Origin of the sequence: Streptomyces bungoensis, from assembly GCF_001514215.1 — a bacterium.
Classification (GTDB): Bacteria; Actinomycetota; Actinomycetes; order Streptomycetales; family Streptomycetaceae; genus Streptomyces; species Streptomyces bungoensis.
Genome location: NZ_KQ948858.1, coordinates 217,310 through 273,194 on the forward strand (window position 1 = coordinate 217,310; position 55,885 = coordinate 273,194).

Genomic DNA, 55,885 nt, shown 5'->3' on the forward strand with positions numbered 1-55,885 from the left:
GGGGCCCCTGCGCGCCGTCGCCCGGTGCGGGTGCGCCGGGGGCGCTCGCGCCCGACCGGGGAGGTGCGGTGCTGTCGGACATCGGGGTCGGCTCGGCCGCTTCCCCCTCCCCCGGGTGCGTGAAGGCCCCCCGAGCCTTTCGGTTCGGGGGGCCTTCGGTGAGCTGCGGCCGCTTACGCCTGCGGGAGCCTGTCCAGCTGGGCGGTGATGCGGGCGATGTCCTCCTCCGCCTTGGCCAGGCGGGTGCGGATCTTGTCGACCACGTTCTCCGGGGCCTTCGCCAGGAAGGCCTCGTTGCCGAGCTTGCCGGTGGCCTGGGCCTTCTCCTTCTCGGCGGCGGCCAGGTCCTTCGCCAGCCGCTTGCGCTCGGCGGCCACGTCGATCGTGCCGGAGAGGTCGAGGGCGACCTCGGCACCGGCGACCGGCAGGGTGGCCGTCGCCGTGAAGGCGTCGCCCTCGGGCTGCAGGCGCAGCAGCTGGCGGATGGCGGCCTCGTGCGGGGCGAGCGCCGTGCCGTCGAGCGTCAGCCGGGCCGGCACCCGCTGGCCGGGCTGCAGGCCCTGGTCGGCGCGGAAGCGGCGGACCTCGGTGATGACGGACTGAAGGGTCCCGATCTCCTGCTCCGCCGCCGCGTCCCGGAAGCCGCTGTCGGACGGCCACTCGGCGATGACGACGGACTCGCCACCCGTGAGGGTGGTCCACAGGGTCTCCGTGACGAACGGGACGACCGGGTGCAGCAGCCGGAGCGTGACGTCGAGGACCTCGCCCAGGACGCGCTTGGAGACCTCGGCCGGCTCGCCGCCCGCCTGGAACGTCGTCTTGGACAGCTCGACGTACCAGTCGAAGACCTCGTCCCACGCGAAGTGGAAGAGGGCGTCCGACAGCTTGGCGAACTGGTAGTCGTCGTAGTAGGCGTCGACTTCGGCGACGACCGAGTTCAGGCGGGAGAGGATCCAGCGGTCCGTCGCCGACATCGTTGACGGCTCCGGCAGCGGGCCCTCCACCGTCGCGCCGTTCATCAGCGCGAAGCGCGTGGCGTTCCAGATCTTGTTGGCGAAGTTGCGGGAGCCCTGGACCCAGTCCTCGCCGATCGGCACGTCGACGCCCGGGTTGGCGCCGCGGGCCAGGGTGAAGCGCAGGGCGTCGGAGCCGTACTTGTCCATCCAGTCCAGCGGGTTGACCGCGTTGCCGAAGGACTTCGACATCTTCTTGCCGAACTGGTCGCGGACCATGCCGTGCAGGGCGATGGTGTGGAACGGCGGGGTGCCGTCCATCGCGTACAGGCCGAACATCATCATCCGGGCGACCCAGAAGAAGAGGATGTCGTAGCCGGTGACCAGGACGGAGTTCGGGTAGAACTTCGCGAGCGACTCGGTCCGCTCGGGCCAGCCCAGGGTGGAGAAGGGCCACAGGCCGGAGGAGAACCAGGTGTCGAGGACGTCGGTGTCCTGACGCCAGCCCTCGCCGGTGGGCGGCTGCTCGTCCGGGCCGACGCAGACGACCTCGCCGTTGGGGCCGTACCAGACGGGGATGCGGTGGCCCCACCACAGCTGGCGCGAGATGCACCAGTCGTGGAGGTTGTCGACCCAGTCGAAGTACCGCTTCTCCATCTCCTGCGGGTGGATCTTGACGCGGCCGTCCCGGACGGCGTCACCGGCCGCCTTCGCCAGCGGGCCGACCTTGACCCACCACTGCATGGACAGCCGCGGCTCGATGGTGGTCTTGCAGCGCGAGCAGTGGCCGACGGAGTGGACGTACGGCCGCTTCTCGGCGACGATCCGGCCCTCGGCGCGCAGCGCGGCGACGATGGCGGAGCGGGCCTCGAGCCGGTCCAGGCCCTGGAAGGGACCGTGGGCGGTGATGACCGCGTGCTCGTCCATGACGGTGAGGGACGGCAGGTCGTGGCGCTGGCCGATCTCGAAGTCGTTCGGGTCGTGGGCCGGGGTGACCTTGACCGCGCCGGTGCCGAACTCGGGGTCGACGTGGGTGTCGGCGACGACCGGGATGGAGCGCTCGGTGAGCGGCAGCTTGATGAGCTTGCCGACGAGGTGCTTGTACCGCTCGTCGTCGGGGTGAACGGCGACGGCCGTGTCGCCGAGCATGGTCTCGGCGCGGGTGGTGGCGACGACGATGGAGTCCTCCCCGTCGCCGTAGCGCATGGAGACCAGCTCGCCGTCGTCGTCCTGGTACTCGACCTCGATGTCCGAGATCGCGGTCAGGCAGCGCGGGCACCAGTTGATGATGCGCTCGGCCCGGTAGATCAGCTCGTCGTCGTAGAGGCGCTTGAAGATGGTCTGGACGGCCTGGGAGAGCCCCTCGTCCATGGTGAAGCGCTCGCGGGACCAGGCGACGCCGTCGCCGAGGCGGCGCATCTGGCCGCTGATCTGGCCGCCGGACTCGGCCTTCCACTGCCAGACGCGCTCGACGAAGGCCTCGCGGCCGAGGTCGTGGCGGGACTTGCCCTCCTTGCCGAGCTCGCGCTCGACGACGTTCTGCGTGGCGATGCCGGCGTGGTCCATGCCGGGCTGCCACAGCGTCTCGAAGCCCTGCATGCGCTTGCGGCGGGTCAGGGCGTCGATGAGCGTGTGCTCGAAGGCGTGGCCCAGGTGCAGGCTGCCGGTGACGTTCGGCGGCGGGATGACGATCGTGTACGGCGGCTTGTCGCTCTTCTCGTCCGCCTCGAAGTAACCCCGCTCTACCCAGCGCTCGTACAGCGGCCCCTCTACATCGGCCGGCGCGTACTGGGTCGGCAGTTCGGAGTCGGGCGCTGGTGGCTGCTGCTGAGCGTTCTCGGTCACGGGGGTCAGTTTAGAGGTGTCACGGGGTGGTCCCGAAACGCCTTTGTTCTGTAACGGTGCGGCCCCCGGTGCGGTGCGGTTCGCGGGGCTGGGTCAGGATGTCAGGAACACATAAGGCATCTGGAGGGGAACCCAGAGATGAGCAACAACCAGCCGGGCCCGTACGGCCAGCCGCCCCAGCAGCCGGGACCGTACGGCCAGCCGGGGCAGCCCGCCCCGTACGGCCAGCCGGGTCCCTACGGCCAGCAGCCGCAGGCCCCGCAGCCCGGCTACGGGTACCCCCAGCAGGCCCCTCCGGCCCCGCCGCAGCCCGGGTACGGCTACCCGCAGCAGGGCGTGCCGCAGCAGCCGAACCCGTACGGCCAGCAGACCCCCTACGGCCAGCAGCCGCCCTACGGCATGCCTCCGCAGGCGCCGGCCCCGGGCGGGGGCGGCGGCAAGAAGACGGGCCTGATCATCGGGGCGGTGGCCGTGGTGGCGGCGATCGCGGTGGGTGCGTACTTCGTGCTCGGCGGGAGCGGTGGCAGCACCAGCGTCGCGGACGACGGTCCGCACAAGCTCACGACGCCGGGGACCGTGCTCGACGGCACGTACAAGAAGGCGGGCAACGGCTCCGACGACTCGATGAGCGACGGTGACCTGGCCGACTTCAAGAAGTGGGGGGTCAAGAACCCCGCGCACGCCGGTGCCTCGTACCAGAACGGGGAGGGCCTGACGGCCAAGACCCTCTCCTTCAGTGGTGTCTACGGCACCATCGACGACCCCGAGGCCGTGGTGGACGCCGCCTTCGCGAAGGTCAAGGCGGAGTCGGAGAAGGACCAGAGCAACGACAAGACCAAGGGCAAGCTGCTGGGCAGCCCGCAGACGGTTCATCCGTCGGGCTTCAACGGGGTCATGAAGTGCCAGGTGGTGCAGATCGACAACTCCGACGCGTCGACGTCGTCCGCGGGTGCGGCGAAGTCCTTCAAGATGCCGTTCTGCATCTGGGGCGACCACAGCACCGTCGCCGACGTCACGGCCTTCAGCTTCGCCGCCATCGCCTCGGGTGACGGTGGCTCGATCGACACCACGGCCGACCTCGCCGCCAAGCTGCGCAACGACGTCCGCGTCAAGGCCTGACGGGGTCACCCCGACGGCGAAGGGCCCCGGTCTGCCGACCGGGGCCCTTCGTGTGCCTGCCGTGGGCGGCTACGCCGTCTTCTGCTCCCCCGCTCCCCGCCCCCGCGCGTCGCGGGGGATCAGGGTCGGGTTGACGTTGGAGTGGACCACGTCGGCCGTGATGACGACGCGGGCCACGTCCTTGCGGGACGGGACCTCGTACATCACCGACATCAGGACCTCCTCCATGATGGCGCGCAGGCCGCGGGCGCCGGTCTGGCGGAGGATGGCCTGGTCGGCGATCGCCTCGAGGGCCTCGCGCTCGAAGTCGAGCTCCACGCCGTCGAGTTCGAAGAGGCGCTGGTACTGCTTGACCAGGGCGTTGCGGGGCTCGACCAGGATCTGGAGGAGGGCCTCGCGGTCCAGGTTGTGGACCGAGGTGATCACCGGGAGACGGCCGATGAACTCGGGGATCATGCCGAACTTGACCAGGTCCTCCGGCATGACGTCCTCGAAGACGTCCTTGGACTCCAGCTCCCGCTTGGAGCGGATGGTGGCGCCGAAGCCGATGCCCTTGGCGCCGGCGCGGGCCTCGATGATCTTCTCCAGGCCCGAGAAGGCGCCGCCCACGATGAACAGGACGTTCGTCGTGTCGATCTGGATGAACTCCTGGTGCGGGTGCTTGCGGCCGCCCTGCGGCGGGACGGAGGCCGTGGTCCCCTCGAGGATCTTCAGCAGGGCCTGCTGGACGCCCTCGCCGGAGACGTCGCGGGTGATCGACGGGTTCTCGCTCTTGCGGGCCACCTTGTCGATCTCGTCGATGTAGATGATCCCGGTCTCGGCCTTCTTGACGTCGTAGTCGGCCGCCTGGATGAGCTTGAGGAGGATGTTCTCCACGTCCTCGCCCACGTAGCCCGCCTCCGTCAGCGCCGTCGCGTCGGCGATCGCGAAGGGGACGTTCAGCATCCGGGCCAGGGTCTGGGCGAGGAGGGTCTTGCCGGAGCCCGTGGGGCCGAGGAGCAGGATGTTGGACTTCGCCAGCTCGATGGCGTCGTCACGGCCCTGCGCGCCGCCGTTCTCGCCGGCCTGCACCCGCTTGTAGTGGTTGTACACCGCGACGGAGAGCGCCTTCTTGGCGGCCTCCTGGCCGACCACGTAGCCCTCGAGGAACTCGTAGATCTCCCGCGGCTTGGGCAGTTCCTCCCAGCGCACCTCGCTGGTCTCCGCGAGCTCCTCCTCGATGATCTCGTTGCAGAGATCGATGCACTCGTCGCAGATGTACACACCGGGCCCTGCGATGAGCTTCTTGACCTGCTTCTGGCTCTTGCCACAGAACGAGCACTTGAGCAGATCGCCGCCGTCACCGATGCGTGCCACGGTGTGCTTCCCCTTCGCCTGGGAGACGCCCGGACGCTTTCGCGTCCAGCGGCTCCTGGTGCTGCCTTATGTCGACGGTACCTTGCCGAACCCGGTGTTCGGGTCCCCCTTGGCAGGGTTCACTTTCCGCTGCTCCCTGCCAAGGGGGCCCGTGAGTCGCCGTTCCGGGTCAGCGGACCGCGTCGTTGTTCATCTTCCGGGTGGAGATGATCTGGTCGACGATGCCGTACTCCAGCGCCTCCTCGGCCGTGAGGATCTTGTCGCGCTCGATGTCCTCGCGGACCTGCTCGATCGGCCGGTTGGAGTGCTTGGCCAGCATGTTCTCCAGCTGCTCACGCATCCGGGTGAACTCGTTGGCGATGATCTCCAGGTCGGACAGCTGGCCGCGGCCGGTGGAGCCGGCCGGCTGGTGGATCAGCACCCGGGAGTTCGGCAGCGCCATGCGCTTGCCCGGGGTGCCGGCGGCGAGCAGGATGGCCGCGGCGGAGGCCGCCTGGCCCATGCACACCGTCTGGATGTCGGGCTTGACGAACTGCATGGTGTCGTAGATGGCCGTGAGGGCCGTCATGTCGCCGCCGGGGCTGTTGATGTAGATCGAGATGTCCCGGTCGGGGTCCATCGACTCCAGGCACAGCAGCTGCGCCATGACGTCGTTGGCGGAGGCGTCGTCGATCTGGACGCCGAGGAAGATCACGCGCTCCTCGAAGAGCTTCGCGTACGGGTCGTACTCGCGGATGCCCTGGGAGGTGCGCTCGACGAAGCGCGGAATGACGTAGCGGCTGTCGGGCCGGGGCCCTTCGTACAGGCCGCTGGCGGCGCCGGGGAAGTTGCTCATGGGGTGTTCACCGTCCTGGTGGCGTTCTGGGGGCTTCGGTCTCGGCGTGGCGTGGCGTGGCCGTGCCGGTCAGGCACCGGTGCCGCCGCCTCCCGGAATACCCGAGGCGTGCGTGATGATCTCGTCGATGAGACCGTAGTCCTTGGCCTCTTGGGGGGTGAACCAGCGGTCGCGGTCGGCGTCACGGAGGATGGTCTCGACCGACTGGCCGGAGTGCAGCGCGGTCAGCTCGGTCATGGTCTTCTTGGTGCGCAGCAGGTACTGGGCCTGGATCTTGATGTCCGAGACCGTACCGCCCAGGCCCGCGGAGCCCTGGTGCATCATGATGTCGGTGTGCGGCAGGGCGAAGCGCTTGCCGGCCGTGCCACCGGTGAGCAGGAACTGGCCCATCGAGGCCGCCATGCCCATGCCGATCGTGACCACGTCGTTCGGGATGTACTGCATGGTGTCGTAGATCGCCATGCCGGCCGTCACCGAGCCGCCCGGGCTGTTGATGTAGAGGTAGATGTCCTTGTTCGGGTCCGCGGCGAGGAGCAGCATCTGCGCGGTGATCTTGTTGGCGATGTCGTCGTCAACCTGCTGACCGAGGAAGATGATCCGCTCGCCGAGCAGCCGGTTGTAGACCTGGTCGCCGAGGCCACCACCGATGGAAGGCTCGCCGGCGGCGGAGGGCATCAGATTCGTCACGTATCCACCTGCTCGTCTTGCGACGGCGCCGGGCCGTCTGCACGTTTCCCTGCCGGGGGCTGGGCCTGTTTCGGGAACTCCCCTGCCCTCGTATTCATGGACCCTAACGCGCTGGTCCCTTCGGGGAATCCCGGAGAAGGGAGTGTTCGCCGGGGGCGTAGCGCCGTGGGGGCGCGCTTGCGATCTTCCGGGCGGCATGCGTCCCCGTGTACGCCACAGGCCCCCGGGAGATCCCCAGGGGCCTGCGTGGGTGCGTCAGAGGCGCCGCGGGGCCGCTCAGCCCTCGGTCTTCTCCTCGGCGGCCTCGGCCTCGGCGGGCTCGGTGGCCTCGGCCTCGGCGGCCTCGGTCTCCTCCTCGTCGTCGAGGTCGACGACCTCGCCGTTGGTGTCCTTCACGGTGGCGGCGTCGACCACGACGGCCAGCGCCTTGCCGCGGGCGACCTCGCCGACCAGCAGCGGCACCTGGCCGCCCTCGACGACGGCCTGGGCGAACTGGTCGGGGGACATGCCGGAGGAGGCCGCACGCCGCATGAGGTGCTCGGTGAGCTCCTCCTGGTTGACGTTGAGGTTCTCCTTCTTGACCAGCTCGTCGAGGACGAACTGGGTCTTGATGCCCTTGACCGCGGCCTCGCGGGTCTCGGTCTCGAACTCCTCGGCGGTCTTGCCCTGGATCTCCAGGTACTTGTCGAGGGTGAGGCCCATCTGGCCGAGCTGGTGGTGCTCCAGGTTGTGCTTGCGGGTGTTGATCTCGTCCTCGAGCAGCTTCTCGGGGACCGGGACCTCGACCAGCTCGAGGAGCTTCTCCAGGACGCGCTCCTGCGCCTGGGTGGCCTGGTCGTACTGCTTCATGTCGGCCAGGCGCTTGCGGCTGTCGGCCTTCAGCTCGTCCAGGGTGTCGAACTCGGAGGCGAGCTGCGCGAACTCGTCGTCCAGCTCGGGCAGTTCACGCTTGGCGACCTGGGTGACCTTGACGGTGACCTCGGCCTCCTTGCCCGCGGCGGAGCCGCCCTTCAGCTCGGAGGTGAAGGTGGCCTCCTCGCCGGCGGACAGGCCCTTGACGGCGTCGTCGATGCCGTCGAGCAGCTCGCCGGAGCCGATGGTGTAGGAGACGCCGCTCGCGACGCCGTCCTCGAGGACCTCGCCGTCGACCTTGGCCTCGAGGTCCACGGTGACGACGTCGCCGTCCTCGGCGGCGCGCTCGACCGGGGTGGTGGAGGCGAAGCGCTCGCGGAGCTGCTCGACCGACTTCTCGATGTCCTCGTCGGTGACCTCGACGGCGTCGACCTCGACCTCGATGCCGGAGTAGTCCGGGATCTCCAGGGCCGGACGGACGTCGACCTCGGCGGTGAAGTTCAGCGTCTCGCCGTCCTTCAGCTCGGTGATGTCGACGTCGGGCTGGCCCAGCGGGCTGAGCTCGGCCTCGTTGACCGCGTCGGTGTAGAACTTCGGCAGCGCGTCGTTGACGGCCTCCTCCAGGACCGCGCCGCGGCCGAACCGCTGGTCGATGACGCGGGCCGGGATCTTGCCCTTGCGGAAGCCCTTCACCGTGACCTGCTGGTTGATCTTCTTGTACGCCGCGTCGAGGCTGTCCTTGAGCTCCTCGAAGGGCACCTCGACAGTGAGCCGAACCCGGGTCGGGTTCAGGGTCTCCACGGCGCTCTTCACGGTTCGGTCTCCTTGTGGCTGACTTCTTGGGTTCTGCCGGAGCCAGACAGGTCCGGCGGATTCGCCGCCCGGAGGAGTACGTAGGCCATGGGGGCCGGGGCACACGGGCGCGCAGCTTGCATAGTAACCGGAGCCGGTCAACGCCCCAAAAGGCGATCACCGAGGGGTGCCTCGGCCGATGGTCGGGGTGGCGGGATTTGAACCCACGGCCTTCCGCTCCCAAAGCGGACGCGCTACCAAGCTGCGCCACACCCCGTTCGGTGCGACACGTAGGGTACATGCCCCGGCCGGATCCGGCGGCTGGTTTGCCGGCGGCCACGCGGACGGCGTCCGCGCCGTCCGGCACGTTGGCCTCCGCGGCGGGCGACCCGCTACGATGCAGTGCAGTGCCGCGGTCACCGACCTGCGGCGCAGTGGTGCGGGCGTAGCTCAATGGTAGAGCCCTAGTCTTCCAAACTAGCTACGCGGGTTCGATTCCCGTCGCCCGCTCTGGACGCCGAAGGCCCAGGTGAGGGGTTCCTCTCCCTGGGCCTTCCGCCGTTCCCGGGGTCCCTCGCGCGCCTCAGCCCAGCAGCAGGCGCTTCTGCCGTTCGAACTCCTCGTCCGTCAGGACACCCTGTGCCTTCAGGTCGCCCAGCTGCTTGAGCTGCTCGATCTTCCGGGTCATGTCGTCGGGGGCGGCGGCCGGCGGTGGTGCGGCGGGAGAGGGTGGTGCCGCCGGCTGCTGTGCGTACTGCTGCTGCTGTTCGTAGTCCTGCTGCGCCCACCGGCCGGCCTGCCGTCGTGAGACGCGGTTGGACACGGCGGTGGCGGTTCCGGCGACGGCGGCCGTGCGGGCCACGCCGCGTAGCAGTCCGGGCATGTTCGGTCATCTCCTGGGGTGGGTGTGCGTACCGGGTCAGGCGGCCGCGGAGCCTCCACCGGGCGGCACCGTCTCCTCCGTGGCGTCCAGCGCCGCCAGCAGGGCCTGGACGGGGATGCGGCCGCCGGCGACGAGCTGGGCCCCGCCGCGCCGGAGCGCCCGGGCCAAGGGTGCGGCCCACAGGTTCTCGTACACGAGTACGGCGGCCGCGTTGCCGGGATCGAGGGCGTGGGCCGCCTCGTCGAGGTCGCCCTGGTCCAGGACGCCGGACGAGGCTCCCTCGAAGACGGACAGATCGATCTCGCCGCCCAGGTCCCGCGCCTCCAGGCCGACGACCGAGCCGTCGGTCTCCTTGCGGACGAAGGCGAGGTCGATGATCCGGATGATGCCGCGGTCGGAGAGATCGACCAGCAGCGGGAACGCCTCTCCCGTCATGCGGTTGCCAGGGAACTCGATGACCACGTAGTCGACGGGCCCCATGTCCTCGACGGTCTCCATGACCTCTCCTCATCAGACGGATGGGAGTCGGGACCGCTCGCCCGCCCGGCGGCCGCCGAGGCGGCCCCCAGCGGCACGACCGCATGACCGGCCGACGGCACCCGTTGCCCTTCCAGTCCAGCACGCGGGGAAGGGGCGCGCACGTTCGCGGGCCGCGTGGAGCTCGCCCCGCCGCACGCCGGCCGGGAACTGCCGTCCGGTCCGTGACGGGGCCGCTGCCCGGTGGGCGGCAGCCGCTTCGGGGGGGCAAGGGTGCCGCGGAGGTCCGCCGCGCCGCGCCGGGGGAGGCGAGGGTGCCGCCCGAGTGCCGGGCCGAGTGCGGCAGCCGTTGCGGGGTCGGTGGAAGGAAGCCGGGTGGGCGAGGCGGGCCATGCCCTGGCGCCGGTGCCGCGGCGAGGAGGGCCGGGCGCACGGCGACGGCTCCCGGGTCCGCGCGGGTCGGGGGTGTCGCGGGGCGCGCTCCTGCGGGTGCCGGCCGGCAGCGGACCGCCCCGCCCCGCTCCTCAGAAGCTGATCGAGTTGATCGTGTCCGCTATCGAGTTCAGGAAGCGGTTGATGGACGGGGCCATGCCCGTCGAGGCGAGGAAGAAACCGAAGAGGACGGCGACGATGGCCGGGCCCGCCTTGATGTTCCCCCCTCGGATCAGCACCACCAGGATGATCGCCAACAGCAGCACCACAGACAGTGAAATGGCCACAACTGATCACACCCTCGGTCGGTCCGCTCTCCCGGCCGCGGGGCACGACCCCGCGCACCCCTGCCAGAACCATCGTGCCACCAACAAGGCCATGTCATGCGACCCGTGACACAACGTCGGGTCACGAGTCGGCACGGCCGGGGCGCCGGAAGGGATTTCAGCGGGCCGCCCTCGTGGACTCCGAAGGAAATTGCGCAGGTTCGTTTCCATGCCCACACATCCCGTGCGCAGATATTTCGATTGAGCCGCACAGCGGCGACGTATGCCCCAATTGGTGCGGATGAATAGGGACATCGGGGGTGAACGGACGGCTCCATGTGCGCACCATCACGTCGACAGAGGTGGCAAGTTGTGAAAATCAGGGGGTACCCGAACGGGATAACCAGGAATGACCACGGGTGTTTTACGGATTCGCACAGTCGACGCTAGGGTGCCTGAGATGTTTGACGCCGCCTCGTCCCCCGGCCAGAACCGCAGGCCGCTCCCCCCGGCACAGCCGCCGGCCGACGGAGTGCCCGGACCGCGTACCCCGATGAGTGCGCAGGAACCCCGGCCGAAGGCGGACAGACCCGGCGGACAACCTCAAAGCGGGCAGCGGGACGCGTTCTTCGACAACGCCAAGTACCTGGCGATCGTGCTCGTCGCGATGGGTCACTCATGGGAGCCGCTGAAGGGCGACAGCCAGATCCTGAAGGCCTTCTACGACGTGGTGTACGCCTTCCACATGCCGGCGTTCATCATCATCTCCGGCTTCTTCTCCCGCAGTTTCGACATGCGCCCGAGCCGGGTGAAGCGCCTGATCACCGGTGTCGTCGTGCCGTACCTCGTCTTCGAGACCGCGTACCCGCTCTTCAAGAACGCGGTCGTCGGGTCCCACGAGGAGATCAGCCTCCTCGACCCGTGGTACCTCACCTGGTTCCTGGTCGCCCTGTTCGTCTGGCGGATCACCACGCCGGTGTGGAAAGTGGTGCGCTGGCCGCTGCCGCTGGCCATCGCCATCGCCATGCTCGCGAGCGTCAGCCCGAGCATCGGCAACGACCTCGACCTGCAGCGCGTCCTGCAGTTCCTGCCCTACTTCGTGCTCGGCCTGACCCTGAGGCCCGAGCACTTCCGGCTGGTGCGCCGCCGCTGGGTGCGCGTCGCCTCGGTGCCGGTGTTCGCGGCCGCGCTCGTGGTCGGCTGGTGGGCGGCGCCGCGGATGAACACCTCGTGGTTCTACCACCGTGACGCCGCGCAGGAACTGGGCGCTCCGTGGTGGTGCGGGCCGGTGATGGTGCTGGCGCTGCTGGGCTGCTCGCTGGTGCTGACGGCGTGCTTCTTCGCCTGGGTGCCGGGCCAGCGGATGTGGTTCACGACGCTCGGCGCGGGCACCCTGTACGGCTACCTGCTGCACGGCTTCCTGACGAAGTTCGCCGATTTCCAGGGCTGGTACGACCATCCCTGGCTGCACCACCCGCTCGGCGAGATCATGGTCACCGCTCTCGCGGCCACCGCCGTCACGCTGCTGTGCACCCGGCCCGTGCGGCGCGTGTTCCGGTTCGCGATGGAGCCGAGGATGGAGTGGGCGTTCCGGCAGGACGCGGCCGAACTGGCCCGCGGGCGCCAGATGAAGGAGCCCGAGCGCGAGCGCGAGCGCGAGAAGGTCAGCGCCTGACGCGGAGCCGTCCCGTGGGTCACAGACCGAGGAGCGCGCGCATCCGTGCGTACTTCTCGGTCAGTCGTCTCCGGGTCTCCTCGGGCAGGACCGCCAGCCGCCCGGGATCGGCGTTGTGCGCCAGGTCGGCCTGCTTGACCAGCAGGGCGCCCGGGGTGGCGAGGATGCGGCGCGCGTAGTCCTGCGGTCCTTCACCGGGCCGCTTGGTGAGGGCGTCGACGATGGCCCTGGTGCGCGGGGTGAGGGCGGCCCGCGCCAGCCATTCCCGGGTGAGCGCGTCGTCCTCGATCGCGTCGTGCAGCCAGGCTGCGGTGATCTGGTCGGCGTCCCCGCCGCGGGCGCGCACCCCCTCGGCGACGGCCGCCAGGTGCTCGGCGTACGGCCGTCCCGCCTTGTCGGTCTGGCCCGCGTGCGCGTTCCGCGCGATCGCCTCGGCCTCGGCCGGGGTGAGGAGCGCGCTCGCCCCCGTGTCTGCTGTTGTCATGGCTCCGGTGTCCCCCGGGTCAGCGGGCGCCCGCGGAGGTGTCGCGGCAGATCAGCAGCAGGGCGCGGTCGTCGTTGACGTCCTTGGCGACCGCTTCGATGAGGTGCCAGGCGGCGCCGTGGAAGCCGCCGGCGACATAGCGGTCGGCCTCGCCGGTGAGGCGGTCGATGCCCTCGACGATGTCGCGGTCGGAGGTCTCCACCAGTCCGTCCGTGAACAGCATCAGCACGTCGCCGGGGCGCAGGGAGCCCTTCACCGAGTCGAACTGGGCGCCGTCGTACACACCGAGCAGTGGGCCGTCTGCGGCCTTCTCCTCCCAGCGCCCCGTGCCCGCGCTGAGCTGGAGACCGGGCGGATGCCCGGCGGAGTACAGCTCGTAGTCCCCCGAGTCCAGGTCCAGCACCAGGTGGATGGAGGTGGCGAAGCCCTCGTCCCAGTCCTGGCGCAGCAGGTAGCCGTTCGCCGCGGGGAGGAAGGCGTGCGGGGGCAGGGAGCCGAGCAGGCCGCCGAAGGCGCCGGACAGCAGCAGGGCGCGCGAGCCCGCGTCCATGCCCTTGCCGGACACGTCCGTGAGCACGACCTCCAGGGTGCGGCCGCCGTTCGTCCGGGCGGCGACGACGAAGTCGCCCGAGAAGGACTGGCCGCCCGCCGGCCTGAGCGCCATCTCGTGGTGCCAGCCCTGCGGCAGCTTCGGCAGCTTGCTCTGCACCCGGATCCGCTCGCGCAGGTCGAACAGCATGGTGCCGCCGCGCCGCCAGGGCACGCCGACGCGGCTGCGGAACTGCGCGGTCAGCAGCCCGAAGGAGCCGCACGCGGCGACCACCAGGACCACGCCCGGGGTGACCCGCGAGGGCCCCTCGGTGTAGGGGCCGAGCCGCACCGACTCCACGATGAGCGCGGTGGCCGCCGTTGCGTACAGGCCGAGCAGGCTCGCCGGACGCAGCAGCAGACCGCCCGCGACGATCGGCAGCACCAGCATGGCCGGGGAGCACCACACCGAGTCGGCGAGGGTCATGAGGGCGAGCAGGGGGATGGTGAGCAGCAGGCCGGCCAGCGCGATCCAGTCGGAGCCGTCACCGCGGAAGTAGTCCACGGCGCTTCTGCGCAGCCCGACGCGGACCCGGTGCCACTGCATCCTGCACCGGGCCGTGAACGTCTCGGCCTTCGCGCGCCGCTCTCGTCCTGCTGCCATCAGTTCGGGACCCTATCCATCGGACCGGGCGCTCGGCACGGGAGGTCCCACTTGTCCCCCGTGCGAGGCTCGACTTCGCGGTTCGACTTCACAGTGAACGGCACGGAGGGCCGTCGCGCCGCCACCCGGGAGAAATTCGCTGGATCGCCCCGCAACGCCCTGGTAGGCATGGCCCATGGTGACTGACCCCGCGATCGAACTGAAGGTGCTGCGCCCCGAGGAGTGGGACGGATGGTGGGAGCACCTGCTCCGTGCCTTCGGTGGTGTCGCGGCGCCCGAGGAGCGCGAACTCGACCGGTCGGTCACCGAGTTCCAGCGGTCCATGGCCGCCTGGGACGGGGACACCCTGGTGGGTACGGCGGGTGCGTTCAGCTTCCGGATGACCGTGCCGGGCGGCGCCTCGGTGCCCACGGCCGGCGTCACCATGGTCAGCGTGGCCGCCACGCACCGCCGGCGCGGGGTGCTGACCTCCATGATGCGGCGGCAGCTGGACGACGTCCGCGCGCTCGGTGAGCCGCTCGCGGCGCTCACCGCCTCGGAGCCGGCGATCTACGGCCGGTTCGGGTACGGCGCCGCGACCTTCCAGCTCCAGGCCGACATCGACACGAGCCGGGTCACGCTCGCGCTCCCGGCCGGCACCGAGGACGTACGCCTGCGCTACGCGGACCCGGCCGAGGTGCTCGCCGAGTGCGAGGCGGTGTACGCGGCGCTGGTGCCGCGCCGGCCCGGGATGCTGGCCCGGCAGCCGGGCTGGGAGCGGACGGTGGTGTTCGACCCGGAGAGCCGCCGCAGCGGCGCGTCGGCGCTGCAGTGCGTGGTCGCCGAGCGGGACGGGGAGGTCACCGGGTACGCCCGGTTCCGCACCAAGCTCGGCTGGGGACCGGGCGGGCACGACGGCACGGTGACGCTGGAGGCCCTCGCCGCGCTGGACCCCGCGACCGAGGCGGCGCTGTGGCGCTTCCTGTGCGGCATCGACCTGATGACGACCCTGACCGTGCAGAAGCGGCCGGTGGACGACGCCTGGCAGTATCTGGTCTCCGACATCAGGCGCGGCCGGCCCGCTCTCGGGGACTCCTGCTACCTGCGCCTCGTCGACGTCGGTGCGGCGCTCTCGGCGCGGACCTACCAGGCACCGGTGGACGTCGTGTTCGAGGTGGAGGACGCCTTCTGCCCCTGGAACGCGGGCCGCTGGCGGCTGACCGGCGATCTCAAGGGCGCCTCGTGCGAGCGTACGTCCGACGCCGCCGACCTGTCCCTGTCCGTACGGGAGTTGGGGGCGTCCTACCTGGGCGGCGTGTCCCTGCTGTCCCTGGCGGCGGCCGGACGCGTACGGGAGCTGCGGCCCGGCGCGCTGGCGGAGGCGTCGGTGGCGTTCGGCTCGCCGGTGGCGCCCTGGCTGCCGCACGGCTTCTAGCCGGCGCGGCCCGCGGTCAGCGGTTCTGGCAGGCCGGGCACCAGAAGAGGTTGCGCGCCGCCAGGCCGGCCGTGCGGATCTCGGTGGCGCAGACGTGGCAGGGCAGGGTGGCCCGGCGGTAGACGTAGACCTCGCCGCCGTGGTCGTCGACGCGGGGCGGGCGGCCCATCGCCTCCGGGGTGTGCTCGGGGCGGACGGTGTCGATGCGGTTGTGCCGGACGCCCTCGCGCATGAGCGTGACGAGGTCGGCCCAGATCGCGTCCCACTCGGCCGGGGTGATGTCCCGGCCCGCGCGGTAGGGGTCGATGCCGTGCCGGAAGAGGACCTCGGCGCGGTAGACGTTGCCGACGCCGGCGATGACCTTCTGGTCCATCAGCAGCGCGGCGATGCTCGTCCGGCTGCGGGCGATCCTGCGGTACGCCGCGCCCGGGTCGGCGTCCTCGCGCAGCGGGTCGGGCCCGAGGCGGTCGTGCACCGCCCGCTTCTCCGCGTCCGTGATCAGCGCGCAGGTGGTGGGGCCGCGCAGATCGACGTACGAGGTGCCGTTCGCCAGCCGTAGGCGGACGGTGTCGGTGGGCGGGGGCGCGGGGGCGGGGCCGAAGGTCACCTTGCCGAAGAGGCCGAGGTGGATGTGGACCCAGTCGGTGTCGCGGAACCGCAGGAAGAGGTGCTTGCCGTGGGCCTCGGTGCCGGTGAGCTCGGCGCCGTCCAGCAGGTCCGCGGCATCGGAGAACTTGCCCTGGGGGCTGCCGACCCTCAGGGCCGTGCCGGAGAAGCGGGCGGCGTAGTCGTGCGCCAGCCGGTGGATCGTGTGCCCCTCTGGCACGGCTGCTGTTCCTTCCGGTTCCTCTCGGCCCCTCGAGGGCCTCAGTCCTGCTGCGGGTGGTGGGCCGGGATCGCCGGGAGGTCGCCCGTCGTCTCGTAGTCCGACAGCATGTCGATGCGGCGGATGTGGCGCTCGTCACCGGAGAACGGCGTGCCGAGGAAGACCTCGACGAACTTGGTGGCCTCCTCGGTGCTGTGCATCCGCGCACCGACGGCCACGACGTTGGCGTTGTTGTGCTGCCGGCCGAGCGCGGCCGTCTCCTCGCTCCAGGCGAGCGCCGCCCGTACGCCCTTGACCTTGTTCGCGGCGATCTGCTCGCCGTTGCCGGAACCGCCGATGACGATGCCGAGGGCCTCGGGGTCCGCCGCCGTGCGCTCCGCGGCGCGCAGGCAGAAGGGCGGGTAGTCGTCCTGGGCGTCGTAGAGGTGCGGCCCGCAGTCGACGGGCTCGTGCCCCGCCGCCTTCAGCCACTCGACGAGGTGGTTCTTGAGTTCGTAGCCCGCATGGTCGGAGCCGAGATACACGCGCATGGGACGAGTGTGACACGGCCGATTCCGGGCAGCAGCTTCGGGTGCCGGGACGGAAAAACGTGACCTGAGCCATAGAAGCTCAAGGAAACCTCAAGTAACAATACGGATTCGGAGGTTCCCGAATCCATTCACCTCCGATTCACTGGACCACCTCGTACACCGCTCCTGCGAGGCCCCGTACCCACGCCCCACAACGGCATCCCCCTCGTACGGGAACCGCTCCACCGGCGCAAAGGAATTCCGTCCCATGACCCCTGGTTCCGGACTCCAAGCAGGTCTCAAGAACCGCCATCTGTCGATGATCGCCATCGGCGGTGTGATCGGTGCCGGACTGTTCGTCGGCTCCAGCACCGGCATCGCCACGACGGGCCCCGGCATCCTTTTGTCCTACGCCCTCGTCGGCACCCTCGTCGTCCTCGTGATGCGGATGCTCGGCGAGATGTCCGCCGCGAACCCGACCTCGGGCTCCTTCTCCGCGCACGCCGACCGCGCGCTCGGCCGCTGGGCCGGCTTCTCCATCGGCTGGCTCTACTGGTTCTTCTGGGTCGTCGTGCTCGCCGTCGAGGCGACCGCGGGCGCGAAGATCCTGGAGGGCTGGATCCCGGCCGTCCCGCAGTGGGGCTGGGCCCTCATCGTGATGACCGTCCTGACGGCCACCAACCTCGTCTCCGTCGGCTCCTACGGCGAGTTCGAGTTCTGGTTCGCCGGGATCAAGGTCGTGGCGATCGGCGCGTTCATCGTCGTCGGCCTGCTGGCCGTGTTCGGCGTGCTGCCGGGCGTGCACAGCGACAAGGCGGGCTTCTCCAACCTCACCGCACACGGCGGATTCCTGCCGCACGGGCCCGGCGCGATCCTCACCGGCGTGCTGCTGGTCGTCTTCTCCTTCATGGGCAGCGAGATCGCGACCCTGGCGGCCGGCGAGTCCGAGGACCCGCAGCGGGCGGTGACCAAGTCGACCAACAGCATCATCTGGCGCATCGGCGTCTTCTACCTGGGCTCGATCCTCGTCGTCATCGCCCTGCTCCCGTGGAACGACCCGTCGATCAAGGAAAAGGGCTCCTACGTGGCCGCCCTGGACTCGCTCGGCATCGCGCACGCCGGCCAGATCATGAACTTCATCGTGCTGACGTCGGTGCTGTCCTGCCTGAACTCCGGCCTCTACACGGCCTCCCGGATGGCGTTCTCGCTGGGCCAGCGCGGTGACGCGCCCAAGGCGTTCGCCCGGACGACCTCGCGTGGCGTGCCGAGGGCCGCGATCCTCGTGTCCGTCCTCTTCGGCTTCCTCGCCGTGTTCTTCAACTACAAGTTCCCGGACTCGGTCTTCCTCTTCCTGGTGAACTCCAGCGGTGCGGTCGCCCTGTTCGTGTGGCTGGTCATCTGCTTCTCGCAGCTGCGGATGCGGCGGATCATCCAGCGCGAGGCGCCGGAGAAGCTGGTCGTGAAGATGTGGCTGTACCCGTACCTGACCTGGGCGACGGCCGCGCTGATCGTGTTCGTCCTCGGCTACATGCTGACCGACACCGAGCACGACGGCCGCGAGACGGTCCTGCTGTCCCTCATGGTCGCGGCGATCGTGCTGGTGATCGCCGTGGTGAAGGAGAAGGTCCTGGGCGGGCGCACCGCCGAGGGCGTGGAGGCGGCGCCGGCGGACAAGGTGTCCGTGGGCTGACCGGATCGCCGTCGCCACGCACGAAGGCGGCACACGGAAGGGGGAGGGGTCCTCGGGTTTCCCGAGGACCCCTCCCCTTGTTCATGCGTCCGTCAGCGCTTGCCGGCCAGCTTCCAGGCGGTGGGCAGCGCGCCCATCGCCAGGGCCGCCTTCAGGGCGTCGCCGATCAGGAACGGGGTGAGGCCGGCGGCGACGGCCTGGGAGGCGGACAGGTGGGCCGCCAGGGCCAGGTACGGCACGCCCACGGCGTAGATGACCGCCTCGCCGAGGATCATCGTGCCCGCCGTGCGCAGCGGGGAGCGGTCGGCGCCGCGGCGGGCCAGGGCGCCGACGAGGGCGGAGGCGAGCAGCATGCCGAGGACGTAGCCGAAGGAGACCGCGCCCGCGCCGGAGGTGCCGCCCGCGAACCAGGGCAGGCCGGCCACGCCCGCGAGGGCGTACAGGGCGAGGGAGAGGAAGCCGCGGCGGGCGCCGAGCGCGGTGCCGACGAGGAGCGCGGCGAAGGTCTGGCCGGTCACCGGGACCGGGGAGCCGGGCACCGGCACCGACAGCTGGGCCGCGAGGCCGGTGAGCACGGCGCCGCCGGCGACGAGGGCCACGTCGCGGACCCGGGACGCGGGCAGGAGGTCGGCGAGGACTTCACCGGGTCGGGCGGTGGCGGTGGCGGTGCTCATGGGGACTCCGCGTGGGGTGAGGGCAGATGGGAACACCGTGACGCTATCCCGGCGGCCTCGGGGTGATCACCGTCGGCGCTCGACAAAGGCGACGAGCAGCGCTTGGTGGGCTCCCGACAAACGGTGGTGGCTACACCCGGTACGACGTGACAACGATCACTGAGGCGGGGATGCGCGGCTCACTCCGCGGGCCCTCGGCGGGACTGTGGGATCCCGCCAATGAATCCTAGTGGTCTGGTGGGATTCACCTTTCCTGCCCTACGCTTCCGGACATGGCCGCCCAGTCCCGGAACCTCACGTCGCGTCGCTATGTCGACCTGCGACGCCAGGGCACGGCCACCTGTCGCCGCCTCCGGTAGGGGCGGGCCGCGGCACGCCTCGCCTTTCCGAGACGCGTCGGCCCCGTTCCCGAGGACGGTTCTCCATGCCCCGTACCGCGGCATCCCCACTCCCTCTTGTCTCCCCCCTCCCCCGGGCCGCCGGCGGTGACCGGCGGCGCGCCACCGCCGGTGCCGTGCTGCGCTCCGTGCTGGCGCACGGGCCGGTGGCGCGCAGCACCGTCGCCCGGCTGACCGGGCTGTCACCGGCGTCCGTGACCGAGCACTGCGCCCGGCTGGGCGCGCTCGGGCTGATCCGTGAGGAGGCGGCGCCGCGCCGTTCGAACGGGGTGGGCCGGCCGCACCTGCCGATCGATCTCGACACCGGGCGGTTCGTGGTCGGCGCGGTGCACGTGGCCGTGCCGTACACCACGGTGGCGCTGCTGGACCTGCGCGGCCGGGTGCTGGTCCGGCGGGAGCTCGGACACGGGGACACCGACCCTGTGCGGGTGGCGGCCCGGGCCGCCGAGGCGCTCGCGGCGCTGCTCGGGCGGTTCCCGGAGCGCCGGCCCCTCGGGGTCGGGTGCGCGGTCGGCGGCTGGGTGGACCGGGAGGCGGGCACCGTCGTCGAGCACGAACCGCTGGGCTGGCGCGAGGTGCCGGTGCGCGCGCTGCTCGAGGACCGCACCGGGCTGCCGGTCCACGTGGACGGGCACGCACGGGCTCTGCTCCACGCCGAGCGGCTGTTCGGGCGGGCCCGGGAGAGCGGCAGCGTGCTGCACCTGTTCGTCGGCAACGTGGTCGACGCGGCCTTCGCCACCGGCGACGAGGTGCACCACGGCCCCCGGTCGCAGGCCGGCGCCATCGGCCACCTGCCGGTGCCGGGCGGCACCGAGCCCTGCCCGTGCGGCCGTACCGGCTGCCTCCAGGCCGAGTTGAGCGAGCGGACGCTGTGCCGGCGGGCCCGGGCGGCCGGCGTGGCCGACGGCACGAACCCGATGCACGTGGTGCACGCGGCGGCGGCCGGTGACGCGCTGGCCCGCCGGCTGCTGGTGGAGCGGGCCCGGACGACCGGGCGCGCGGCCGGGCTGCTGCTGGACGTGCTGAACCCGGAGTCGCTGGTGGTGACCGAGGTGGGCGTCCTGCACTTCGAGGACTGCCTGCGCGCGCTGAGGGAATCGGCCGGAATCCACCGTACGGCGACCGTCGCGCCGACGAGTTTCCGTGATTCCGTGCTGGCGGTGGCGGGTGGATCGGTGATTCTCGACGTGCTGTTCCGCGACCCGCTGGCCGTTTCACCTGAGGCTATTTAATTCAGAAACTCGGAATGTTGACAGGGAGTGCGCGTGGCCGGGAACATGCTGGTCATGAACCCGCTCACGAGCTGTCGCACCCTCTGTTGCTGACTTGTTGCCGCGCATGAAGCGCGTGTTTCCGTCTGCGTGAGTTCACTTTTCCCGGCGCCTTTCCCGCCCGCCATTCCCCCACTTCCGGTGTGCGGTCCCGCCCGGAATGCCGTCTGCCTTTCCGCTCCGTCCGTCCAGGAGTCCTGCCATGCCTGCTCCATCCGTATCCGGTCTCGACCGCCGCCTGTTCCTCACCTCGCTGCTGGGTGCGTCGGCCGCCGCCCTCGGGGTCGGCGGCTGCGCGAAGGGCGACGCGGCCGCCGACACCCGGGCCGCCGCCGTGAAGCCGCTCGCCGGCAAGGTCCCGGCCGGCACCAGCCTGAAGATCGCCTCCTACCAGAACACCCAGCAGCTGCAGTTCAAGCTGGCGAAACTGCCGAGGCTGCCGTTCACGGTGTCCGACTGGGTGAACATCGGGGCCGGCCCGGACGTCATCAACGCCTTCCGCGCGGGGTCGCTGGATCTCGCCAACAACGCGGGGATCCCGCCGATCCAGGCCCACTACCAGGGTTTCGCTGCGAAGATCGTGGCGATCGACGTCACCCGCAAACCCAACTACCTGTTCGCCACCAAGCCGGGCAGCGACATCCACACCGTGCGCGACTTCAAGGGCCGCAGGCTGGCCTTCTCGCAGGGGCAGGCGCAGGGTGTCGTGCTGCTGCGGGCGCTGAAGAAGGCGGGTCTGGCCTACGGCGAGGTGACGCTGGTCCCGCTGACCAGCAACCAGTTCCTCACCGCGCTGCAGTCCGGCCAGGTGGACGTCGCCCCGCTCGCCAACAGCCAGGCGCCCGCCTACCTCAAGCAGTACGGCGCCAAGGGCGCCCACACGATCGCCACCGACGTGGTCGACCTGCTCAACCTGCTGTGGGCGCCGCAGAGCGTGCTGAACGACCCCGCCAAGGCCGCCGCGATCGCCGCGTACATCCCCCGGTGGGCCCAGGGCCAGGTGTGGACGTACGAGCACCCGGGCGTCTGGAACGAGGAGTTCTACGTCGGGACGCAGAACCTGACCTTGCAGCAGGCGAAGTCCATCACCGCCCTCGCCAACAAGCCGCTGTTCCCGCCGAGCTGGGACGAGGCGATCGCCTGGGAGCAGGAGACCGCGGACCTGCTCGCCGAGGGGGGCTTCGTCAAGAAGTTCGACGTCTCCTCCCTCTTCGACCACCGCTTCGAGTCCATCGCCGCCCGGGCCGTGCCGGCGGAGTACCGGAAGTGAGCGCCGTGACCACGACGACGACAGCCGTGGCGGCCCCGGCCGCCGCGGAACTCCCCCAGGTCCGCCGGCGCCGCCGGCTCTCCCCCGGGCGCCGGCTGCCCGCCGCCCGGCTCGCCGGACCGCTGCTGGTCCTCGCTCTGTGGGCCGCCGCGTCGGCCGCCGGAGCGCTCGATCCGGGCGCGGTCCCGGCGCCCTGGACGGTGCTGCGGACGGCCGGCCGGCTGTGGACGGACGGCACGCTGCCCACCGACGTGCTGACCTCGCTGCGGCGGGCCGCCTACGGCTTCACGATCGGCCTGACCGCGGGCGTGCTGCTCGCGCTCGCCTCCGGGCTGAGCCGGGCCGGGGAGGCGCTGATCGACGGGACCGTGCAGCTCAACCGGGCGGTCCCGACGCTCGGCCTGATCCCGCTGTTCATCCTCTGGCTGGGCATCGGCGAGACGTTCAAGATCGCCATCATCGCGATCGTCGTCTACGTCCCCGTCTACCTCAACGCGCACGCCGCGCTGTCCGGCATCGACACCCGGTACGTCGAACTCGCCGAGGTGCAGGGCCTCTCAAGGCTCGCCTTCGTCCGGCAGGTGGTGATCCCCGGCGCCCTGCCCGGATTCTTCGTGGGACTCCGGCTGGCCGTCACCGGCTCCTGGCTGGGCCTGGTGGTCCTGGAGCAGATCAACGCCACCAGCGGCCTCGGCTACCTGATGTTCCAGGCGCAGAACTACGGCCAGACCGACGTGATCCTCGTCGGCCTGCTGATCTACGGCGTCTTCGGCCTGGCCTCCGACAGCGTGGTCCGTCTTCTCGAACGGAGGGTGCTGTCATGGCGCCGCACACTGAGCAGCTGACCCGGCCGGCGGTGCGCCTGCGCGGCCTGACCCGGTCCTTCGAGGGCCGCACCGTCCTCGACGGGATCGACCTGGACCTGCCCGCCGGGCAGTTCACCGCGCTGCTCGGGCACAGCGGCTCGGGCAAGTCGACCCTGCTGCGGGCGGTCGCCGGGCTCGACCACGGGGTCGCCGGCAGCGGGCGGCTCGTCGCCCCCGAGCGGGTGTCGGTCGTCTTCCAGGACTCCCGGCTGCTGCCCTGGCGCCGGGTGCTGGACAACGTGCTGCTCGGCGCTGCCGGCAGGGACGCGGAGGAGCGCGGCCGGGCGGCCCTCGCGGAGGTCGGGCTGAAGGGCCGCGAGCGGGCCTGGCCGGGCGAGCTGTCCGGCGGCGAGGCACAGCGCGCCGCGCTCGCCCGCTCCCTGGTCCGCGAGCCCGAACTCCTCCTCGCGGACGAGCCGTTCGGCGCGCTGGACGCGCTCACCCGGATCCGGATGCACCACCTGCTGCGCGACCTGTGGCAGCGCCACCGGCCGTCCGTGCTGCTCGTCACCCACGACGTGGACGAGGCGATCGTGCTCGCCGACCGGGTCCTCGTCCTCGACCGCGGCCGCATCGGCCTCGACCTGACCATCGACCACCCCCACCCGCGTTCCTACCGGGAACCGGTGCTGGGCGCCTACCGCGAGCGGCTGCTGGCCGCCCTCGGCGTCACGGAGGACCACGCATGACCCGCACGCTCCACCTGAACGCGTTCCTGATGAACACCGGCCACCACGAGGCGTCGTGGCGGCTGCCGGAGAGCGACCCGCACGCGCACGTCGACCTCGCGCACTACGTCCGGCTGGCCCGGATCGCCGAGCGCGGCACCTTCGACTCGCTCTTCCTCGCCGACGGCCCCCAGCTGTGGTCCAACCTGGCGCAGCGCCCGGCCGGCGCGCTGGAACCGCTCACCCTGCTGACCGCGCTGGCGACGGCCACCGAGCACATCGGCCTGATCGCCACCGCGTCCACCTCCTACAACTCGCCCTACAACCTGGCCCGCCGGTTCGCCTCGCTGGACATCGTCAGCGGCGGCCGGGCCGGCTGGAACATCGTCACCACCGCGGGCGCCGAGGCCGCCCGCAACTTCGGTCTGGAGGCCGAGCCCGCGCACGCCGAACGGTACGCCCGGGCGGCCGAGTTCCTGGAGGTGGCCCTGAAGCTGTGGGACAGCTGGGAGGACGACGCGGTCGTCGCCGACAAGGCGGCCGGCGTCTGGGGCGACGACAGCAAGATCCACCCGCCCCGGCACCGGGGGACGTACTTCAGCGTCGCCGGCGCCCTGAACGTGCCGCGCATCCCGCAGGGCTACCCGCTGCTGGTGCAGGCGGGCTCCTCCGACGACGGCAGGGCCTTCGCCGCCCGGTACGCGGAGGCCGTGTTCACCGCCCAGCAGACCCTCGCCGACGCGCAGGCGTTCTACCGCGACCTGAAGGCCCGCACGCTGCGGGCGGGCCGGGACCCCGAGCACGTCAAGGTGCTGCCCGGCATCGTGCCGGTGCTCGGCTCCACGGAGGCCGAGGCGCGGGCCGCCGAGCGGCTGCTGGAGGACCACATCGTGTACGACCACGGCGTGGCCCGGCTGGAGAGCCTGCTGCAGTTGCCCGCCGGGACCCTGGAGCTGGACGGCCCGCTGCCCGCGGACCTGCCGCCGGAGTCCGCCGTCGAGGGCGCCAAGAGCCGCTACACGCTGGTGGTGGAGCTGGCCCGGCGCGAGCGGCTGACCGTACGGCAGCTGATCGGGCGGCTCGGCGGCGGCCGCGGCCACCTCACGTTCGCCGGGACGCCCGAGCAGGTGGCCGGCCAGATCGGGACGTGGTTCACCGAGGGGGCCGCCGACGGCTTCAACATCATGCCCGCCGTGCTGCCCTCCGGCCTGGAGGCGTTCGTCGAGCACGTCGTACCGATCCTGCGCCGCCGCGGCCTGTTCCGCACGGAGTACGGCGCCCGCCGGACCCTGCGGGAGCGCTACGGCCTGCCCCGCCCCGCCAACCAGTACCTGACGCCCGCGTCCGTCCGATCCGCCTGATCCATCCGATCCGTTCGAAAGGAACCCGCATGTCCCTCGAGATCACCAAGCTGACCGCACGCATCGGCGCCCGGGTCTCCGGCGTCGACGTCACCCGGCCGCTCGCCCCGGAGGAGGCCGCCGGGATCCGGGAGGCGCTGAACGTCCACAAGGCGCTCGTCCTCGACGCCCGCGGTCTCGACGACGCGGGCCAGCAGGCCTTCGCCCGCCACTTCGGCGACCTGACCACCGCCCACCCGACCGTGGGCGCCGTCGACGGCGCCCCGAACGTGCTGCCCGTGGACAGCGAGCGCGGGCGGGCCAACCACTGGCACACCGACGTCACCTTCGTCGTGACCCCGCCGCAGGCCACCAGCCTGCGCTCGCTCACGGTCCCGGCGTACGGCGGCGAGACGCTGATCGCCAACGCGGGGGCCGCCTACCGCGACCTGCCGGAGCCGCTGCGGCGCCTGGCCGACACCCTGTGGGCGGAGCACACCAACGACTACGACTACGCGGTACCGGAGGAGGACGTCGACGAGGAGAGGGCCGCCCAGCGCGCCCGGTTCACCTCGATCAAGTACCGCACCGCCCACCCGGTGGTCCGCGTCCATCCGCTGACCGGGGAGCGCGGGCTGTTCATCGGCGGTTTCGCGCAGCGCGTCGTCGGCCTCTCGGCCGGCGAGTCCCGCAAGATCCTGGACCTGCTGCAGTCCTACGTCACCCGTCCGGAGAACGTGCTGCGCCACCGCTGGTCGGAGAACGAACTGGTCCTCTTCGACAACCGCATCACCCAGCACTACGCCGTCGACAACTACGACGGCCTGCCGCGCCGGCTGCACCGGGTGACCGTCGCCGGTGACGTGCCGGTCGGCCTGGAGGGCAAGGAGAGCTACGCGATCGAGGGCGACGCCTCGCACTACACGCCCGTGGCGGCGTAACCGCCGGCCGGCGAAGGCCCCCGCGTGCGGCACGCGGGGGCCTTCGCGACGGCGCGGGGCGGCTTACAGGTTGCTGAAGTCGGGGCCCTTGGTGCGGGTGCGCTTGAGCTCGTAGAAGCCCGGGACGGAGGCCACGGCGAGGGTGCCGTCCCACAGGCGGGCCGCCTCCTCGCCCTTCGGGGCGGGGGTGACGACCGGGCCGAAGAAGGCGATCTGCTCGCCGTCGGGACCCGGGACCGCGATGACCGGGGTGCCGACGTCCTGGCCGACCTTCTCGATGCCCTCCTTGTGGGAGGCGCGCAGCTCGGCGTCGAACTCGAAGTCCTCCTGCTCGGCGTACTCGATCAGCTCGGCGGGCAGGCCGACGTCCGCGAGCGCGCCGGCGACGGCCTCCAGGGTCGGGCCCTCCTCGTTGTTGTGGATGCGGGTGCCGAGCGCGGTGTAGAGGGGGCCGAGGACGTCCGCGCCGTGCTTCTGCCAGGCCGCGGTGACCACGCGCACCGGCTGCCAGGCCTTGGTGGCGAGCATCTCGCGGTAGGACTCGGGCAGCTCGTCCAGCTTGTCCTCGTTGAGGACCGCCAGGCTCATCACGTGCCAGCGCACCTCGATGTCCCGGACCTTCTCCACCTCCAGCACCCAGCGGGAGGTCATCCAGGCCCAGGGGCACAGCGGGTCGAACCAGAAGTCCACGGGGGTCCGGCCGGGCGTGGTCGTGGTGTCGGACATGCTTCTCCTCAGCGAAACGGACGTCTCGCGGGTCAACGTTCCCGCGTGCGCGCGCATTCCCCCGCTGTGCCCTGTCAGGTGCGCGTGGCAGGATCGGTCCTGTTCATGAGGTGTCCGCGCGATCACAAGGGAGTGCCGCCTGTGCCCGGTGAGAATCTGACCCGCGACGAGGCCCGGGAGCGGGCCGCGCTGCTGTCCGTCGACGGGTACGACGTGGAGCTGGACCTGCGCTCCGCCGTCGCCGACGGGGACGGCGAACCGCGCACCTTCCGCTCGGTGACCACGATCCGGTTCCGCTGCAGCGAGCCGGGCGCGTCGACCTTCGCCGACCTGGTCGCGCCGGGCGTGACGGCCGTGACGCTCAACGGCAAGGACCTGGACCCCGGGGAGGTCTTCGACGGCTCCCGGATCGTCCTGGAGGACCTGGCCGCCGAGAACGAGCTGACGGTCGACGCCCGGTGCGCCTACTCCCGCACCGGTGAGGGCCTGCACCGCTTCGTGGACCCCGAGGACGGCGAGGTCTACCTCTACACGCAGTACGAGCCGGCCGACGCCCGCCGCGTCTTCGCGAACTTCGAGCAGCCGGACCTGAAGGCGCCCTACCGCTTCGAGGTGCGGGCGCCCGAGGGCTGGACGGTGTGGAGCAACGGCGCCGGCGAACTCACCGAAGGAGGGCGCGAAGCGCTTCCGCAGAAGGGTGGTGGTGGGCGACGGGCGGGCGTGTGGCGGTTCGCGGAGACGAAGCCGATCTCGACGTACATCACCTGCGTGGTGGCGGGCCCCTACCACTACGTGACGGACCGCTACGAGCGCGTCCTCGCGGACGGCACCAAGCTGGAGATCCCGCTCGGCGCGATGTGCCGCAAGGGCCTGGCGCCGCACTTCGACGCCGACGACGTCTTCCTGGTCACCAAGCAGGGCCTGGACTTCTTCCACGACCACTTCGACTACCCGTACCCGTTCGGGAAGTACGACCAGGCGTTCGTGCCGGAGTACAACCTGGGGGCGATGGAGAACCCGGGTCTGGTGACCTTCCGGGAGGAGTACATCTTCCGCGGGAAGGTGACCCGGGCGTCCTACGAGGCGCGCGCCAACGTGATCCTGCACGAGATGGCGCACATGTGGTTCGGCGACCTGGTCACCATGGAGTGGTGGGACGACCTGTGGCTGAAGGAGTCCTTCGCGGACTTCATGGGCACGTTCGCAGGCGTCGGCGCGACCCGCTTCAAGGACGCCTGGATCACCTTCGCCAACCGCCGCAAGGCCTGGGCGTACCGCGCGGACCAGCTGCCCTCCACGCACCCGATCACGGCGGACATCCGCGACCTGCAGGACGCCAAGCTCAACTTCGACGGCATCACCTACGCCAAGGGCGCCTCGGTGCTCAAGCAGCTGGTGGCGTACGTCGGCCAGGACGCCTTCCTGGAGGGCGCCCGCCGCTACTTCAAGCGCCACGCGTACGGCAACACGCGCCTGGGCGACCTGCTGTCGGTGCTGGCGGAGACCAGCGGCCGGGACATGACCGTGTGGGCCCGCTCGTGGCTGCAGACGGCCGGGGTGAACTCGCTGACCCCGCAGGTGCTGCTGGACGCCGAGGGCCGGGTGTCCGAGCTGGCGGTGGTGCAGGAGGCGCCGGAGTCGCACCCCGAGGAGCGCCCGCACCGGATCGCGGTGGGCCTGTACCGCCTCACGCCCGGCGGCGCGCTGGAGCGGTACGCGCGCGTGGAGACGGACGTGCACGAGCCGCGCACGGTCGTCGCGGACCTGGCGGGCGCCGAGGCCCCGGACCTGGTCCTGGTCAACGACGACGACCTCACGTACTGCAAGACCCGCTTCGACGACACCTCGCTGGCGACGCTCCGGGAGCACCTGGGCGCGCTGACCGACCCGCTGGCGCGGGCGCTGTGCTGGTCGGCGCTGTGGAACCTCACCCGGGACGCGCTGCTGCCGGCCCGGGACTTCGTGGACCTGGTGCTGCGGTTCGCGGGCCGGGAGTCGGACATCGGCGTGCTGCAGATGCTGCACGCCTGGGCGGACTCGGCGCTGGTGCACTACGCGGCGCCCGGGTGGCGGGAGACCGGCGCGGAGCTGCTGGCCCAGGGCGCGCTGCGCGAGCTGGAGGCGGCCGAGCCGGGCAGCGAGCACCAGCTGGCCTGGGCGCGCTTCTTCGCGACCGTGGCGTCCGGGGAGACGGACCTCGCCCTGCTGCAGCGCCTGCTGGACGGCACGGAGAGCGTCGACGGCCTGGAGGTGGACCAGGAGCTGCGCTGGGCGTTCCTGCAGCCGCTCGCGGCGCACGGTGTGGCCGGCGAGCGGGAGCTGGCCGCCGAGCTGGCCCGGGACGACACGGCGTCCGGCAAGCGGCACCAGGTCCGCTGCCTGGCGGCGCGTCCGTCGGCCGCGGTCAAGGCGCAGGCGTGGGCGCAGGTCGTGGAGTCCGACGCGTTGTCGAACGCGCTGGTGGAGGCGACGATCGCGGGCTTCGCGCAGCCCTCGCAGCGGGAGCTGACGGCGCCGTACGCCGAGCTGTACTTCGCGGCGATCGAGCGGGTGTGGCGGGAGCGGTCCATCCAGATCGGCATGGACGTCGTGCGGGGGCTGTTCCCGTCGCTGCAGGACTCGCCGGGGACGCTGCGGTCCGCGGACGCGTGGCTGGCGGCGCACGAGGGGGCCGCTCCGGCCCTGCGCCGGCTGGTGCTGGAGGCGCGGGACGACCTGGCGCGGGCGCTGCGCGCACAGGCGTGCGACGCGGAGGCCGACGGCCGCTGAGCTTTGGCCTGAGGTCGCCGTCCCGGTGACCGTTACGGAATTCATTCAATAGCGCCCGTAACCCCTGGTCCGCACCCGATCGGACCAGGGGGTTCCGGGCGCGACTCGGCATCCGAACAGGCGTCCTTTAGTGCCGTGTTGTCCGTATTCATCGACGGCCGTGTAACAGCGGTTAAGGGTGGGGCGAGGCACGGGAATCTCGACGCCATGACGCACAACACCCCCCTCTCCCCCCGCCCCCTGGCCCACCTCTCCGACGCCCACCGGCGGGTCCTGACGACGGCTCAGCTCCGCGCCCACGGGGTGAGCACGGCCGACATGAACGAGCAGTGCCGCCCCGGCGGCGCCTGGCAGCTGCTGCTGCCGAACGTGGTCCTGCTCCACCCCGGCCCGCCGACCAGCGACGAGCGGCTGCACGGCGCCCTGCTGTACGCGGCGCGCGAGTCGGCCCCGGGCGTCCCGGCCCAGCCGGGCGCGGACGAGCCGCACCGCACGCCGTACCCGGAGGCGATGATCACCGGTCTGGCGGCCCTCACCCTGTACGGCTTCGCCGCCGCCCCGCCGCTGCCCTCCCTGGACCGCGTCGACGTCCTGGTCCCCCGCCTGCGCCGGTTGCGCACCACCGGCTACGTCCGCGTCCTGCGCACCCCGGACCTCCCCGCGCCCCGCACGGTGACGGGCCTGCCGGTGGCCCCGGTGCCGCGCGCCCTGGCGGACGCGGTGGCGGAGCTGACGGACGCGCGGGCGGTGCGGCGGCTGCTGACGGAGGCGGTGCGCGGCGGGCACTGCGAACCGGTGGCGGTGGTGCGCGAGCTGACCGACGCGAAGCTGCTGAACCGGCCGCACGTGGTGGACGCGGTGGACTCGCTCGTCGCCGAGGGCCGGGCGCTCGCGGAGAACCGGCTGTACCGCATGGTCCGCGAGCACGGCCTGCCCGACCCGGTCTGGAACGTGGACCTGCGGCTGGCGGGCGGCCCCCACCTCGGCGGGGTGGACGCCTACTGGCCGGACCACGCGGTGGCGGTGGAGCTCGACACGCGGGCGCCGCGCCAGGACGAGGACGCCCTGTGGTCCGAGTACGCGCGCAAGCGGGAGCACCTGGAACGGCTGGGGATCACGGTCGTGCACCTCACCCCCCGCTCGCTCCGGGAGTCCATGGACCAGCAGGCGACGGTGGTCCGCACGGCGCTGATGGCGTCCGCCGACCGCGACCCGGCGGCCCATGTCGTGGTGCTGCCCCGGTAGGGAGGGCGGGGGTGCCGCCAGGGGGGAGAGGAGGGGCCACCGGAGGCGCACCCGGTGGCCCCTCCTCGTGCCCGCGGACCCCGCTACAGCTCGTCGGTCGCGGCGACCGGGCGGCCGCCGGCGCGGGAGGCGTGGACGCGGTCGAGCAGGGCGGCGTACGCGGCGATCATGCGGGTGCGGCTGAAGCGCTCGCGGCTGCGGGCCAGGGCCGGCGCGAGCCCGGCGCGGCCGGCCGCGGCCGCCGTCCAGGCCAGCGCGACGGCCCCCGGGTCGGGCGGGGTGACGAAGCCGTGGCCGGCGGCGATCGCCGCGCTGTCGCCGACGTCGGTCGTCACCGGGACCGCGCCGCACATCATGCCCTCGATCAGGCACAGCGGCGCCGCCTCCCCGGAGACCGAGGTGAGGGCGACGACGTCGGCGCCGGCGTAGACGGCCTCCATGTCGTGCCGCACGCCGAGCAGGTGGACGCGGTCCGCGAGCCGCGGGTCCCCGGCGAGGGCGAGCTCCAGGTCGGCCGCCAGGGCCGGGTTGGCCGGCGTCATGCCCGCGCCGCACATCACCACGTGCCCGCCGGTCTCCCGGGCCAGCCAGGCCCGGGCCGCGCGCAGGAAGAGCGGGACGTTCTTCATCGGCGCGTACCGGGCCGCGAAGACCACCACCGGGGCCGTGGGCGGGATCCCGAGGGAGGCGCGGAAGGCGAGCCGGGCCGCCGCGTCCGGGCGGAAGCGCAGCAGGTCGACGCCGTTGGGTATGACGTGCAGCAGCTCGGCCGGGACCCCCGCCGCCTCGTACGCCGCCCGGGTGGACTCGGCGCAGCACACGCAGGCCGCCACGGTGCCGTCGGCGATCGCCGTCCGCAGCTCGTCCAGGGCCGGCCCCTGCCCCTGCGGGTCGGAGCGGTGCAGGCAGACCACGACCGGGCGGCGGGGCAGGCCCGCCTGGTTCAGCAGGGCGAGCGGCTGCTCCTTCAGGGAGAGGACCACGTCGGCCGCCGCCATCGCCCGCGCGGTCCCGGCCAGCTCGGGGCCGCTGAAGACCGACGCCGCGACCGAGCCGTCGACCAGGCCGGCGGTGCGGCCCAGCGAGGTGACACCGACCCCGCCCGCGGTGAGCGAGCGGTAGCAGGCGTCGTCCTCCATGCGCTGCCGGGTGGCCTCGCGGTGGACCTCCCCGTGGATGCTGAGCACCCGGTGGGACTGGCCGCCCTCGGCCAGCCCCCGTACGACGTCGCTGTGGACGATCCTGGCTCCTCCCGAGAAGAAGCCCTCGTAGACCGACAGCACACGCAGTCCGCGCCTCGCGCGCATACGACCACCCGCCTTGCACCAGATCGAGCCATACCCGTGAAAAGCGGGTCAGCCGATATGAGGCGGTACGGACGTTGCGTCCGGGTTAACACGCAATGACGCGTATGAAACGTCGGCTAACAGAATTCCTTTTCGATCACAGCGGCCTTGTCACCCGACCAGTCCCCGTTGAAATCGAGCGCGAGGGAATGCCGGCCGTCCGCCGTGGTCACCGCCGCCGACGACGATCCGTGGATGCCGCCCTCATGGCCCCAGACCTGAACACCGCAGCTCAGGGTGGAGTCCATGAGGCCGAGGCCGTAGCGCGTGTTGGGCATGCCGTCGGCGGGCACCGTGGTCTTCATTTCCTTCAGCTGCGCCACCGGGAGCAGCTTCCCTCGGAGCAGCGCGCTGTAGAAGCGGTCGAGATCCGCGGAATCCGAGATCATCTCGCCGGCCGCGGAGGCGATGGACGGATTGAGGGTGGTGACGTCGTACGTCGGGCCCGTCCCCGTCAGCGCCAGCTTGGAGTAGGCGCGGCTGCCGGGCTGCGGCACGGTGACCCGGGTGCCGGGCAGGGAGGTGGCCCGCAGGTGCAGTGGCCCGATGATGCGGTGGGTGATCTCGGTGGCGTACGAATGGCCCGTCACGCTGCCGATCACCATGCCGGCGAGGACGTAGTTGGTGTTGGAGTAGTTCCAGGACGTGCCCGGCGCGAAGTCGGGCCGGTGGCGCATGGCGATCGCCACCAGGTCGCGCGGGGTGAGCGTGTCGTAGCGGTGGCGGAGGAAGCCGTCCGCGGTGAAGTAGTCGCGGTCGAAGCCGGCGTCGGACGTGTAGCTGAAGATCCCGCTGGTGTGGTTGAGGAGCCGGCGGACGGTGATGCGGCGGCCGTCGTGGCCGTGGCCGCTGACCACGCCCGGCAGCCACTTCTCCACCGTGTCGTCCAGGGAGAGCCGGCCCTCCGCCTCCAGCTGCAGCAGGACGGTGGCGACGAAGGTCTTGGTGATGCTGCCGACGCGGTAGCGGTCGGCGGCCGAGCGCGGCCTGCCGGTGCGCAGGTCGCCCACCCCGGCGGTGGCGGACCAGGTGCCGCGGGCGTCCTTCACGGCGGCCGTCGCCCCGGGCACCCCGGCCGCCACGGCCGCCTCGATCGCCTGCCGGGTGGCCGCGTGGCCGCCGGCGGAGCGGGCGGGGCCGGCCGCGACGGCCGGGCCCGCCAGGACCACCGAGAGGAGCAGGGCGGCGGCGCCCGCCGGAGTCGTACGTACGCGCATGTGTTCCCCAACTGTTCCATGAGTCCTGCGTGCGGATCGGTCGGGGGGAGGGACCGGTGCGGATGCGCGAAGGTTGCACCTGTGTAGGCCGGTTGAGTGACTTCTGGCCCTTCTTCGGGCTTCTAGCCCTTCTTCAGGACCAGTTCGGTGTTGCGGTCGCCGGCGTCGCCCGCCAGCGTCCGGTGCGCGCCGGGCGCGTTGTAGGCGAGTTCGCGGTAGAGGGCGGCGAGTCCGGTCTGGGACAGGTCGGCGTAGTCGGTGCGGTGCGGTGCGGCGGACTCGATCAGGGTGGTGAAGACCGAGATCGTGCCGTCCTTGTTGTCGACCAGCTCGACGATCCGGGCGAGCTGGGGGTGGTCGATGTGGGAGGCGGTGGAGATCTCCCAGAAGGAGCGGCCGCCGGAGGCCTGGTGGGGGGTGATGACGTTCTTGTGGACGTGGCCGTTGACCCAGGCCAGCACGTTCGGGTGGGCGGCGAGGGCGGACACCACCTCCGCGCCGGTGTGCCGGCGCTCGCCCGGGTGGGCCGGGTCGGGGCGGGTGTTGGTCATCGTCCGGCTGGTGTGGTGGCTGAAGACGACGACGTAGGAGTCCTGGTTGTCCTTCAGCGTCTTCTGCAGCCACTTCAGCTGGGCGGTGCCGACGGAGCCCTCGTAGTGGCCGCCGGGGTCGGTGGTGTCGAGGCTGATGCCGACGACGTCCTCGGAGACGCGGAAGGCGTAGTACTGGGTGCCGGCGTCGAGGTTCGCCGAGGAGTAGCCGTGGCCGGCCGGGCCGAGGCCCTGGTAGGCGGGGTCGAGGTGGGCCTTGAGGTAGTCGGCCTGGGTGTACGGGGCCCGCTTCTCGTCCGGGGTGACGGAGCGCATCGAGCGGGCGTGGGCCTTGAGGAAGTCGCGGTAGCCGGTACCCCTGGGGTCGGTGGCCTGCTTGACGGCGTCCTGGAGCTTCTTGGCCTCGGCGGCGGTGACGCTCATCAGCTTCCTGCCGCCGATGGCCGCCTCGGCGAGGTAGGGGTCGCCGTGGGAGCCGTGGCAGCCGAGCGGGAGGGCGTCGTGGTTGCCGACGGTGGAGTACCAGGGCAGGTTGAGGCCCGGGCTGCGCACCTCGCGGATCGCGGCGGCCAGGAAGCCCGCCAGGTGCGGGAAGCCGACCGCCTTGTCGCCGTCGCGGACGGTGGAGCCGGGCTGCCAGTACAGCTTCAGTCCGCTGTTCTGCACGCCCTCGTAGTGGCGGGGGTCCCCGGAGTCGGGAGTGATGCGGCCGCCGCTCATCACCTTCATGAACCACTCCAGTTCGGAGTGGGCGTTGTTGTCGGTGTTGTCGCCGGTGGTCATGACGAAGTGGAGCGGGGCGCCGGTGACGGGGGCGCCGCGCAGCGCGTTGACCCGCTCCACGAGCGAGACGGCGCCGGGCACGGTCAGCGCCTCCTGCGGGCGCCAGGCGTGCGGGTCGTGGGCGCGCAGGTACTCCAGGCGCAGCGGGTGCTGCACGTCCGTCAGGTGCAGGTCGGTGAACTGCACGAACGCCGCCAGGGCGGTACGGCGGTCGGCGCGGCCGGACTTGGGGGCGGCCAGTTCGGAGCGCACCACGCGCTTCCAGCCGGGGCCGTCGCCCAGGCGCCGGTAGCCGGAGCTGCCCAGGGGCGCGGCGACGGAGGCGAGCGTGGTGCCCTTGGTGTAGGGGGCGAGCGGGGCCGCCGGGGTGACCTTCCGGGAGGCGGCGACCGGTGCCTCCGTACCGGTGGCGGCGTGGCTGTCGGTGGGGCGGAGGGCGTAGCCGAGGCCCGCGGAGAGCGAGACCGCTCCGGCGGCGGCGAGGACGGTACGGCGGTGGACCCCCTGGGCGGAGGCGGCGACAGAGCGTGTGCGCGACATGGCGCGATCTCCCCGGGTGCGAACGCGTCGGCTGTGGTCGCGGGCCGTCGCGAACACCAACGCCCCGCTCACAGGCGATGGTTGGCACCGGGGATGACCTGTGCGTGAACGCGGTGGCAACGCGCGGCGCCGATCACCGTACGTGGATCACGGGGCGGGGAGGGCGGTGGAGTGCGGTCATGGAGTGGAACGCGGCCGGCCGGGAGGCCGTCACTCCGCGTTCATGTCCTCGGGTAGGGGACGGCCTCCGGGGCCGGGGTGCGCGGGGTCCGGGTGCGCGGGGTCCAGGTGCCCGGCCGCCGGGCGTTCCCGCCACAGCCGCAGGGCGATGTCGACGAGCGGCACCCGGTTCAGGCGGGGCACGGCGTCCAGGTCCTGCCAGGCGGCGAGGTCGGTGGAGCCGCCGGCCTCGGGGCGCAGTTCGCCGCCGGTCACCTCGCCCTCGTACACGATCCGCACGCCCTGGTGGTCGGTGCGCCGGCCCGCCCGCGGGTCGCCGACCAGGCGGAAGGAGTGCACGCCGAGCAGGCCGGTCACCCGGATGCGGTAACCGGTCTCCTCCATCAGCTCGCGGTGGACGGTGTCGTACGGGTCCTCGCCGTGCTCCATGCCGCCGCCCGGCAGCACCCACTCGGGCACGCCGTCGGGGCCCGGCGAGCGGGCCAGCAGGATCTGTCCGTCGCGGACGCACACGGCGTAGGCCGCCACCCTCAAGTTCCGTCGCATGCGGGGACGTTAACGCGCCGGTCACGGGTTGGCCGGGGAATATTCCGGGGCGGACCAGCGCAGGGGCAGGGCCGCCGGGGTGTGCACGGCCTCGGTGACGGTGAAGCGGACGGTGCGCTCGTCGCCGGTGAACTCGGTGTGCGCCTCGCCGGTGAGCTGGAGCGTGGCGCCGGACGCCCAGTCCAGGAAGAGCAGGCCGGCGCGCGGGTCGGCGCGCAGGTTGCCGAGGGTCAGGAACATGGCGTTGCCCGGGTAGTCCGGCCAGGCCAGTTCGCGCGGGGAGAGGACCCGGACGAAGCCCGGGTTGCCGCCGCGGTGGCTGACGTCGGCGCCGCCGGCGTGGACGGTGGCCAGGAAGAAGGTGTCGGCCGCGGCGACGAACCCGGCCTGTGCGTCGTCGAGTTCGCCGGCCGTGCGCGGTGTGCCCGGCTCGCGGTCCGGCACCCACGCGCAGGACTCCCGGCGCTGGATGTACTTCGGGCAGTTGGAGAACACCTGGTCGGCGTCGACGGCGAAGCCCCGGGGCGTGGGGCGGAGCCGGCCGTTGAGGCGCATGCGGCGGCGGGTGCGGGGGTCGAGCGCGATGCTGCCGGCGCGGACGCCCGGTGTGGCCAGGGCGGTCGCGAGCGGGTCGGCCGGGGGCGGCCCTCCCGCGACCGACATCCGCCGGGGGCCGGTGGCGCGGACGAAGCCCGGCCTCCCGGTGACCGGTGAGGCCCACACCCGGCCCGTGCCGGGGTCCGCCGCACCCACGACGATCAGGGGCTGGAGCTCCAGGAAGGCCGCCGCGACCGGCTTGATGTCCTGGCCGAGGGAGCGGCCGACGTGGTCGGCGCGGTCACGGACGCCGAGCAGGTCCTGCACGGCGCGCGAACCCGCGTGATAGGCGCCCACGACTAGAAGAAACCGCAGGTCGGAGCGGAGGCGTGCGGGGCGGGGGCACCCTCGGCGCCGTGGGCGACGGAGATCTCCAGCCGGGTGCCGTCCGGGTCGTGGAAGAAGATCCCGCCCGAGGCCGAGCCCTCCCGGTGGGCCACCAGGCCCTCGTGCGCGAACTCGGCTCCGGCGGCCCTGAGCGCCGCCTCGTACTGGCGCACCCGCTCCGCCGAGTCCGCAGTGAAGGCGAGGTGGTGCAGCCCCGCCCGGCCGCCGTCGTAGGCACCCCGGGCCTGCTGCCAGAGGGTGAGGACGGGGTCCGCGCCGCCGTCCCCCAGGAACGCGTACCTGCGGTCGTCCTCCTTGCCCTCGGCGAGCAGGACGAAGCCCAGCACGTCCCGGTAGAAGGCGAGCGAGCGGTCGAGGTCGGTGACGTTCAGGCCGGTGTGGCCGGTGCGCAGGGTCATGGCTCTCCCTCTCGGACTGTCTAACCGTTGTCATGACAGTAAACGGTTAGGCGCAAGCACGTCAACCGTTCACGTAGTCTTGAGTGGTTAGCCGAGGAGGAGTGCCCGATGTCCGCCACCCGCGATCCCCGTCCGCTCACCGGCGAGCCCCTCGCGCTCGACCTGCTCAACACGCGGTGGAACGAGGAGGGCGTCACCCGCGACCTGCTCGCCGGCACCGACGGGCTCGCGCTGTGGCTCGCGGGCAACGGGCTCGGCGGCACCCACGCGGCCGACGAGCAGGCGCTGCTCCACCTGCGGCAGGCGCGGGAGGCGCTGCGGACGGCCGTGGAGGGGTCACTGGAGGAAGGGGCGCCGCTCGTGGACGCCGTCCTCGCGCACGGGCGCGTCCGGGTGCGGCTGACGGCACAAGGGGCGGCCGAGGAACCCGAGTTCACCGATCCCTCCTGGGGTCCGGCCTGGCTGGCCGCCCGCAACTACCTAAACCTGCTCGCCCGTGCCCCCGAGCGGATCCGCGCCTGCGCCGGCCCCGCCTGCGTCCTGCACTTCTTCGACACCTCGCGGAACGGCACCCGCCGCTGGTGCTCGATGGCGGCGTGCGGCAACCGGGCCAAGGCGTCCCGGCATTACGCCCGCTCGAAGGAGAGCTGAGCCGAATCCGGGACCATCCGGGTCCCATGGGGTCGAATCCCATCGCGGGTTTTCCCCATACATCGATTTCGTTTCGGTCAACGGTCCCCAAAGTCACTTGCGTTGGGTAAAGCTGTGCGCTCGTCCGGCACTGGTTTCCTCATCTGCAAGGGATGCCGATGACCCACACCCCCGAGCGCGACCCCATATCCGGCCCGAGACGCCTGGCCCGCATAGCGATGGCCGTGGGCGTGGTGGCCGCCCTCTCCGCGACCGGGCCGGTCCCCCTGGCCCTCGCCGCGGACGCGCCGTCCGCCACGGCCGACCCCGCCGTCAAGTCCGCCCACGACAAGCTTGGTTCGGACGACGCCGACCGGCTCGCCGAGGCCAAGGCGGACGGCGAGAAGAACGTCACGATGATGATCGCCACGGCGCCCGGGCAGACCGAGCAGGTCGCCTCGGAGCTGGACGCGGTCAAGGGCGGCTCGGTGGGCCGCACCTACGACAAGCTCGGCTACGTCCGCGCAACCGTCCCGACGGCGAAGGCGGACTCGGCGATCGCGGCCGCCGCGAAGCTGTCGTCGGTGCAGGCGATCGACCTGCGCCAGGAGATCCGGCTGGACGACCCGACGCCCAGCGCCGACACCGCGCAGGGAGCCAAGGGCACCGGCTCGTCGGCCACTTGGACCGGTCCGGGCCGCGACACCCCGGCGAGGAACCCGTACAACCCGTCCTTCGAGACGGGTGCCGTCGACTTCGTGAAGGACCACCCGAAGGCGGACGGCCGGGGCGTCACCATCGGCATCCTCGACTCCGGCGTCGACCTCGGCCACCCGGCGCTGCAGAAGACCACCACGGGCGAGCGGAAGATCACCGACTGGGTGACCGCCACCGACCCGATCATCGACGGCGACGGGACCTGGCGCCGGATGACCAACCCGGTCAGCGGCCCGTCGTTCGGCTACAACGGCGCGACCTGGAAGGCGCCCGAGGGCAGCTACCAGGTCAACCTGTTCCGCGAGTCCGCGACGGCCGGCGGCGACGCCAAGGGCGACGCGAACCGGGACGGCGACACCACCGACGCCTGGGGCGTGCTCTACGACCCGGCCGCCGGCACCGTCCGCGTCGACCTGGACAACGACTTCGACTTCACCGACGACACCCCGATGAAGCCGTACAAGGACGGCCACCAGATCGGGTACTTCGGCACCGACGACCCGAAGACCGACGTGGTCGAGCGGCAGCCGTTCGTCGTCCAGATCCGCAAGGACGTGCCCACCGACCCCTACGGCGGCGACTGGGTCGGCAAGAAGGCCGACTTCGTCAACATCGGCGTCATCGAGTCCGAGCACGGCACCCACGTGGCCGGCATCACCTCCGCCAACGGCCTGTTCGGCGGGCGGATGAACGGCGCGGCCCCGGGCGCGAAGATCGTCTCCTCCCGGGCCTGCACCTGGACCGGCGGCTGCACCAACGTCGCGCTCACCGAGGGCATGATCGACCTGGTGGCGAACCGCGGCGTCGACATCGTCAACATGTCGATCGGCGGCCTGCCGGCGCTGAACGACGGCAACAACGCGCGCGCCGAGCTGTACACGCGGCTCATCGACACCTACGGCGTCCAGCTGGTGATCTCCGCGGGCAACTCCGGTCCCGGCGCCAACACCATCGGCGACCCCGGCCTCGCGGACAAGGTGATCTCCGTCGGCGCGACCATCTCCAAGGAGACCTGGGCCGCCAACTACGGCTCGGCCGTGGAGAAGCGCTACGCGATGATGCCCTTCTCCTCGCGCGGACCGCGTGAGGACGGCGGCTTCACCCCGACCCTGAGCGCGCCCGGCGCCGCGATCAACACCACCCAGACCTGGCTGCCGGGCTCCCCGGTCGCCGAGGCGGGCTACTCGCTGCCGGCCGGCTACTCGATGCTCCAGGGCACCTCGATGGCCTCCCCGCAGGCCGCGGGCGCCTCGGCGCTGCTGCTGAGCGCCGCCGAGCAGAAGGGCATCGACCTGACGCCCGCGAAGCTGCGCACGGCCCTGACCTCGACCGCCGACCACATCAGCGGTGTGCAGGCCTACGAGGAGGGCGCCGGTCTCATCGACGTCGTGGACGCCTGGGACGCCGTCCGCGACGGCGCCGACGCCCACGACTACACCGTGAAGGCCCCGGTCGACACCGCGATCGACTACGCGCTCAAGACCCCGGGCTTCGGCACCGGCCTGTACGACCGCGAGGGCGGGCTGAAGGCCGGCCAGCGCAAGACGTACGACGTCACGATCACCCGGACCTCCGGCCCGGACCGTGCCCTGCGGCACGAACTGCGCTTCGAGAACAACGCAGGCCGGACCTTCCGGATCGCCGGTGACGACGAGGTGCGGCTGCCGCTGAACCAGCCGGTGACGGTCGAGGTCCAGGCGGCTCCGGGCTCCGCGGGTCTGAAGAGCGCGATCCTGGACGTCGACGACCCGCGTACGGAGGGCGTCGACAAGCAGATCCTCACCACCGTCGTGGTCGCCTCCCCCGTCGCCCACACCTACACGGCGTCCGGTTCGGTGCAGCGCAACAGCACCCGGTCGTACTTCCTGACCGTGCCCGAGGGCGCCAGGTCGCTGGAGGTCGCGATCGGCGGGCTGAAGGACAAGAGCCAGACCCGGTTCATCGCGATCCACCCGTACGGCACTCCGGTCGACAACACCAGCACGCCGTACTGCTACAACAACTACCTCGACGGCAACGGCTGCAAGCCGGACGTCCGCTCCTACGCCGACCCGCAGGCCGGCGTCTGGGAGGTCGAGGTCGAGGCCCGGCGCACGTCCCCCCTGCTGGACAACCCGTACACGCTGGACGCCACCGTGCTCGGCGCGGACTTCGACCCGCGGACCGTGACCGTGCCCGAGGTGAAGGCCGGCACCCCGGCCGACGTCTCCTGGAAGGTGACCAACAGGTACGCGGCGCTGGACGGCAAGCTGGCCGGCGGCCCGCTCGGCTCCGCCAAGGCGGCCCGCCCGGCGATCAAGCAGGGCGAGACGCAGACCACCACGGTGGAGGTCCCGGCCGGTGCCGAGTCCCTGGACGTGGCGATCGGCGGCGTCTCCGACGCGGCCGCCGACCTGGACCTGACCGTGTACGACGCGGCCGGCAAGCAGGTCGCGCAGTCCGCGGACGGCGACTCCGAGGAGGCGGTCTCCATCCCGTCGCCGGCCGCCGGCACGTACACCGTCAAGGTGGTCGGCTACTCGGTCCCGGCCGGCTCGACCGACTACGACTACCGGGACGTGTTCTTCTCCTCCACGCTCGGCACCGTCACGGTCGACGGCTCGACCCCGGTCAAGCTGGGCACGGGCGACTCCGCCACGGTGACCGCCCAGGTCACCGCCGCCGCCGAGGCCCCGGCCGGCCGCGAGTTCTTCGGCCGGGTCCAGCTGGTCAACGCGCGCGGCACGGCCGCGGGCAGCGGCAGCGTGCGGATCGAGAAGGTCACGCCGTGACGAGGTGATCCCCACGGGGGCGGGTGTCCGGGACGACCGGGCGCCCGCCCCCTCATCGTGGGCACGTGGCGTGCCGGGACCCGGGCAGGGCCTCGGTGATCCAGGCGCGCTGTTCGGCCACGCGGGCGTCGCCGACGGCCCACAGCCCGGCGTCCTGCCGGCCCCGTCCCACCCCGGCGAGCACGTGCTGTCCCCGCAGCGGCGCCGGCTCCGCGTCCCCGGCGAGCAGGAAGGAGACCTGCCCCGGGCCGTGCGCGGGCTTGTAGGAACGGGCGACGGTCACCACGACCCGGATCCAGGGGCGCTGACTGTGCCGGTCCACGGCGGCCACCGTGCCCTCGGCGACCAGCCGGTAGCAGGCGAGCGCCGCCACCGGGTCGGCGGGCCGCCCCGCGCCGGGCGCCGGCGCGTCCGCCCGGCTCTTCGCGTCCGCGCTCCCGCCCCCGCCCATCGAGGCGCCACCGCCCGGCTGCGCCCCCAGCCAGAACAGCCCGACGACCATACCGAGGGCCGCCACCCCGCCGACCGAACCGACCACGAACCGCAGCCCCCGCCGCCGCCCCACCGGCCGACCCGCCCGCGGGGCCCCGGCCGGACGCGCCCCACCGGCCGGACGCCCGGCGCCCCGAGGGCGGTGCTCCTTACGGGGAGTGCTCCCGGCGAGCTCCGCGGGCTCGGCAGACCCGGTGGACGATGCGGAGCCCCCGGGCCCGGCCCCCTCGAGTCCGGCCTCCTCGCCGTCCGGTGCCCGCGCGGTCCCCTCCGCCCCGGATTCCCCGGCCCGCGGCTGGCCGGTCAGTGCCTCCGCGAGCCAGTTCAGCTGTTCCCGCAGTACCGCCACGTCGGCCTCGGCCGCGTGGTGTTCGGCGAGGAAGGCGGGGTCCCGGCGGGCGTCCTGCGGGAGCGGTTCGCCCGTGATCGCGGCCATCAGGGCGTCCATGCCGCCGTGCTGCCCGCTGTCCTCGTGTTCGGCGGCCACGTCACACCACCTCGTCCTCGTGCAGCCGGTCGCGCAGGGCGCGGACCGCCGTGTGCAGCCTGCTCTTGACCGTGCCCTCGGGAATTCCCAGCTCCTCGGCGATCCCGCGCACCGGCAGGTCGGCGAAGAAGCGCAGGACGACCACCTGGCGCTGCGGGCCGGGCAGTTCGTCCAGGCCCCGGGCGACGGCGAGGGACAGCAGGCTGGTCTCCTCCCCGGAGGGGTGCGCAAGCTCGCGCAGGGACGCCAGCCGCTCCCCCAGCCGTTCCTGGCGCCGCTTGGCCCGGTGCCAGTCCATGGCCAGGTTGGAGGCGACCACCGCCGCCCACGCCGACACGTCCCGCGGCGCCTCCCGCCCGCTCGCGGCCCGCTCCAGCAGCCGCAGGCGGACCTGCTGCACCCCGTCCGGCAGGTCCGCCTGCGGCACGCCGCCGAGCGCGAGCACCGCCCGCACCCGGCGTTCCTGGGCCGCGTCCAGCGGGTCCTCGCCGCCGCGGTCGCCGCCGCCGGCGGGCGCACCCCGCTCACGGCGCACCCCTCCGCGCAGCACAAGCCACCCCCTCACGCCTTCAGTGCCCCTACGACGCCGCACCCGCCCGGAACGTTCGAAGGCGTTTCGGAGGCGTACGTCACACCGTCGTGTGGACGGCACCGGACCGGGCAGGGGCCGGACAGCACAGCTTCCGGCACAGGCCCCCGATCGTGGAAACATCTGCAGCTCAGCGGGGGTCCGAGAAGAATGTCCGGAACCAGCATCCGGATGATCGCGTCCCACTCCTCGGGCGCGCCCGGCAAAGAATTGGACACGTGGGCCGGGGTCGGCCGCATGATGGAAAAGCCCCGGTCAAGCACTACACGCAGCACTACACCCAGAGGGAGTCGCCGTGAGGGTCGGAATCGTCGGAGCCACCGGTCAGGTCGGCACGGTCATGCGCAGGATCCTCACCGAACGGAACTTCCCGGTCACCGAGCTGCGCCTGTTCGCCTCGGCCCGCTCCGCCGGGACCGTGCTGGACGGCGTGACGGTGGAGGACGCGGCGGCCGCCGACTACACGGGCCTCGACATCGTCCTGTTCTCCGCGGGCGGCGCCACCTCCAGGGCGCTGGCCGAGAAGGTCGCCTCCCAGGGCGCGGTCGTCATCGACAACTCCTCCGCCTGGCGCAAGGACCCCGAGGTCCCGCTGGTGGTCTCCGAGGTGAACCCGCACGCGATCGCCGACCGCCCCAAGGGCATCATCGCCAACCCGAACTGCACCACGATGGCCGCGATGCCGGTGCTGAAGCCGCTGCACGAGGAGGCCGGCCTCGAGGCGCTCGTCGTCGCCACCTACCAGGCGGTGTCCGGCTCCGGCCTCGCGGGCGTGGCCGAGCTGCACGGCCAGGTGCAGAAGACCGCCGCGGACGCGGACAAGCTCACCCACGACGGCGGGGCGGTCGACTTCCCCGAGCCGCAGGTCTACAAGCGCCCCATCGCCTTCAACGTGCTGCCCTTCGCCGGCAACCTCGTCGAGGACGGTCTGAACGAGACCGACGAGGAGCAGAAGCTGCGCAACGAGTCCCGCAAGATCCTGGAGATCCCGGGCCTGAAGGTCTCCGGCACCTGCGTGCGCGTCCCGGTCTTCTCCGGCCACTCCCTCCAGGTCAACGCCCGTTTCGCCCGCCCGATCACCCCGGAGCGCGCGACCGAGCTGCTGGCCGGCGCGCCGGGCGTCGCCCTCTCCGACATCCCGACCCCGCTGCAGGCGGCCGGCCAGGACCCGTCGTACGTCGGCCGCATCCGCCGCGACGAGACCGTGGACAACGGGCTGGCCCTGTTCGTCTCCAACGACAACCTCCGCAAGGGCGCCGCGCTGAACGCGGTGCAGATCGCGGAGCTGGTGGCGGCGGAGCTGTCCGCGAAGGCCGCCGAGTAGGACACCGGCAGTACACCGGCCGGGTGAGGGGGCGGTCGCGCCGGCGCGACCGCCCCCTCAGCCGTGCCCGGGTTCATCGCGCGCGCCGGGTCTCCCATGGAAGGATGGCGCAATCCATTGATGACGAGGAGATGACCGCGTGCCTGGCACAAACCTGACTCGCGAAGAGGCGCAGCAGCGGGCGGAGCTGCTCACCGTTGACTCGTACGAGGTCGAACTCGACCTCTCCGGCGCGCAGGAGGGCGGCACCTACCGGTCCGTGGCCACGGTGCGCTTCGACGTCGCCCGGGGCGGCGTCGACTCCTTCATCGACCTGGTGGCACCGGCCGTGCACGAGGTCGCGCTGAACGGGGACGCGCTGGACGCCGCCGAGGTCTTCCAGGACTCGCGGATCGCGCTGCCCGGGCTGCTGGAGGGCCGCAACGTCCTGCGGGTCGTCGCCGACTGCGCGTACACCAACACCGGCGAGGGCCTGCACCGCTTCGTCGACCCGGTCGACGAGCAGGCGTACCTGTACACCCAGTTCGAGGTGCCGGACGCGCGCCGGGTCTTCGCGTCCTTCGAGCAGCCGGACCTGAAGGCGACCTTCCGGTTCACCGTGACGGCCCCCGAGGGCTGGACGGTCATCTCCAACTCGCCGACGCCGGAGCCCAAGGACAACGTCTGGGCGTTCGAGCCGACCCCGCGCATCTCGACGTACGTCACGGCGCTGATCGCCGGCCCGTACCACTCGGTGCACAGCGTGTACGAGAAGGACGGGCAGAGCGTGCCGCTCGGCATCTACTGCCGGCCGTCGCTCGCCGAGTTCCTGGACTCGGACGCGATCTTCGAGGTGACCCGGCAGGGCTTCGACTGGTTCCAGGAGAAGTTCGACTACGCCTACCCGTTCGCCAAGTACGACCAGCTCTTCGTGCCCGAGTTCAACGCGGGCGCGATGGAGAACGCGGGCGCGGTCACCATCCGCGACCAGTACGTCTTCCGGTCCAAGGTGACGGACGCGGCGTACGAGGTGCGGGCGGAGACGATCCTGCACGAGCTGGCCCACATGTGGTTCGGCGACCTGGTCACCATGGAGTGGTGGAACGACCTGTGGCTGAACGAGTCGTTCGCCACCTACACCTCCATCGCCTGCCAGGCCGCCGCGCCCGGCTCGAAGTGGCCGCACTCGTGGACCACGTTCGCCAACTCGATGAAGACCTGGGCGTACCGGCAGGACCAGCTGCCGTCCACGCACCCGATCATGGCGGACATCCGCGACCTGGACGACGTGCTCGTCAACTTCGACGGCATCACCTACGCCAAGGGCGCGAGCGTGCTGAAGCAGCTCGTCGCGTACGTCGGCGAGGACGAGTTCTTCAAGGGCGTGCAGGCGTACTTCAAGCGGCACGCGTACGGCAACACGCGCCTGTCCGACCTGCTCGGCGCCCTGGAGGAGACCTCCGGCCGCGACCTGAAGACGTGGTCGGGCAAGTGGCTGGAGACGGCCGGGATCAACATCCTGCGCCCGGAGATCGAGACGGACGCCGAGTCCACCGTCACCTCCTTCGCGGTGCGCCAGGAGGCCCCGGCGCTGCCCGCCGGCGCCAAGGGCGAGCCGGTCCTGCGCCCGCACCGCGTCGCGATCGGCCTGTACGACCTGGACGGCGCGGGCAAGCTGGTGCGCACCGACCGGATCGAGCTGGACGTCGACGGCGAGCTGACCGCCGTGCCGCAGCTGGCGGGCCGGCGCCGCCCGGCCGTGATCCTGCTCAACGACGACGACCTGTCGTACGCGAAGGTCCGCCTGGACGAGGAGTCGCTGGCGGCCGTCACCGAGCACCTCGGCGACTTCGAGGCGTCGCTGCCGCGCGCCCTGTGCTGGGCGTCGGCGTGGGACATGACCCGCGACGGCGAGCTGGCCACCCGCGACTACCTCGCGCTGGTGCTGTCCGGCATCGGCAAGGAGTCCGACATCGGCGTGGTGCAGTCGCTGCACCGGCAGGTGAAGCTCGCCATCGACCTGTACGCCGACCCGGCCGCCCGGGAGGCCCTGCTGACCCGCTGGACCGAGGCGACGCTGGCCCACCTGCGCACGGCCGAGCCCGGCGGCGACCACCAGCTGGCCTGGGCCCGGGCGTTCGCGGCGACGGCCCGCACCCCGGAGCAGCTGGACCTGCTGGAGGCCCTGCTGGACGGCTCGCAGACGGTCGAGGGCCTGGCCGTCGACACGGAGCTGCGCTGGGCGTTCGTGCAGCGGCTCGCGGCGGTCGGCCGCTTCGACGAGGCGGAGATCGCGGCCGAGTACGAGCGGGACCGGACGGCGGCCGGTGAGCGGCATGCGGCGACCGCCCGCGCGGCCCGCCCGACCGAGGAGGCCAAGGCGGAGGCGTGGGCGTCGGTCGTCGAGTCCGGCAAGCTGCCCAACGCCGTGCAGGAGGCCGTGATCGGCGGCTTCGTCCAGACCGACCAGCGGGAGCTGCTGGCGCCGTACGCGGAGAAGTACTTCGAGGTCGTCAAGGACGTCTGGGAGTCCCGTTCGCACGAGATCGCCCAGCAGATCGCGGTCGGCCTGTACCCGTCGGTGCAGGTCACCGAGGAGACCCTGGCGAGGACGGACTCCTGGCTGGCCGCGGCCGAGCCGAACGCGGCCCTGCGCCGTCTGGTGTCGGAGTCCCGCGCGGGCGTCGAGCGCGCCCTGAAGGCGCAGGCGGCGGACGCGGCGGCGGCCGGCTAGTCCGCGTCGCACGGATGGGGGCGCCCGGCATCGAGCCGGGCGCCCCTTCGTCGTGCGGAGCGCCGGGTCCCCTGTGCCGGGATCCTTCGGGCGGGGGCGGTCCGTGCCGCGGGGTTCCGGGCCGGAGTACTCCAGGCCGGGGCGGTCCGTGCCGGGGCGGTCCGTGCCGGGGCGGTCCGGGCATGGGTGCTCCGGGCCGGCCGGCCGAGGGCCTGCCCCGCCACCGTCGCCCCGAACGCCAGGGCCATGCCGGTCAGCTGGAGCGGGGTCAGCGCCTGGCCGAGGGCGGCCCAGCCGAGGGCCGCCGCGGTGAGGGGGGACAGCGGGCCGAGGAAGGTGACGTGGGTGGCGCTGAGGCGGCCGATGCCGTGGAACCACAGGCAGTACGCCAGGGCCGTGTTCGCCAGCGCCAGGTACAGGTAGCCGCCGGCGGCCCGGGCGTCCAGGGCGGGCGGCGCGCCCTCGGCGAGGAGGGCGAGCGGCGCGATGAGCAGGCCGCCCGCGGTCAGCTGCCAGGCCGTGAGGGCCAGCGGGCCCGTGCCCTCCGGGCGTCCCCAGCGCTGGGTCAGGACGGTGCCGGCGGACATGGAGGCGGTGGCGGCGAGGGCGGCCAGGACGCCCAGGGGGTCGAGCGCGCCGGCCGCCTTCAGGACGACGAGACTGACGCCGGCCGCGGCGACGGCCCCGGTGAGCAGCGTGCGGGCCGTGGGCCGCTGCCCCAGCAGGACGGCCGCGAGGCCCGCCACGCACAGCGGGCCCGCCGAGCCGACGGCCGCCGCCATCCCGCCGGGCAGCCGGTACGCGGAGAGGAACAGCAGCGGGAAGAAGGCGCCGATGTTCAGCGCTCCGAGCACCGCCGCCTTCCACCACCAGGCGCCGCGGGGCAGCACCCGGGTGACGGCCAGCAGGAGGAGTCCGGCGGGCAGGGCGCGGACCAGGCCGGTGAACAGGGGGCGGTCCGGCGGCAGGAACTCCGTGGTGACGGCGTAGGTGGTGCCCCAGGAGACGGGGGCGAGGGCGGTGAGCAGCACGGTCGCGGGCCGGTTCATGGAATTAGCTTAGCACTAAGCTACTTAGCGTCAAGTAGCTTTCTTGCGGTCGACCGGAGGGGCGCCGATACTCCCTCCATGAGCAGCCAGCACCCCGAGACCGGCGCCCCCCGGGACGCCGTCGACGCGATCATCGGTCAGTGGGCGGCCGTACGGCCCGACCTGGACACCCGGGCCATGGAGGTCTTCGGACGCGTCTTCCGGCTCGCGCGGGCGATGGGCGACCGGATGGAGAAGGCGTACGAGCGGTACGGGATCTCCCGCGGCGAGTTCGACGTCCTGGCCACCCTGCGCCGGGCCGGCGAGCCCTACACCCTCTCGCCCCGCACCCTCTCGGCGACGCTGATGCTCACCACGGGCGGCATGACCGGCCGCCTCGACAAGCTCGAACGCGCCGGCCTGCTGCGCCGCTCCCCCGACCCGCACGACCGGCGCGCCCTCCAGGTCACGCTCACCGACGAGGGGCTGCGACTGATCGACGACGCGGTCGGCACGGGCCTGGCGGAGCAGACCGACGCCCTGTCCGGCCTCGACGACGAACAGGCCGGCCACCTGGCCGGCCTGCTGCGGAGCCTGCTGCGCTCGACGGCCGGCTAGCCGGCCGCGGGGTCACTCGTCCGGGCCGAGGTGCCGGGCGAGGGCCTCCCGGATCTCCGCGGCCCCGGCCGCCTCGGACGCCCAGGCCACGTAGCCGTCGGGGCGCACCAGCAGGGTCGTCCGGCGGTCGCTCGCCCAGCGCGCCACGGTCAGCCGGTCCGCGCGGCCGCCCTCGTGGGGCTCCGGCGTGATCAGCACGAACCGGCCGCCGCGCAGGGCCTCGTACAGGCGGCCGCCGCCGGCCAGGGCGACGTCCGGGACGCGGGCCCCGGTGAGGCGGTGGGCGCCGCGGGGCGCCGGACAGCGGTAGCCGATGCCGGTGACCTGGCCGGCCAGCCTGCGCCGGGCGGGGCCGACCGCGTCGAGGAACCCGGTGAGCGCGGCGCGGGCCGCCAGGGTCCAGGGGCGCTTGGCCATGGCGAGCCGGACGATGCCGCCGCTGCTGCGCAGCACCGACCTGCCGACCGGGTACCGCTCGGCCTGGTAGGTGTCCAGCAGTCCGGGGTCCGCGTGGCCGGTGGCGACCGCGGCGAGCTTCCAGCCGAGGTTGGCGGCGTCCTGCAGGCCGGTGTTCATGCCCTGGCCGCCGGCCGGGGTGTGCACGTGCGCGGCGTCCCCGGCGAGGAAGACCCGGCCGACCCGGTAGGCGGGCGCCTGGCGCTCGTCGCTGTGGAAGCGGGACATCCAGCGGGCGTCGTGCATCCCGAAGTCCCGGCCGAGCGCGAGCCGGGTGATCTCCCGGACCTCGGCCAGGTCCAGCGGCGCGTCGTCGGGGACGTCGCGCCCCCGGTGCCAGCCGATCACCCGGTAGTAGCCGTCGCCGAAGGGCGCGAGGAAGGCGAAGGCGTCGCCGACGGCGTTGACCGTGAGCAGCGCCGGGGGCTTCTCGGCCAGCTTCACGTCGGCGAGGACCACGGACCGGATCACCGACCTGCCGGGGAACGGCAGCCCGATCGCCTCGCGGACGGCACTGCGCATGCCGTCGGCCCCGACCACGTAGGCCGCACGGAGGGTCTCCTCACGCCCTTCCGGGCCGCGCACCCGCACGGTGACACCGTCCGCGTCCTGCGTGACACCGGTCAGCCCGGTCTCGTACCGGAAGCCGGCGCCCGCCTCGACCGCCCGCCGCTCCAGGGCCTTCTCCACCTCGTACTGCGGGAGGACCAGGAGGTGGTTGAAGCGGGAGGGGAGGTCGCCGAGGTCGATGGTGAGGCGGCCGAAGAGGTTCAGCCGGTCGAGGGGCTGCCCCACCGCCTCCAGGCCGTCGGCGAGATCGCGGGCGTCGAGCAGCTCCAGGGTGCGGGCGTGCAGGACGAAGGCGCGGGAGAGGTTGCTGACGCGGTGCGGGCGCTTCTCCAGGACGGTGACCGGGACGCCCGCGGTGGCGAGGTCGCCGGCCAGGAGGAGGCCGGTGGGGCCGGAGCCGACCACGACGACGGGGTCCGGGGTGCCGTGGGAGCGGGAACGGGTGGAGCGGTCGGTGCTGGTGCCGTTCATGGGGGCCTCCTCTTGCCGCTGGTACCGCCGGCGCCGCTGTCGCCAACGCCTGTTGGCGAACAAGCGTTGACCAACGAGTGTTTGCCAACGCTCGTTGACCACGGTAGCGCCGCCCAGGAGTCGAGTCAACGCTTGTTGGCCTACGTGTGTTGGCCTACGCTCGTTCGCATGACCTCCAGCGTGCCCACCAGCCGGTCCCGCCGTTCCGACGCCACCCGGACCGCCATCCTCGCCGCGGCCCGCGAACGCTTCGCCGCCGACGGCTACGAGCGGGCCACCATCCGCGCCATCGCCAAGGACGCGCGCATCGACCCGTCGATGGTGATGCGCTACTTCGGCAGCAAGGAGGGCCTCTTCGCGGCGGCCGTGACGCTCGACCTGCGCCTGCCCGACCTGCGGGAGGTGCCGCGCGAGGAGGTCGGCCGGGCCCTGGTGACGCACTTCCTCACCCTGTGGGAGGAGAACGAGGAGCTGACGGCCGTCCTGCGGGTCGGGGCGACCAACGAGGCCGGGGCCGAGCGGTTGCGGGGCATCTTCCGGGACCAGCTGCTGCCGGTGGCCCGGCAGGTGTGTCCCGACCCGGAGCAGGTCCCGGCGCGGGCCGCGCTGTGCGCCGCCCAGCTGCTCGGGCTCGCGCTCACCCGCTACGTGCTGCGGCTGCCGCCGGCGGTCGGGCTGCCCCGCGCGGAGCTGGTGGCGTGGCTGGGGCCGACGGTGCAGCGGTACCTGACCGCGCCCCATCCCTGACGGCCGCGCGCCGCCCGGCGACCGGAAAAACGCCGAGGGCGCCGCCCTCACCCGTGCACGGACGGGAGGACAGGCGCCCTCGGCGGGAGAGCAGCAGGTGGACTCAGGCCTTGGTGGCCCGCGCGTCGCCCTTGGTGGTGATGTTGGACGAGGTGGTGTCCTTCTTCTTCTGGGACTTGTCCAGCACCATGACCAGGCCGGCGATGACCACGAACAGCGCCACCGGAGCCAGCACGTACAGGCCCAGCGTCTGGATGACGCTCAGGCCCGGGCCGGGGTCGTCGCCGTCGTCCCGGGCCAGCGCGAGCGCGGGAGACGACATGAGCAGCATCATCAGCGTCGTACCGGCGGCCAGGGCGCCGGCGCGCAGGGCGTTCTTCTTGTCCACGCTCCCCAAGTTAGCGAACGCCTCCGGGCGCCGCGCGCCCGGGGTGCCCCTCAGCCCGGTCCGGCAGGCCCGGCCAGACCGGCGGGACCTCCCGGACCCACCCGACCCGGCCTGTCCGCCGTGTCCGCCGTGACCGCCGCGAAGGCCGAGCCGGCCGCGTTCGCCGGGTCCGCCGGATCCCGCAGCACCTCCAGCAGCGCCCTCAGCCGCGGCGAGGCCGTCAGCTCCTCCAGCGGCACCGGCCGGCCCTGCGCGTCGGCGACGGGCAGCCGCCAGTTCGGGTACTGGTCCCAGGTGCCCGGCAGGTTCTGCGGGCGGCGGTCGCCGACGCCGTCCGGCAGCCAGACGCCGATCAGCCGGGCCGGGGTGCGCAGCAGGAACCGGTGGACGCCCTGGACCTCCGCCTCCTCGTCCGTGCCGGGCGGGCCGGCCGCCGGGCTGTCCAGCAGGCCGAGGCTGCCGAGCAGGGCGAGCCACTCCGCGGCGTCGGCGGTGGCCTCCGCGCGTTCGTCGGCGGCCGGGCGGGTCAGCAGGCCCAGGCGGTCGCGCAGGTCGACGTGGTCGCCGGTGAGCCGGGACGCGGTGGGCGGCAGGTCGTGGGTGGTGGCGGTGGCCAGGCAGTCGGCGCGCCAGCGGTCGGGCGGCAGCGGGCGGCCGTCGCCCTCCCAGTCCCGCTCGAACCACAGCACGGAGGTCCCGAGCACCCCGCGCCGCTGCAGCGTCTCGCGGACGCCGGGCTCGACCGTGCCGAGGTCCTCGCCGATCACCACGGACCCGGCGCGGGAGGCCTCCAGGGCGAGGAGGGCGAGCATGGCGTCGGCGTCGTAGTGGACGTAGGTGCCCTCGGTGGGCGGGTTGCCCTGGGGCACCCACCACAGCCGGAACAGGCCCATCACGTGGTCGATGCGCACGGCTCCGGCGTACCGGAAGAGGGCGCGCAGCAGGTGGCGGTACGGCGCGTGGCCGGAGGCGGCCAGCCGGTCGGGGCGCCAGGGCGGCAGGCCCCAGTCCTGGCCCCGGGCGTTGAAGGCGTCGGGCGGGGCGCCGATCGACATCCCGGCGGCGAAGTGGTCCTGCTGCGCCCAGGCGTCCGCGCCCTCGGGGTGCACGCCGACGGCGAGGTCGTGCACGATCCCGACGGTCATCCCGGCCTCCCGGGCGGCGCGCTGGGCGGCGCGCAGCTGGCCGTCGGTGAGCCAGGCGAGCCGGGCGTGGAAGTCCACGCGGCCGGCGAGCTCCGCGCGGGCGCGTGCGGTCTCGGCGGAGCGCGGGTCGCGCAGGGCCTCGGGCCACCGCTGCCACTGCGAGCCGTGGGCCTCGGCGAGCGCGCACCAGGTGGCGTGGTCCTCCAGGGCCCGTCCCTCCTCGGCGCGGAAGGCGTCGTAGGCGGCCTGCCGTCCGGGGCCGAGGGGGACGCGGAGCACCAGTTCCAGGGCCTCCCGCTTCAGCTCCCAGACGGCGTCCCGGTCGATGAGGGCGCCCTTGTCGAGGACGTCGGCGCGCAGCCGGTCGGCGCGTTCGAGCAGGGTCCGCAGCCGGCTCTGGTCCGCGACGTCCGTGACGTACGCGAACTCGGGGACCTCCTCGATCCGCAGGTGCACCGGGTCGGGGAAGCGGCGGGAGGACGGCCGGTACGGGGAGGGGTCGGTGGGGGCTCCGGGCACGGCCGCGTGCAACGGGTTGACCTGCACGAACCCGGCGCCGGCGGTACGGCCCGCCCAGCCGGCCAGCTCGGCGAGGTCACCGATGTCGCCCATGCCCCAGGAGCGCCGGGAGAGCAGCGAGTACAGCTGGACGAGGAGGCCGTAGGAGCGGCCGGCGGGGGCGGGCAGCCGGTCGGGGGCGACGATGAGGAAGGCGTGTCCCGTGCGGCCGTCGGGGGCGGTGGCGGTGACCCGGTGGACGCCCTGGGGCAGGCCCTCGGGCAGGCCCTGGGTGCCCTCCCGCTCCTCCCCCTGCTCGGTCTCGACGTGGAGCCGGGTGCCGGGCGGCAGCGCGGCGAGGGCGGCGGGGCCCCTGGCGTCGCCGGCCCAGTGCACGAGCGTCGGCGGCAGCAGCCGTTCGCGCAGTTCGCGTTCCCGGGCGGCGAGTGCGGTGCGGACGGCGGACGGGGTGCCCGCGTCGACGCCGAGGGCGGCCAGGGCGGCCACCACGGCGCAGGCGGGGACGGCGACCGTGCGGTCCGGGGCGGGGCGGTAGGAGGTGGCGACGCCGTGCAGCTCGGCGAGCCGGGCCAGTTCCTCGTCGTCGAGGGCCGCGGCCATCTACAGCCCCGCGCCGTAGAAGTCCGGGACCGGGTCGGACTCGCTGGTCAGCGGGGCGGCGTCGGAGAGCGGCGGCTCGCTGGTCAGCGGCTCGGCGTCGGGGAGCGGCGGCTCGCTGGTCAGGGGCGTCTCGGCGCAGGCGCTCTCCGCGCTGAACACGCACAGCCGCGCGTCGGTGGTCTCGGCGGACGGGTCCGCCTCGGGTTTCCACTGGGCCGGGATCGGAAGACGAGCCGGTGCGGCCACGGGGGCCTCCTTGTCGGTGGGGGTCGATTGCTGCGTCTTGCGTGGTTACGGCAGGCCTACCCAATGAGGGCGGGGGCACTCACCGGGTGCGGTGGAGCACATGTGCGGGGATCGGGTGAGGGCGGGGGCGGGACCCGGCGCGCGCGAGGTGCTCGCCAGGTGTGCGCGGATGCCGTGAACCGGCGGCGCGGGGGCGGTCGATAGAGGGGGTGTGAGACTGTTCCGCCCCGTGGGGGGCCAGCGGGAGAAGGACGGCGGGGGCGGCGGGGACGCGGCGCTGCTGCGGGCCGTGGCGTCGGGGGACGCGGCGGCGATGGCCGAGCTGTACGACCGCCACGCGGGCTGGCTGCACGCGCGGCTGACCCGCCGCTGCGCGGATCCGGAGATCGTCCGGGAGGTGCTGCAGGACACGTTCGTCACGGTGTGGCGGTCGGCGTCCGGGCATGGCGGGCAGGAGGCCGGCGGCTGGCTGTGGACCATCGCCGCCCGGCGGCTGGTCGACGCGCGGCGGGCGCAGGAGCGGGCCGCGCGGGTGGCGGGGGCGCCGCTGGAGGCGGCGGACGGACGGCCGTACGCGTCCGGCGCCGCGGTGCCCTCGGCGGAGGAGCGGGTGCTGGCCGGGCTGGAGTACGGCGAGGTCGGCACCGCCCTGGACCGGATCTCCCCGGAGCTGCGCGAGGTGCTGCGCGCGACCGTGGTCGACGGTCTGAGCACCCGGGAGGCGGCCCGCGTCCTCGGCATACCCGAGGGCACCGTCAAGTCCCGCGCCGCGCGCGCCCGCGCCGAGCTGCGGTCCGCGCTCGCCCACCTGAGCCCGTCCCCGCTGGGAGGCACGGCATGACCGACGGCAACGCGCGCATCTGGCACGCCTCGGCGGACCTCGTCGCCCGCTACGCCGACGGCTCCCTCCCGGAGCCGGACGCGTGGTCGCTGGAGAAGCACCTGGAGAGCTGCGCGGGCTGCGCGGGCCGGGTGTCGCGGGCGGTGCGCGGTACGGCGGCGGGGGAGGCGCTCACGCAGGTGCGGGAGGCGGTGCTCGCGCGGGCCCCGGAGCCGCTCCCCGTACGGCGGGCCGGCGCCCCTGGAGCGCTGTCCCGTCCCGCCCGGCTGCTGTGGGCCGCCGGGCCGGCCGTGCGCGGGGCGTGGCTGCCGGCGGTGCTCGTCGTGGCCGCCGCCGCGATGGCGCTGGGCCACGGGGGCGGTTTCCCCGGGGCGCGGGCGCTGCTGCTGGCGGTCGCCCCCGTCGTCCCGGTCGCCGGGGTCGCCCTGTCGTACGGGCCGCACGCCGACCCGCTGCACGAGATCACGGCGGCCACCCCGGCCGGCGGGCTGCGGCTGGTGCTGATCCGGACGGCCGCCGTGCTCGCGGTGAGCCTGCCGCTGCTGACGCTCACCGGCCTGCTGCTGCCCGCCTCGGGCGCCCCGGCGGCCGCGGCCTGGCTGCTGCCGGGGCTGGCGCTGACGCTGGGCACGCTGGCGCTGGCCTCCTTCGTCGGCTGCCGGGCGGCGGCCGGGATCACGGCGGGCGGCTGGCTGGGCACGGTGCTCCTGCCGGTGTCCGCCGCACCGGTCGGCGAGGCCACCGCCCGGCTGGCCGACCGACTCGCCGGCTGTCTCGACGGCGCCGCGACCCAGGGCGCGTGGGCGGCGGCGGCCGTACTCAGCGCCGTACTCCTGGCGGCCCGCCGCCCGGCGTACGACCGCCCGGCGCGCCGGTGAGGAGGAGCGGCGCCCGCCCGGCGCGGTGACGGCACGCACGTGACCGTGCCCGGCTTCCCGTGGCGGCTGCGGCCGTACGCAGCGCTGCGCCCCTGGCGGCCCGCCGCCCGGCGTACGACCGCTTGGCGAACAAACACACCCCACCCCGCCCCTCACCCACCGCACCACCCGACCCGCACGACAGGAGACCCCTTGAGTTCCCTCCGCGTGACCGGCCTCAGCGTCCGGCACCGCAAGACCCTCGCGCTCGACTCCGTCGATCTGGCGCTCGGCACCGGTGTGCACGGGCTGCTGGGGCCGAACGGGGCCGGGAAGACCTCGCTGATCCGGGTGCTGGCCACGGTGGCGCGGCCGTCCGGTGGGCGGGTGGAGATCCTCGGGCAGGACAGCGCCGACCGGCGCGGGCGGTCCGCGATCAGGCGCCGCCTGGGATACCTGCCGCAGGAGTTCGGCTACTACCCGGGCTTCACCGTGCGGGAGTTCGTGGCGTACGTGGCGTGGCTGAAGGAGGTGCCCGCCGCAGGGGTGCCGGCCGCCGTGGAGCGGGCGGTGGCCCGGGTCGGGCTCGCGGACCGTATCGACGCGAGGATCAGGACGCTGTCCGGCGGCATGGTCCGGCGCGTCGGCATCGCCCAGGCCATCGTCAACGACCCGGGTGTGCTGCTGCTGGACGAGCCGACGGCCGGTCTCGACC

At 72.8% G+C, this 55,885-nt stretch carries 48 protein-coding genes and 2 tRNA genes (1 of these 50 only partly in view); 22 read left to right on the forward strand and 28 right to left on the reverse strand.

What is annotated here, in order from left to right; genetic code table 11:
* Positions 1–173 precede the first annotated feature (173 nt).
* Positions 174–2,798: a valine--tRNA ligase gene (locus AQJ66_RS18650; RefSeq protein ID WP_061923049.1), complete on the reverse strand. Its 2,625-nt coding sequence runs from the start codon at positions 2,796–2,798 to the stop codon at positions 174–176.
* Between the two features lie 138 nt (positions 2,799–2,936).
* Here AQJ66_RS18650 and AQJ66_RS18655 point away from each other — a divergent pair, with 138 nt between their 5' ends.
* Positions 2,937–3,917, forward strand: a complete 981-nt coding sequence (locus tag AQJ66_RS18655) for a hypothetical protein (RefSeq protein WP_061923052.1) — start codon at positions 2,937–2,939, stop codon at positions 3,915–3,917.
* A gap of 69 nt (positions 3,918–3,986) precedes the next feature.
* On the opposite strand, the gene clpX is transcribed toward AQJ66_RS18655, so the two are convergent.
* The 5 genes from clpX to AQJ66_RS18680 form a co-directional block, all read right to left on the reverse strand.
* Complete coding sequence (gene clpX, locus AQJ66_RS18660) at positions 3,987–5,273, reverse strand: ATP-dependent Clp protease ATP-binding subunit ClpX (RefSeq protein WP_061923055.1); 1,287 nt, start codon at positions 5,271–5,273, stop codon at positions 3,987–3,989.
* A 169-nt stretch (positions 5,274–5,442) separates the two neighbouring features.
* Positions 5,443–6,108, reverse strand: coding sequence for an ATP-dependent Clp protease proteolytic subunit (locus AQJ66_RS18665; protein ID WP_061923058.1), 666 nt, complete (start codon positions 6,106–6,108; stop codon positions 5,443–5,445).
* 69 nt (positions 6,109–6,177) lie between these two features.
* The gene (locus AQJ66_RS18670) at positions 6,178–6,783 is read right to left on the reverse strand and encodes an ATP-dependent Clp protease proteolytic subunit (protein ID WP_061923333.1); all 606 of its coding nucleotides are present in this window, start codon (positions 6,781–6,783) and stop codon (positions 6,178–6,180) included.
* Positions 6,784–7,071: 288 nt separating this feature from the next.
* The gene (tig, locus tag AQJ66_RS18675; RefSeq protein WP_061923061.1) at positions 7,072–8,460 is read right to left on the reverse strand and encodes a trigger factor; all 1,389 of its coding nucleotides are present in this window, start codon (positions 8,458–8,460) and stop codon (positions 7,072–7,074) included.
* 179 nt (positions 8,461–8,639) lie between these two features.
* Positions 8,640–8,716 (reverse strand) — tRNA-Pro (locus AQJ66_RS18680).
* 162 nt (positions 8,717–8,878) lie between these two features.
* On the opposite strand from AQJ66_RS18680, the gene AQJ66_RS18685 reads away from it, so the two are divergent.
* Positions 8,879–8,949, forward strand: a tRNA-Gly gene (locus tag AQJ66_RS18685).
* Between the two features lie 73 nt (positions 8,950–9,022).
* On the opposite strand, the gene AQJ66_RS18690 is transcribed toward AQJ66_RS18685, so the two are convergent.
* From AQJ66_RS18690 to AQJ66_RS18700, 3 genes are all read right to left on the reverse strand, one after another.
* Entirely contained in the window at positions 9,023–9,322 is a 300-nt protein-coding gene (locus AQJ66_RS18690) for an SHOCT domain-containing protein (protein WP_061923063.1), read from the reverse strand.
* A gap of 36 nt (positions 9,323–9,358) precedes the next feature.
* Complete coding sequence (locus AQJ66_RS18695; RefSeq protein WP_425264286.1) at positions 9,359–9,820, reverse strand: DUF6325 family protein; 462 nt, start codon at positions 9,818–9,820, stop codon at positions 9,359–9,361.
* Between the two features lie 503 nt (positions 9,821–10,323).
* On the reverse strand, positions 10,324–10,518 hold the full coding sequence (locus AQJ66_RS18700; RefSeq protein ID WP_061923065.1) for a hypothetical protein: 195 nt from the start codon (positions 10,516–10,518) through the stop codon (positions 10,324–10,326).
* A gap of 532 nt (positions 10,519–11,050) precedes the next feature.
* On the opposite strand from AQJ66_RS18700, the gene AQJ66_RS18705 reads away from it, so the two are divergent.
* Entirely contained in the window at positions 11,051–12,172 is a 1,122-nt protein-coding gene (locus AQJ66_RS18705; RefSeq protein WP_244162860.1) for an acyltransferase family protein, read from the forward strand.
* Between the two features lie 19 nt (positions 12,173–12,191).
* Here AQJ66_RS18705 and AQJ66_RS18710 read toward each other — a convergent pair whose 3' ends face one another.
* Together AQJ66_RS18710 and AQJ66_RS18715 are read right to left on the reverse strand one after the other, a co-directional pair.
* Complete coding sequence (locus AQJ66_RS18710) at positions 12,192–12,656, reverse strand: HD domain-containing protein (RefSeq protein ID WP_061923069.1); 465 nt, start codon at positions 12,654–12,656, stop codon at positions 12,192–12,194.
* 19 nt (positions 12,657–12,675) lie between these two features.
* Positions 12,676–13,848, reverse strand: coding sequence for a PP2C family protein-serine/threonine phosphatase (locus AQJ66_RS18715; RefSeq protein WP_061923072.1), 1,173 nt, complete (start codon positions 13,846–13,848; stop codon positions 12,676–12,678).
* A 175-nt stretch (positions 13,849–14,023) separates the two neighbouring features.
* On the opposite strand from AQJ66_RS18715, the gene AQJ66_RS18720 reads away from it, so the two are divergent.
* Positions 14,024–15,262, forward strand: coding sequence for a GNAT family N-acetyltransferase (locus AQJ66_RS18720; protein ID WP_061923075.1), 1,239 nt, complete (start codon positions 14,024–14,026; stop codon positions 15,260–15,262).
* A gap of 16 nt (positions 15,263–15,278) precedes the next feature.
* Here the strand turns inward: AQJ66_RS18720 and AQJ66_RS18725 are convergent, their stop codons facing one another.
* Both AQJ66_RS18725 and AQJ66_RS18730 read right to left on the reverse strand, forming a co-directional pair.
* A complete protein-coding gene (locus AQJ66_RS18725; RefSeq protein WP_061923078.1) occupies positions 15,279–16,088 on the reverse strand; it encodes an Fpg/Nei family DNA glycosylase in 810 nt (269 codons plus the stop codon).
* Positions 16,089–16,129: 41 nt separating this feature from the next.
* A complete protein-coding gene (locus AQJ66_RS18730; protein WP_061923081.1) occupies positions 16,130–16,618 on the reverse strand; it encodes a ribose-5-phosphate isomerase in 489 nt (162 codons plus the stop codon).
* Positions 16,619–16,865: 247 nt separating this feature from the next.
* Between AQJ66_RS18730 and AQJ66_RS18735 the strand changes: the two genes are divergently transcribed.
* Positions 16,866–18,287, forward strand: coding sequence for an amino acid permease (locus AQJ66_RS18735; RefSeq protein WP_061923084.1), 1,422 nt, complete (start codon positions 16,866–16,868; stop codon positions 18,285–18,287).
* A gap of 92 nt (positions 18,288–18,379) precedes the next feature.
* Here the strand turns inward: AQJ66_RS18735 and AQJ66_RS18740 are convergent, their stop codons facing one another.
* Positions 18,380–18,961: a biotin transporter BioY gene (locus AQJ66_RS18740; RefSeq protein WP_061923087.1), complete on the reverse strand. Its 582-nt coding sequence runs from the start codon at positions 18,959–18,961 to the stop codon at positions 18,380–18,382.
* A 424-nt stretch (positions 18,962–19,385) separates the two neighbouring features.
* On the opposite strand from AQJ66_RS18740, the gene AQJ66_RS18745 reads away from it, so the two are divergent.
* From AQJ66_RS18745 to AQJ66_RS18770, 6 genes are all read left to right on the forward strand, one after another.
* Entirely contained in the window at positions 19,386–20,591 is a 1,206-nt protein-coding gene (locus tag AQJ66_RS18745) for an ROK family protein (protein WP_061923090.1), read from the forward strand.
* A gap of 241 nt (positions 20,592–20,832) precedes the next feature.
* Positions 20,833–21,900 (forward strand): ABC transporter substrate-binding protein, encoded by a 1,068-nt coding sequence (locus AQJ66_RS18750; RefSeq protein ID WP_061923093.1) that lies wholly within the window; start codon positions 20,833–20,835, stop codon positions 21,898–21,900.
* The gene (locus AQJ66_RS18755) at positions 21,897–22,745 is read left to right on the forward strand and encodes an ABC transporter permease (RefSeq protein ID WP_061923096.1); all 849 of its coding nucleotides are present in this window, start codon (positions 21,897–21,899) and stop codon (positions 22,743–22,745) included. The genes AQJ66_RS18750 and AQJ66_RS18755 overlap by 4 nt, the downstream gene beginning before the upstream one ends.
* The gene (locus tag AQJ66_RS18760; RefSeq protein WP_061923099.1) at positions 22,721–23,455 is read left to right on the forward strand and encodes an ABC transporter ATP-binding protein; all 735 of its coding nucleotides are present in this window, start codon (positions 22,721–22,723) and stop codon (positions 23,453–23,455) included. Before AQJ66_RS18755 ends, AQJ66_RS18760 begins: the two co-directional genes overlap by 25 nt.
* Positions 23,452–24,795 carry an LLM class flavin-dependent oxidoreductase gene (locus AQJ66_RS18765; RefSeq protein WP_061923101.1) on the forward strand — a complete coding sequence of 448 codons (1,344 nt, stop codon included), beginning with the start codon at positions 23,452–23,454 and terminating at the stop codon, positions 24,793–24,795. The genes AQJ66_RS18760 and AQJ66_RS18765 overlap by 4 nt, the downstream gene beginning before the upstream one ends.
* A gap of 29 nt (positions 24,796–24,824) precedes the next feature.
* Positions 24,825–25,715, forward strand: coding sequence for a TauD/TfdA dioxygenase family protein (locus AQJ66_RS18770; protein WP_061923104.1), 891 nt, complete (start codon positions 24,825–24,827; stop codon positions 25,713–25,715).
* A gap of 63 nt (positions 25,716–25,778) precedes the next feature.
* Here AQJ66_RS18770 and AQJ66_RS18775 read toward each other — a convergent pair whose 3' ends face one another.
* The gene (locus AQJ66_RS18775; RefSeq protein WP_061923107.1) at positions 25,779–26,441 is read right to left on the reverse strand and encodes a DsbA family protein; all 663 of its coding nucleotides are present in this window, start codon (positions 26,439–26,441) and stop codon (positions 25,779–25,781) included.
* Between the two features lie 141 nt (positions 26,442–26,582).
* Here AQJ66_RS18775 and pepN (AQJ66_RS18780) point away from each other — a divergent pair, with 141 nt between their 5' ends.
* Together pepN (AQJ66_RS18780) and AQJ66_RS18785 are read left to right on the forward strand one after the other, a co-directional pair.
* Positions 26,583–29,210 (forward strand): aminopeptidase N, encoded by a 2,628-nt coding sequence (pepN, locus tag AQJ66_RS18780; RefSeq protein WP_061923110.1) that lies wholly within the window; start codon positions 26,583–26,585, stop codon positions 29,208–29,210.
* A 207-nt stretch (positions 29,211–29,417) separates the two neighbouring features.
* Entirely contained in the window at positions 29,418–30,455 is a 1,038-nt protein-coding gene (locus tag AQJ66_RS18785) for a hypothetical protein (protein WP_061923113.1), read from the forward strand.
* An 83-nt stretch (positions 30,456–30,538) separates the two neighbouring features.
* Here AQJ66_RS18785 and AQJ66_RS18790 read toward each other — a convergent pair whose 3' ends face one another.
* From AQJ66_RS18790 to AQJ66_RS18815, 6 genes are all read right to left on the reverse strand, one after another.
* Complete coding sequence (locus AQJ66_RS18790; protein ID WP_061923116.1) at positions 30,539–31,738, reverse strand: glycosyltransferase; 1,200 nt, start codon at positions 31,736–31,738, stop codon at positions 30,539–30,541.
* 140 nt (positions 31,739–31,878) lie between these two features.
* Complete coding sequence (locus tag AQJ66_RS18795; protein ID WP_061923119.1) at positions 31,879–33,018, reverse strand: serine hydrolase domain-containing protein; 1,140 nt, start codon at positions 33,016–33,018, stop codon at positions 31,879–31,881.
* Between the two features lie 122 nt (positions 33,019–33,140).
* Positions 33,141–34,892, reverse strand: coding sequence for a TIGR03767 family metallophosphoesterase (locus AQJ66_RS18800; protein ID WP_061923121.1), 1,752 nt, complete (start codon positions 34,890–34,892; stop codon positions 33,141–33,143).
* 210 nt (positions 34,893–35,102) lie between these two features.
* Entirely contained in the window at positions 35,103–35,618 is a 516-nt protein-coding gene (locus tag AQJ66_RS18805; protein ID WP_208611392.1) for an NUDIX hydrolase, read from the reverse strand.
* A 21-nt stretch (positions 35,619–35,639) separates the two neighbouring features.
* Entirely contained in the window at positions 35,640–36,512 is an 873-nt protein-coding gene (locus AQJ66_RS18810) for a pyridoxamine 5'-phosphate oxidase family protein (protein WP_061923123.1), read from the reverse strand.
* Between the two features lie 2 nt (positions 36,513–36,514).
* Positions 36,515–36,961: a VOC family protein gene (locus AQJ66_RS18815; RefSeq protein ID WP_061923126.1), complete on the reverse strand. Its 447-nt coding sequence runs from the start codon at positions 36,959–36,961 to the stop codon at positions 36,515–36,517.
* A 108-nt stretch (positions 36,962–37,069) separates the two neighbouring features.
* Here AQJ66_RS18815 and AQJ66_RS18820 point away from each other — a divergent pair, with 108 nt between their 5' ends.
* A complete protein-coding gene (locus tag AQJ66_RS18820; RefSeq protein ID WP_061923128.1) occupies positions 37,070–37,612 on the forward strand; it encodes a CGNR zinc finger domain-containing protein in 543 nt (180 codons plus the stop codon).
* Between the two features lie 158 nt (positions 37,613–37,770).
* Entirely contained in the window at positions 37,771–41,079 is a 3,309-nt protein-coding gene (locus tag AQJ66_RS18825) for a S8 family serine peptidase (RefSeq protein WP_061923131.1), read from the forward strand.
* Positions 41,080–41,131: 52 nt separating this feature from the next.
* Here AQJ66_RS18825 and AQJ66_RS18830 read toward each other — a convergent pair whose 3' ends face one another.
* Together AQJ66_RS18830 and AQJ66_RS18835 are read right to left on the reverse strand one after the other, a co-directional pair.
* Positions 41,132–42,058 carry a hypothetical protein gene (locus tag AQJ66_RS18830; protein ID WP_061923134.1) on the reverse strand — a complete coding sequence of 309 codons (927 nt, stop codon included), beginning with the start codon at positions 42,056–42,058 and terminating at the stop codon, positions 41,132–41,134.
* A 1-nt stretch (position 42,059) separates the two neighbouring features.
* Positions 42,060–42,608 carry a sigma-70 family RNA polymerase sigma factor gene (locus AQJ66_RS18835; protein WP_061923140.1) on the reverse strand — a complete coding sequence of 183 codons (549 nt, stop codon included), beginning with the start codon at positions 42,606–42,608 and terminating at the stop codon, positions 42,060–42,062.
* Between the two features lie 334 nt (positions 42,609–42,942).
* Here AQJ66_RS18835 and AQJ66_RS18840 point away from each other — a divergent pair, with 334 nt between their 5' ends.
* Both AQJ66_RS18840 and pepN (AQJ66_RS18845) read left to right on the forward strand, forming a co-directional pair.
* Entirely contained in the window at positions 42,943–43,971 is a 1,029-nt protein-coding gene (locus tag AQJ66_RS18840) for an aspartate-semialdehyde dehydrogenase (RefSeq protein WP_061923144.1), read from the forward strand.
* A gap of 139 nt (positions 43,972–44,110) precedes the next feature.
* Positions 44,111–46,684: an aminopeptidase N gene (gene pepN / locus AQJ66_RS18845; protein ID WP_061923147.1), complete on the forward strand. Its 2,574-nt coding sequence runs from the start codon at positions 44,111–44,113 to the stop codon at positions 46,682–46,684.
* On the opposite strand, the gene AQJ66_RS18850 is transcribed toward pepN (AQJ66_RS18845), so the two are convergent.
* Complete coding sequence (locus tag AQJ66_RS18850; RefSeq protein WP_079060279.1) at positions 46,681–47,733, reverse strand: EamA family transporter; 1,053 nt, start codon at positions 47,731–47,733, stop codon at positions 46,681–46,683. The two genes, pepN (AQJ66_RS18845) and AQJ66_RS18850, sit on opposite strands and share 4 nt — an antisense overlap.
* Before the next feature lie 78 nt (positions 47,734–47,811).
* On the opposite strand from AQJ66_RS18850, the gene AQJ66_RS18855 reads away from it, so the two are divergent.
* Positions 47,812–48,330 carry a MarR family winged helix-turn-helix transcriptional regulator gene (locus AQJ66_RS18855; protein WP_061923150.1) on the forward strand — a complete coding sequence of 173 codons (519 nt, stop codon included), beginning with the start codon at positions 47,812–47,814 and terminating at the stop codon, positions 48,328–48,330.
* Positions 48,331–48,342: 12 nt separating this feature from the next.
* On the opposite strand, the gene AQJ66_RS18860 is transcribed toward AQJ66_RS18855, so the two are convergent.
* Entirely contained in the window at positions 48,343–49,827 is a 1,485-nt protein-coding gene (locus AQJ66_RS18860; protein WP_061923152.1) for an FAD-dependent monooxygenase, read from the reverse strand.
* Between the two features lie 168 nt (positions 49,828–49,995).
* On the opposite strand from AQJ66_RS18860, the gene AQJ66_RS18865 reads away from it, so the two are divergent.
* Positions 49,996–50,574, forward strand: coding sequence for a TetR/AcrR family transcriptional regulator (locus tag AQJ66_RS18865; RefSeq protein WP_061923156.1), 579 nt, complete (start codon positions 49,996–49,998; stop codon positions 50,572–50,574).
* Between the two features lie 103 nt (positions 50,575–50,677).
* Here AQJ66_RS18865 and AQJ66_RS18870 read toward each other — a convergent pair whose 3' ends face one another.
* From AQJ66_RS18870 to AQJ66_RS18880, 3 genes are read right to left on the reverse strand one after another with little or no spacing between them, the layout of a single operon-like run.
* Entirely contained in the window at positions 50,678–50,962 is a 285-nt protein-coding gene (locus AQJ66_RS18870; protein ID WP_061923159.1) for a hypothetical protein, read from the reverse strand.
* A gap of 50 nt (positions 50,963–51,012) precedes the next feature.
* Entirely contained in the window at positions 51,013–53,226 is a 2,214-nt protein-coding gene (gene malQ / locus AQJ66_RS18875) for a 4-alpha-glucanotransferase (RefSeq protein WP_079060280.1), read from the reverse strand.
* The gene (locus tag AQJ66_RS18880; RefSeq protein ID WP_061923163.1) at positions 53,227–53,472 is read right to left on the reverse strand and encodes a hypothetical protein; all 246 of its coding nucleotides are present in this window, start codon (positions 53,470–53,472) and stop codon (positions 53,227–53,229) included.
* Positions 53,473–53,683: 211 nt separating this feature from the next.
* Here AQJ66_RS18880 and AQJ66_RS18885 point away from each other — a divergent pair, with 211 nt between their 5' ends.
* The 3 genes from AQJ66_RS18885 to AQJ66_RS18895 all read left to right on the forward strand — a co-directional run.
* Positions 53,684–54,313 (forward strand): RNA polymerase sigma factor, encoded by a 630-nt coding sequence (locus AQJ66_RS18885; protein ID WP_425264288.1) that lies wholly within the window; start codon positions 53,684–53,686, stop codon positions 54,311–54,313.
* Positions 54,310–55,191 carry a zf-HC2 domain-containing protein gene (locus AQJ66_RS18890; RefSeq protein WP_061923166.1) on the forward strand — a complete coding sequence of 294 codons (882 nt, stop codon included), beginning with the start codon at positions 54,310–54,312 and terminating at the stop codon, positions 55,189–55,191. Before AQJ66_RS18885 ends, AQJ66_RS18890 begins: the two co-directional genes overlap by 4 nt.
* A gap of 207 nt (positions 55,192–55,398) precedes the next feature.
* On the forward strand, positions 55,399–55,885 hold the 5' portion of the coding sequence (locus AQJ66_RS18895) for an ABC transporter ATP-binding protein (RefSeq protein WP_061923169.1). Its footprint extends 278 nt past the window's final position; only the first 487 of its 765 coding nucleotides appear in the window; its start codon is at positions 55,399–55,401; the stop codon falls past the right edge of the window.

What these genes read in the sequence shown, in the direction of transcription:
- AQJ66_RS18665 (WP_061923058.1), bottom strand. Translation starts at nt 6,108, where the DNA reads ATGAGCAACTTCCCCGGCGCCGCCAGCGGCCTGTACGAAGGGCCCCGG.
- AQJ66_RS18750 (WP_061923093.1), top strand. Translation starts at nt 20,833, where the DNA reads ATGCCTGCTCCATCCGTATCCGGTCTCGACCGCCGCCTGTTCCTCACC.
- AQJ66_RS18850 (WP_079060279.1), bottom strand. Translation starts at nt 47,733, where the DNA reads ATGAACCGGCCCGCGACCGTGCTGCTCACCGCCCTCGCCCCCGTCTCC.
- AQJ66_RS18855 (WP_061923150.1), top strand. Translation starts at nt 47,812, where the DNA reads ATGAGCAGCCAGCACCCCGAGACCGGCGCCCCCCGGGACGCCGTCGAC.
- AQJ66_RS18710 (WP_061923069.1), bottom strand. Translation starts at nt 12,656, where the DNA reads ATGACAACAGCAGACACGGGGGCGAGCGCGCTCCTCACCCCGGCCGAG.
- AQJ66_RS18820 (WP_061923128.1), top strand. Translation starts at nt 37,070, where the DNA reads ATGTCCGCCACCCGCGATCCCCGTCCGCTCACCGGCGAGCCCCTCGCG.
- AQJ66_RS18705 (WP_244162860.1), top strand. Translation starts at nt 11,051, where the DNA reads ATGAGTGCGCAGGAACCCCGGCCGAAGGCGGACAGACCCGGCGGACAA.
- AQJ66_RS18760 (WP_061923099.1), top strand. Translation starts at nt 22,721, where the DNA reads ATGGCGCCGCACACTGAGCAGCTGACCCGGCCGGCGGTGCGCCTGCGC.
- AQJ66_RS18690 (WP_061923063.1), bottom strand. Translation starts at nt 9,322, where the DNA reads ATGCCCGGACTGCTACGCGGCGTGGCCCGCACGGCCGCCGTCGCCGGA.
- AQJ66_RS18740 (WP_061923087.1), bottom strand. Translation starts at nt 18,961, where the DNA reads ATGAGCACCGCCACCGCCACCGCCCGACCCGGTGAAGTCCTCGCCGAC.
- AQJ66_RS18860 (WP_061923152.1), bottom strand. Translation starts at nt 49,827, where the DNA reads ATGAACGGCACCAGCACCGACCGCTCCACCCGTTCCCGCTCCCACGGC.
- AQJ66_RS18670 (WP_061923333.1), bottom strand. Translation starts at nt 6,783, where the DNA reads ATGCCCTCCGCCGCCGGCGAGCCTTCCATCGGTGGTGGCCTCGGCGAC.
- AQJ66_RS18735 (WP_061923084.1), top strand. Translation starts at nt 16,866, where the DNA reads ATGACCCCTGGTTCCGGACTCCAAGCAGGTCTCAAGAACCGCCATCTG.
- AQJ66_RS18795 (WP_061923119.1), bottom strand. Translation starts at nt 33,018, where the DNA reads ATGCGCGTACGTACGACTCCGGCGGGCGCCGCCGCCCTGCTCCTCTCG.
- AQJ66_RS18865 (WP_061923156.1), top strand. Translation starts at nt 49,996, where the DNA reads ATGACCTCCAGCGTGCCCACCAGCCGGTCCCGCCGTTCCGACGCCACC.
- AQJ66_RS18730 (WP_061923081.1), bottom strand. Translation starts at nt 16,618, where the DNA reads ATGCGCGTGTATCTCGGCTCCGACCATGCGGGCTACGAACTCAAGAAC.
- AQJ66_RS18785 (WP_061923113.1), top strand. Translation starts at nt 29,418, where the DNA reads ATGACGCACAACACCCCCCTCTCCCCCCGCCCCCTGGCCCACCTCTCC.
- AQJ66_RS18825 (WP_061923131.1), top strand. Translation starts at nt 37,771, where the DNA reads ATGACCCACACCCCCGAGCGCGACCCCATATCCGGCCCGAGACGCCTG.
- AQJ66_RS18715 (WP_061923072.1), bottom strand. Translation starts at nt 13,848, where the DNA reads ATGGCAGCAGGACGAGAGCGGCGCGCGAAGGCCGAGACGTTCACGGCC.
- AQJ66_RS18805 (WP_208611392.1), bottom strand. Translation starts at nt 35,618, where the DNA reads ATGCGACGGAACTTGAGGGTGGCGGCCTACGCCGTGTGCGTCCGCGAC.
- AQJ66_RS18765 (WP_061923101.1), top strand. Translation starts at nt 23,452, where the DNA reads ATGACCCGCACGCTCCACCTGAACGCGTTCCTGATGAACACCGGCCAC.
- AQJ66_RS18695 (WP_425264286.1), bottom strand. Translation starts at nt 9,820, where the DNA reads ATGGAGACCGTCGAGGACATGGGGCCCGTCGACTACGTGGTCATCGAG.
- AQJ66_RS18800 (WP_061923121.1), bottom strand. Translation starts at nt 34,892, where the DNA reads ATGTCGCGCACACGCTCTGTCGCCGCCTCCGCCCAGGGGGTCCACCGC.
- AQJ66_RS18655 (WP_061923052.1), top strand. Translation starts at nt 2,937, where the DNA reads ATGAGCAACAACCAGCCGGGCCCGTACGGCCAGCCGCCCCAGCAGCCG.
- AQJ66_RS18720 (WP_061923075.1), top strand. Translation starts at nt 14,024, where the DNA reads ATGGTGACTGACCCCGCGATCGAACTGAAGGTGCTGCGCCCCGAGGAG.
- malQ (WP_079060280.1), bottom strand. Translation starts at nt 53,226, where the DNA reads ATGGCCGCGGCCCTCGACGACGAGGAACTGGCCCGGCTCGCCGAGCTG.
- AQJ66_RS18770 (WP_061923104.1), top strand. Translation starts at nt 24,825, where the DNA reads ATGTCCCTCGAGATCACCAAGCTGACCGCACGCATCGGCGCCCGGGTC.
- AQJ66_RS18745 (WP_061923090.1), top strand. Translation starts at nt 19,386, where the DNA reads ATGCCCCGTACCGCGGCATCCCCACTCCCTCTTGTCTCCCCCCTCCCC.
- AQJ66_RS18890 (WP_061923166.1), top strand. Translation starts at nt 54,310, where the DNA reads ATGACCGACGGCAACGCGCGCATCTGGCACGCCTCGGCGGACCTCGTC.
- AQJ66_RS18815 (WP_061923126.1), bottom strand. Translation starts at nt 36,961, where the DNA reads ATGACCCTGCGCACCGGCCACACCGGCCTGAACGTCACCGACCTCGAC.
- AQJ66_RS18775 (WP_061923107.1), bottom strand. Translation starts at nt 26,441, where the DNA reads ATGTCCGACACCACGACCACGCCCGGCCGGACCCCCGTGGACTTCTGG.